The sequence below is a fragment of the Burkholderia sp. 4NA327C6 genome (assembly GCF_005502655.1).
Taxonomy (GTDB): domain Bacteria; phylum Pseudomonadota; class Gammaproteobacteria; order Burkholderiales; family Burkholderiaceae; genus Burkholderia; species Burkholderia contaminans.
The window spans coordinates 114410-171573 of sequence record NZ_SCNZ01000004.1 but is presented as its reverse complement, the minus strand read 5'-3'; the positions used below and the strand labels follow the sequence as shown (position 1 = coordinate 171573).

The 57164-nt window shown below is 68.3% G+C and carries 51 protein-coding genes (2 of these 51 running past the window's edge); 28 read left to right on the top strand and 23 right to left on the bottom strand.

Annotated features, from left to right (window positions below):
• The 3 genes from FFS49_RS05965 to FFS49_RS05955 all read left to right on the top strand — a co-directional run.
• Positions 1-995 carry the 3' portion of a PLP-dependent aminotransferase family protein gene (locus FFS49_RS05965; protein ID WP_105815315.1) on the top strand. It extends 490 nt beyond the left edge of the window, so only the last 995 of its 1485 coding nucleotides appear in the window; its start codon lies off the left edge, out of view; its stop codon occupies positions 993-995.
• A gap of 94 nt (positions 996-1089) precedes the next feature.
• Positions 1090-1527 (top strand): carboxymuconolactone decarboxylase family protein, encoded by a 438-nt coding sequence (locus FFS49_RS05960; RefSeq protein ID WP_006479143.1) that lies wholly within the window; start codon positions 1090-1092, stop codon positions 1525-1527.
• Positions 1528-1537: 10 nt separating this feature from the next.
• A complete protein-coding gene (locus FFS49_RS05955) occupies positions 1538-1960 on the top strand; it encodes a cupin domain-containing protein (protein ID WP_105815316.1) in 423 nt (140 codons plus the stop codon).
• A gap of 70 nt (positions 1961-2030) precedes the next feature.
• Here FFS49_RS05955 and FFS49_RS05950 read toward each other — a convergent pair whose 3' ends face one another.
• A complete protein-coding gene (locus tag FFS49_RS05950; RefSeq protein WP_224755727.1) occupies positions 2031-2777 on the bottom strand; it encodes a hypothetical protein in 747 nt (248 codons plus the stop codon).
• Between the two features lie 281 nt (positions 2778-3058).
• Between FFS49_RS05950 and FFS49_RS05945 the strand changes: the two genes are divergently transcribed.
• Complete coding sequence (locus FFS49_RS05945; RefSeq protein WP_052760187.1) at positions 3059-4129, top strand: AraC family transcriptional regulator; 1071 nt, start codon at positions 3059-3061, stop codon at positions 4127-4129.
• Between the two features lie 50 nt (positions 4130-4179).
• Here FFS49_RS05945 and FFS49_RS41895 read toward each other — a convergent pair whose 3' ends face one another.
• Positions 4180-4323: a hypothetical protein gene (locus FFS49_RS41895; RefSeq protein ID WP_157644939.1), complete on the bottom strand. Its 144-nt coding sequence runs from the start codon at positions 4321-4323 to the stop codon at positions 4180-4182.
• Between FFS49_RS41895 and FFS49_RS05940 the strand changes: the two genes are divergently transcribed.
• The 5 genes from FFS49_RS05940 to FFS49_RS05920 are packed head-to-tail and all read left to right on the top strand — an operon-like array spanning position 4322 to position 9590.
• A complete protein-coding gene (locus tag FFS49_RS05940) occupies positions 4322-5020 on the top strand; it encodes a TetR/AcrR family transcriptional regulator (RefSeq protein WP_105815318.1) in 699 nt (232 codons plus the stop codon). The two genes, FFS49_RS41895 and FFS49_RS05940, sit on opposite strands and share 2 nt — an antisense overlap.
• A complete protein-coding gene (locus tag FFS49_RS05935; protein WP_105815319.1) occupies positions 5017-5982 on the top strand; it encodes an HlyD family efflux transporter periplasmic adaptor subunit in 966 nt (321 codons plus the stop codon). The genes FFS49_RS05940 and FFS49_RS05935 overlap by 4 nt, the downstream gene beginning before the upstream one ends.
• A complete protein-coding gene (locus tag FFS49_RS05930; RefSeq protein WP_046547687.1) occupies positions 5979-6938 on the top strand; it encodes an ABC transporter ATP-binding protein in 960 nt (319 codons plus the stop codon). The genes FFS49_RS05935 and FFS49_RS05930 overlap by 4 nt, the downstream gene beginning before the upstream one ends.
• Complete coding sequence (locus FFS49_RS05925; RefSeq protein WP_105815320.1) at positions 6935-8089, top strand: ABC transporter permease; 1155 nt, start codon at positions 6935-6937, stop codon at positions 8087-8089. Before FFS49_RS05930 ends, FFS49_RS05925 begins: the two co-directional genes overlap by 4 nt.
• Positions 8090-8099: 10 nt before the next feature.
• Positions 8100-9590 carry an efflux transporter outer membrane subunit gene (locus FFS49_RS05920; protein ID WP_105815321.1) on the top strand — a complete coding sequence of 497 codons (1491 nt, stop codon included), beginning with the start codon at positions 8100-8102 and terminating at the stop codon, positions 9588-9590.
• Between the two features lie 224 nt (positions 9591-9814).
• Here FFS49_RS05920 and FFS49_RS05915 read toward each other — a convergent pair whose 3' ends face one another.
• Positions 9815-11050, bottom strand: coding sequence for a porin (locus FFS49_RS05915; RefSeq protein WP_105815322.1), 1236 nt, complete (start codon positions 11048-11050; stop codon positions 9815-9817).
• Positions 11051-11541: 491 nt separating this feature from the next.
• Positions 11542-12606 carry a phytoene/squalene synthase family protein gene (locus FFS49_RS05910; protein ID WP_105815323.1) on the bottom strand — a complete coding sequence of 355 codons (1065 nt, stop codon included), beginning with the start codon at positions 12604-12606 and terminating at the stop codon, positions 11542-11544.
• A gap of 376 nt (positions 12607-12982) precedes the next feature.
• On the opposite strand from FFS49_RS05910, the gene FFS49_RS05905 reads away from it, so the two are divergent.
• Positions 12983-14125, top strand: a complete 1143-nt coding sequence (locus FFS49_RS05905) for a glycerophosphodiester phosphodiesterase (RefSeq protein WP_105815324.1) — start codon at positions 12983-12985, stop codon at positions 14123-14125.
• Between the two features lie 57 nt (positions 14126-14182).
• Here FFS49_RS05905 and FFS49_RS05900 read toward each other — a convergent pair whose 3' ends face one another.
• Both FFS49_RS05900 and FFS49_RS05895 read right to left on the bottom strand, forming a co-directional pair.
• The gene (locus tag FFS49_RS05900) at positions 14183-15811 is read right to left on the bottom strand and encodes a rhodanese-related sulfurtransferase (RefSeq protein ID WP_105815421.1); all 1629 of its coding nucleotides are present in this window, start codon (positions 15809-15811) and stop codon (positions 14183-14185) included.
• Between the two features lie 116 nt (positions 15812-15927).
• Positions 15928-16494 (bottom strand): cysteine dioxygenase, encoded by a 567-nt coding sequence (locus tag FFS49_RS05895; protein ID WP_039356805.1) that lies wholly within the window; start codon positions 16492-16494, stop codon positions 15928-15930.
• A gap of 17 nt (positions 16495-16511) precedes the next feature.
• Between FFS49_RS05895 and FFS49_RS05890 the strand changes: the two genes are divergently transcribed.
• Complete coding sequence (locus FFS49_RS05890; protein ID WP_171026725.1) at positions 16512-17486, top strand: LysR family transcriptional regulator; 975 nt, start codon at positions 16512-16514, stop codon at positions 17484-17486.
• 64 nt (positions 17487-17550) lie between these two features.
• On the opposite strand, the gene FFS49_RS05885 is transcribed toward FFS49_RS05890, so the two are convergent.
• The gene (locus tag FFS49_RS05885) at positions 17551-18903 is read right to left on the bottom strand and encodes an acyl-CoA dehydrogenase family protein (protein WP_039356811.1); all 1353 of its coding nucleotides are present in this window, start codon (positions 18901-18903) and stop codon (positions 17551-17553) included.
• 307 nt (positions 18904-19210) lie between these two features.
• On the opposite strand from FFS49_RS05885, the gene FFS49_RS05880 reads away from it, so the two are divergent.
• From FFS49_RS05880 to FFS49_RS05845, 8 genes are all read left to right on the top strand, one after another.
• Positions 19211-20296: an LLM class flavin-dependent oxidoreductase gene (locus FFS49_RS05880; protein WP_039356814.1), complete on the top strand. Its 1086-nt coding sequence runs from the start codon at positions 19211-19213 to the stop codon at positions 20294-20296.
• Between the two features lie 32 nt (positions 20297-20328).
• A complete protein-coding gene (locus tag FFS49_RS05875) occupies positions 20329-21168 on the top strand; it encodes a class II aldolase/adducin family protein (RefSeq protein ID WP_105815325.1) in 840 nt (279 codons plus the stop codon).
• Between the two features lie 32 nt (positions 21169-21200).
• A complete protein-coding gene (locus FFS49_RS05870; protein ID WP_105815326.1) occupies positions 21201-22235 on the top strand; it encodes an ABC transporter substrate-binding protein in 1035 nt (344 codons plus the stop codon).
• 4 nt (positions 22236-22239) lie between these two features.
• Complete coding sequence (locus tag FFS49_RS05865) at positions 22240-23346, top strand: ABC transporter permease subunit (RefSeq protein ID WP_105815423.1); 1107 nt, start codon at positions 22240-22242, stop codon at positions 23344-23346.
• Positions 23340-24167: an ABC transporter ATP-binding protein gene (locus FFS49_RS05860; protein WP_105815327.1), complete on the top strand. Its 828-nt coding sequence runs from the start codon at positions 23340-23342 to the stop codon at positions 24165-24167. The genes FFS49_RS05865 and FFS49_RS05860 overlap by 7 nt, the downstream gene beginning before the upstream one ends.
• Positions 24168-24217: 50 nt before the next feature.
• On the top strand, positions 24218-25402 hold the full coding sequence (locus tag FFS49_RS05855) for a cytochrome c (RefSeq protein ID WP_105815328.1): 1185 nt from the start codon (positions 24218-24220) through the stop codon (positions 25400-25402).
• Positions 25403-25439: 37 nt separating this feature from the next.
• Complete coding sequence (locus FFS49_RS05850; protein WP_105815329.1) at positions 25440-26393, top strand: ABC transporter substrate-binding protein; 954 nt, start codon at positions 25440-25442, stop codon at positions 26391-26393.
• An 88-nt stretch (positions 26394-26481) separates the two neighbouring features.
• Entirely contained in the window at positions 26482-27348 is an 867-nt protein-coding gene (locus FFS49_RS05845; RefSeq protein ID WP_105815330.1) for an MOSC N-terminal beta barrel domain-containing protein, read from the top strand.
• An 84-nt stretch (positions 27349-27432) separates the two neighbouring features.
• Here the strand turns inward: FFS49_RS05845 and FFS49_RS05840 are convergent, their stop codons facing one another.
• The 3 genes from FFS49_RS05840 to FFS49_RS05830 all read right to left on the bottom strand — a co-directional run bounded on the left by FFS49_RS05840 (position 27433) and on the right by FFS49_RS05830 (position 31077).
• The gene (locus tag FFS49_RS05840; protein ID WP_105815331.1) at positions 27433-28851 is read right to left on the bottom strand and encodes a sensor histidine kinase; all 1419 of its coding nucleotides are present in this window, start codon (positions 28849-28851) and stop codon (positions 27433-27435) included.
• Positions 28852-29032: 181 nt separating this feature from the next.
• Positions 29033-29713, bottom strand: coding sequence for a response regulator (locus FFS49_RS05835; protein WP_039356833.1), 681 nt, complete (start codon positions 29711-29713; stop codon positions 29033-29035).
• A gap of 125 nt (positions 29714-29838) precedes the next feature.
• Entirely contained in the window at positions 29839-31077 is a 1239-nt protein-coding gene (locus tag FFS49_RS05830) for a multidrug effflux MFS transporter (protein WP_039356837.1), read from the bottom strand.
• A 102-nt stretch (positions 31078-31179) separates the two neighbouring features.
• Here FFS49_RS05830 and FFS49_RS05825 point away from each other — a divergent pair, with 102 nt between their 5' ends.
• From FFS49_RS05825 to FFS49_RS05800, 5 genes are all read left to right on the top strand, one after another.
• Positions 31180-32670, top strand: coding sequence for a PLP-dependent aminotransferase family protein (locus tag FFS49_RS05825; RefSeq protein WP_105815332.1), 1491 nt, complete (start codon positions 31180-31182; stop codon positions 32668-32670).
• Between the two features lie 216 nt (positions 32671-32886).
• Entirely contained in the window at positions 32887-33987 is a 1101-nt protein-coding gene (locus tag FFS49_RS05815) for an ABC transporter substrate-binding protein (RefSeq protein WP_039356843.1), read from the top strand.
• Between the two features lie 120 nt (positions 33988-34107).
• Positions 34108-35880 carry an iron ABC transporter permease gene (locus FFS49_RS05810; protein WP_071332692.1) on the top strand — a complete coding sequence of 591 codons (1773 nt, stop codon included), beginning with the start codon at positions 34108-34110 and terminating at the stop codon, positions 35878-35880.
• On the top strand, positions 35873-36940 hold the full coding sequence (locus tag FFS49_RS05805; RefSeq protein WP_105815333.1) for an ABC transporter ATP-binding protein: 1068 nt from the start codon (positions 35873-35875) through the stop codon (positions 36938-36940). The genes FFS49_RS05810 and FFS49_RS05805 overlap by 8 nt, the downstream gene beginning before the upstream one ends.
• Before the next feature lie 157 nt (positions 36941-37097).
• Positions 37098-38189: a porin gene (locus FFS49_RS05800; RefSeq protein WP_105815334.1), complete on the top strand. Its 1092-nt coding sequence runs from the start codon at positions 37098-37100 to the stop codon at positions 38187-38189.
• Positions 38190-38368: 179 nt separating this feature from the next.
• On the opposite strand, the gene FFS49_RS05795 is transcribed toward FFS49_RS05800, so the two are convergent.
• Together FFS49_RS05795 and FFS49_RS05790 are read right to left on the bottom strand one after the other, a co-directional pair.
• Positions 38369-39334: a zinc-binding alcohol dehydrogenase family protein gene (locus tag FFS49_RS05795; protein WP_105815335.1), complete on the bottom strand. Its 966-nt coding sequence runs from the start codon at positions 39332-39334 to the stop codon at positions 38369-38371.
• A gap of 46 nt (positions 39335-39380) precedes the next feature.
• Positions 39381-39632: a hypothetical protein gene (locus FFS49_RS05790; protein ID WP_039356856.1), complete on the bottom strand. Its 252-nt coding sequence runs from the start codon at positions 39630-39632 to the stop codon at positions 39381-39383.
• 95 nt (positions 39633-39727) lie between these two features.
• Between FFS49_RS05790 and FFS49_RS05785 the strand changes: the two genes are divergently transcribed.
• The gene (locus FFS49_RS05785; protein WP_039356859.1) at positions 39728-40519 is read left to right on the top strand and encodes a helix-turn-helix transcriptional regulator; all 792 of its coding nucleotides are present in this window, start codon (positions 39728-39730) and stop codon (positions 40517-40519) included.
• Positions 40520-40600: 81 nt separating this feature from the next.
• On the opposite strand, the gene hpaI is transcribed toward FFS49_RS05785, so the two are convergent.
• The 7 genes from hpaI to FFS49_RS05750 all read right to left on the bottom strand — a co-directional run bounded on the left by hpaI (position 40601) and on the right by FFS49_RS05750 (position 46664).
• Entirely contained in the window at positions 40601-41407 is an 807-nt protein-coding gene (hpaI, locus tag FFS49_RS05780; RefSeq protein WP_105815336.1) for a 4-hydroxy-2-oxoheptanedioate aldolase, read from the bottom strand.
• 12 nt (positions 41408-41419) lie between these two features.
• Positions 41420-42223, bottom strand: coding sequence for a 2-oxo-hept-4-ene-1,7-dioate hydratase (hpaH, locus tag FFS49_RS05775; protein ID WP_039356866.1), 804 nt, complete (start codon positions 42221-42223; stop codon positions 41420-41422).
• A 20-nt stretch (positions 42224-42243) separates the two neighbouring features.
• Positions 42244-42636, bottom strand: coding sequence for a 5-carboxymethyl-2-hydroxymuconate Delta-isomerase (locus tag FFS49_RS05770; RefSeq protein WP_105815337.1), 393 nt, complete (start codon positions 42634-42636; stop codon positions 42244-42246).
• Positions 42637-42669: 33 nt separating this feature from the next.
• A complete protein-coding gene (gene hpaD / locus FFS49_RS05765; protein WP_105815338.1) occupies positions 42670-43518 on the bottom strand; it encodes a 3,4-dihydroxyphenylacetate 2,3-dioxygenase in 849 nt (282 codons plus the stop codon).
• Positions 43519-43727: 209 nt separating this feature from the next.
• On the bottom strand, positions 43728-45191 hold the full coding sequence (gene hpaE / locus FFS49_RS05760; protein ID WP_105815339.1) for a 5-carboxymethyl-2-hydroxymuconate semialdehyde dehydrogenase: 1464 nt from the start codon (positions 45189-45191) through the stop codon (positions 43728-43730).
• A 22-nt stretch (positions 45192-45213) separates the two neighbouring features.
• Complete coding sequence (locus FFS49_RS05755; protein ID WP_039356878.1) at positions 45214-45978, bottom strand: fumarylacetoacetate hydrolase family protein; 765 nt, start codon at positions 45976-45978, stop codon at positions 45214-45216.
• Positions 45975-46664, bottom strand: coding sequence for a fumarylacetoacetate hydrolase family protein (locus FFS49_RS05750; RefSeq protein WP_071332701.1), 690 nt, complete (start codon positions 46662-46664; stop codon positions 45975-45977). The genes FFS49_RS05755 and FFS49_RS05750 overlap by 4 nt, the downstream gene beginning before the upstream one ends.
• Before the next feature lie 152 nt (positions 46665-46816).
• On the opposite strand from FFS49_RS05750, the gene hpaR reads away from it, so the two are divergent.
• Positions 46817-47257 (top strand): homoprotocatechuate degradation operon regulator HpaR, encoded by a 441-nt coding sequence (hpaR, locus tag FFS49_RS05745; RefSeq protein WP_039356885.1) that lies wholly within the window; start codon positions 46817-46819, stop codon positions 47255-47257.
• Positions 47258-47312: 55 nt separating this feature from the next.
• Here the strand turns inward: hpaR and FFS49_RS05740 are convergent, their stop codons facing one another.
• Complete coding sequence (locus tag FFS49_RS05740) at positions 47313-48524, bottom strand: SDR family oxidoreductase (protein ID WP_039356889.1); 1212 nt, start codon at positions 48522-48524, stop codon at positions 47313-47315.
• Between the two features lie 653 nt (positions 48525-49177).
• Between FFS49_RS05740 and FFS49_RS05735 the strand changes: the two genes are divergently transcribed.
• Positions 49178-49522, top strand: coding sequence for a DUF3564 family protein (locus FFS49_RS05735; protein ID WP_039356890.1), 345 nt, complete (start codon positions 49178-49180; stop codon positions 49520-49522).
• A 426-nt stretch (positions 49523-49948) separates the two neighbouring features.
• Complete coding sequence (locus tag FFS49_RS05730; RefSeq protein WP_105815340.1) at positions 49949-51847, top strand: penicillin-binding protein 2; 1899 nt, start codon at positions 49949-49951, stop codon at positions 51845-51847.
• 221 nt (positions 51848-52068) lie between these two features.
• Here the strand turns inward: FFS49_RS05730 and FFS49_RS05725 are convergent, their stop codons facing one another.
• From FFS49_RS05725 to FFS49_RS05715, 3 genes are all read right to left on the bottom strand, one after another.
• Positions 52069-53787: a cation:proton antiporter gene (locus FFS49_RS05725; RefSeq protein WP_105815341.1), complete on the bottom strand. Its 1719-nt coding sequence runs from the start codon at positions 53785-53787 to the stop codon at positions 52069-52071.
• A gap of 208 nt (positions 53788-53995) precedes the next feature.
• The gene (locus FFS49_RS05720; RefSeq protein ID WP_137909819.1) at positions 53996-55408 is read right to left on the bottom strand and encodes a cytochrome c; all 1413 of its coding nucleotides are present in this window, start codon (positions 55406-55408) and stop codon (positions 53996-53998) included.
• On the bottom strand, positions 55405-57164 hold the 3' portion of the coding sequence (locus tag FFS49_RS05715) for a GMC family oxidoreductase (protein ID WP_039356901.1). The gene runs 19 nt beyond the window's last position; 1760 of the gene's 1779 nt are visible here — the last part of the coding sequence; the start codon falls outside the window, past its right edge — the gene reads right to left on this strand; its stop codon occupies positions 55405-55407. Before FFS49_RS05715 ends, FFS49_RS05720 begins: the two co-directional genes overlap by 4 nt.

The window sequence follows — 57164 nt, the reverse complement described above, 5'->3', positions numbered from 1 at the left end:
ACGATCCGGCCGGCGATCCGCAGCTGCGCGGCGCGATCGCGCGCTACGTCGCGTTCAGCCGCGCGGTCGCGTGCGGCTGGGACGACGTGCTCGTCACGCAAGGCGCGCAACAGGCGCTCGACCTGATCGCCCGCGTCGTCGTGCGGCCCGGCGACGTGGTCGCGGTCGAGGATCCCGGCTATCCGCCCGCGCGCGCCGCGTTCGCGTCGCTCGGCGCAACGGTGATCGGCGTGCCGGTCGACGCGCACGGGCTGGTGACGGAACGGCTTCCCGACGACGCACGCCTCGTCTACGTGACGCCGTCGCATCAGTTCCCGCTCGGGATGCCGATGACGCTGGAGCGGCGCGTCGCGCTGCTCGAATGGGCGCAGCGCCGCCGCGCGGTGATCATCGAGGACGACTACGACGGCGAGTTCCGCTTCGAGGGCCGGCCGGTGGAATCGCTGAAGAGCCTCGACCGCACGGGCCTCGTCGCGTATGTCGGCACCTTTTCGAAGACGATCTTTCCGGAACTGCGGATCGGCTACGCGATTCCGCCGCGCGCGCTGCGCGGCGCGCTGACCAAGGCGAAGCAGATCGTCGACTGGCACACCTGCACGCTGACGCAGGCGGCACTTGCGCGTTTCATGCTCGAAGGCGATTTCGCGCGGCACCTGAAGCGCGTGCAGAAGCACTACGATGCGCGCCGCAAGATGCTGATCGCGCATCTGCGCGGCGAACTCGCGCCCTGGTTCGACGCGATCGTGCCGACCGCCGGCATCCACCTCGCGGCCTACCTGAAGCCAGCGCTCGACGAAGCGGCGCTGATCCGCGCGGCCCGCGCGCAGGACATCGGCCTGTACGGCATCTCGGCGTTCCACGTCGGCGTGCCGGTCCGTGCGGGGCTGCTGTTCGGCTATGGCGGGATCGACACGCTGCGCATCGACACGGCGCTCGCGACGCTGGCCGGCCTGCTGGATTCGGACGCCGCGGGCAGCGCGTCACTGGTTACCTGAATTTTCCGGAAATTGGCCATTCAAGCAGGCCAGTGTGCGTCTTAAAGTGGGTCCTGTCGCGCCACCGCGCGCTCCAACCGAAAAAGGACCTGCCATGCAACCCCGCCTGAACTTCTACGCCGCCAGCCCGAATGCGATCAAGGTGATGCGCAATGCCGAGGAATTCCTCGCGAAGAGCTCGATCGAAAAGCCGCTCGCCGAACTCGTCCGGCTGCGCGCGTCGCAGATCAACGGCTGCGCGTTCTGCGTCGACATGCATACGACCGACGCGCGCAAGGGCGGCGAAACCGATCGCCGCCTGGCCACCGTCGTCACGTGGCGCGAGACGCCGTTCTTCACCGAACGCGAACGCGCGGCGCTGGAATGGACCGAGGCGCTGACGCTGGTCGCCAGCAACCACGTGCCCGACGCCGTCTGGGAAGCCGTGAAGCCGCACTTCACCGATGAGGAGCTGTTCGACCTGTCGATGCTGATCGCGACGATCAACTCGTGGAACCGCTTCGCGATCGCGTTCCGCAAGATGCCCGAGTAAGGAGCCGACGATGATGGACGCTACGCTCCGTCGCGCCGCCCTGTGCGCATCGCTCGCGGCCGGCGTCGCACTGCTGCCGGCCGCTGGCCGGGCGCACGATGCCGGCGACAACGTGCACACGATCATGCAGCAGGCCGTGCCCGAAGCGCCCGGCAAGCTCGCGGTCGTCGCGACCGTCGACTATGCGCCCGGGCAAGCCTCCGAAGCCCACCGGCACCTCGGCTCGATGTTCGCGGTCGTGTCGAAAGGCGAAGTGCTGTCGCAGGTGAACGGCGGCCCGCTGCACCGCTACCGCGCCGGTGAGGGCTGGTACGAGGCGCCCGGCTCGCGCCACCAGGTGTCGCGCAACGCGAGCGCGACCGAGCCGGCGCAGCTCGTCGTGTTCGGGCTGACCGGCGAACACGTGCCGCTGACGTCGCCGATCGGTCAGTGAACGTCGCAGGCGGCGACGCGCCGAACAGCCCGCGAACCGGGCTGTCGGCCGGCCCGCGCAGGGGCCGGCGTCAATACACCCGGCCGCCGATCGTGGCCGATTCCAGTTCCTGCGTCACGGTGTCGATTCCGCCGACGGCGGCCACCGTTTTGACCACGCCGACGCCGGGTGCGCGCCATTCGTCGGCGACGGTCGTCACCTGGCCGTCCGAATCGACCGCGACCTGCGTGATGCGGTAATGGCACGCGCCGGCGAACGTCTTGCCGTTCCGAAGGCGTACGGTGTCGCGCCCGGCATAGGCACGCCGCACCGATACAGCCGTTTGCTGACCGTCAGCCGGTACGACGACCGTATCGCGATATTGCGTCGATTCGGTTCCTTCGAGGCTGATCGCCTCGGCATAGGGCGGCGTATAGATGTCGCGCAACATCAATTTGCCGGCGATCGTCTGATCCTCGCCATAGAACGTGCGTGCGCCATTGCCGACGTGATAGTAGCGATGCGTCTGCACGATCGAATCGGCCGCGGTTTCGGTTTCCCGCGTCAGCGGCATGCCTTGAAAGGTCGCAGACAAAACCGTCCGCGTCACGACGCCGCCGTCGGCCATCGGGCTGCGCGCCGACGCGCGCACATAGACATGCAGGCTGACGGTATCGCCTTCCCGATAAACCGGATCGCATTCCGCACTGGATACATCGGCCGCGTTCGCGCGGCTGCCCGTCGCATCCGGCGCCGGCCGGTCCGGCCCGCCGCACGCGGGCAGGAGCAGACTGGCCAGCGCCGCCATCGACACCCCGGCCCATCGTTTTTTCGTCATCGCTGCCCCCGGATCCCGCCTTGAATCAACGGCCGGTCTCCGCCTGTTCTTTTTGCACGGCCCTCGGTACTGCGTTTTATGTTTGTTTGTCGTGGTTCAAGCGTGTTTCGGGCCGATGATATGATGGCCCGCGCGGCTAGAGGTGCCTGTGCGTCTCTATTTGGTGCATTTCCGTCCAACGTGCCGGTATCGGCCGATTCCGATCGACCGTTACCGCATTTGCCGTTTTCCTGCTTCCGGGAACGAACGGAACGGCGTCTTCCCTACCCGAAGGGCAAGCAATGGATAGCCCGTCCGTACTGGACACCTATCGCTTTTCCACCCTCGATGCGCCGCCCGCCGAGCGGTTCGACGCATGGGTCGCCACCAGCGGCAGCTGGTCGTTCGTCGCCCCCGACGAACGCACGGTGCCGTTCGACTGCCGGTTCGACGCGACACGCGTCGGGCCGTTCACGATGGGCCGGCGCACCTGGCTGAATCCCGACCGCAACGTCGCCTACGGTATGACGCGCACCGCGCGGCAGATCCGCGCCGACGGACTGGATCATTACTACCTGCTGCTGCATCTCGGCGGCAGCATCACCTGGCAATTCGGCAAGCGGACGGTCGATATGCGCCCCGGCGGCCTGTACCTGATCGACACCGTCCACGCGTTCGACTGCATCGTCAGGACCGGGGACACGGTCATCGTGACCCTGCCGCGCGACCTGTTTCATCCCGATACCGCGAAGCTGCACGGCTGTGCGATGGCGCCGGCGATGGGCGGCATCCTGGCCGACTACCTGCTCGCTTTCCACGACAATCTGTCGGGCGTGTCCGCCGCGCAGGTGCCCTATCTGACGCAGGCGACGACGAACCTGCTGCACGCGTGCGTACAGCCCTGCGCCGACACGCTGATGCAGGCCGGCACGGAGATCGACGCTGCGCTGCGCGAGCGTGCCCGGAGCTACATCGAGCAGCACCTGACCGACCCCGACCTGTGTCCGGACGCGATCTGCAAGGCGATCGGCGTTTCGCGTCCGAAGCTGTACCGGCTGTTCCAGCCGGACGGCGGCGTGATGAAGCTCGTGCAGCGCACCCGGCTCCTGCGGATCCGGAACATGCTCGCGGACCCGACCCGTCCCCGAAGCCGCATCGCGGATCTCGCGTGGCGCTACGGATTCGCCAGCGACAAGCATTTCAGCCGGTCTTTCAAGGCCGAATTCGGGCACAGCCCGCGTGAAACGATCGAGCAGCCGCCCCGGCACCGCGGCGACGCTGCGTCGGCATCGCTGGCGGCCGCAGCGCGCCCCGCCCTGGCGGACGCGACGTTCAGCGACTGGATCGTCAAGGGCAACCGGCGCGCGGCCTGAGCGCGCGATACCTGCGTTCGCGCGCCTCGCTTCTTCTGTAGCCGCTTTCTTCATTCGAAGGCCGCTTGACGCCGCCCGACCGACGCGGCACCACGCCCGTCCGTGCCGCGATTCACACCGCGGCTGATCCCGATCAACCGCAGCGAAAACCCTTCCTTGAAATTAACTAACTCATCAATTAGCGTCGATTTCATGAACGCGAAATCCACCGTCGCCCGGCCGCGCGGGCGCCGCCCGTCGGTCGACGATTTCGACCTGCGCGACCACATGCTCGACGTCGCGATGCAGTTGTTCGCCGAGCGCGGCATCGCCGCGACGACCGTCGCGCAAATCGCCGCCGCCGCAGGCGTCACGTCGGCGATGGTCCACTACTACTTCACGAATCGCGAGCAACTGCTCGACGCGATCGTCGAGGAGCGGCTCGTGCAGGTCATCGCGTTCGTGTGGCGGCCGACCGAGCCGCAGATCGAAAACGATCCGTTCGCGCTCGTCGCCGAACTCGTCGACCGTTTCTTCGACGTCACGCACCGCATGCCGTGGCTGCCGTCGATCTGGTTGCGCGAGATCATCCATGAGGGCGGGCTGCTGCGCGAGCGGATGGTCCGGCGCATTCCGCTCGAACATATCGGGCGCTTCGCCGAACGGATCCGCGGCGCGCAGCAGGCCGGCACGCTGAACCCCGCGCTCGAGCCCGCGTTCCTGTTCCATTCGATCATCGCGCTGGTGATGCTGCCGCTCGCGACCGCGAAACTGTGGCAAAGCGCGCGCGGCCTGCCGCCGATCGACCGCGACGTGCTGCATCGCCATGTCCGCGCACTGCTCGGTTCGGGCCTGCAGCCGCCGGCCGTGCCGCCTCGCGCGCCGGTCCGCTCGCCACGGAGGCGGTCGTGAACCCGGCCCGCGCGCTGCCGCTCGTGCTGGCCGCCGCCGTCGCGCTGCTCGCCGGTTGCGAACGGCCAGCGCGCAACGGCACGACCTACCAGGGCTACGTCGAAGGCGAATTCGTGTACCTGTCGTCGTCGCAATCGGGCACGCTCGCGCAGTTGTCGGTCGCGCGCGGCCAGGCCGTCGCTGCCGGCGCGCCGGCCTTCTCGCTCGAAGCCGTCAGCGAAACGGCCGCGCTGCTGCAGGCGCAGCACCAGCTCGCGGCCGCCCGCGCGCAGCTTGCCGACCTGCAGACGGGCAAGCGCCCGCCGGAAATCGCGGTCACGCAGGCGCAGCTCGCGCAGTCCGCCGCGCAAGCCGCGCGGGCCGCCGCACAGCTCGTGCGCGACGAAAGCCAGTACGCCGCTGGCGGCCTGTCGAAACAGCAGCTCGACGATTCGCGCACGTCCGCGCAAACGACCGCCGCGCAGATGCGCGAACTCCAGAAGCAGGTCGACGTCGCCCGTCTGCCGGGCCGCGCGCAGCAGGTCGCCGCGCAGGCCGCGCAGGTCGAGGCCGCGCAGGCGGCAGTCGCCGAGGCGCAATGGAAGCTCGACCAGAAGCGCGTCGCCGCACCCGCGGCCGGGCGCGTGTACGACACGCTGTACCGCGTCGGCGAATGGGTGCAGGCCGGCAATCCGGTCGTGCAGATGCTGCCGTCGCAAAACCTGAAGGTGCGCTTCTTCGTGCCGGAGGCCGCCATCGCATCGCTCGCGCCGGGGCGCACGGTCGCGATCCACTGCGACGGCTGTGCGGCCGACGTGACCGCGCGCATCACCTACGTATCGAGCGAAGCCGAATACACGCCACCCGTGATCTACAGCAACGAGAGCCGGACCAAGCTCGTGTTCATGATCGAGGCGCGCCCGGCCGTCGCTGACGCGCCGAAGCTCCATCCGGGCCAACCCGTCGCCGTGAGGGTGCCGTGAACGCGCCGCCCGCACCGTACGCGATCGACGTCGATCGCCTGAACAAGCATTTCGGCGACAAGCACGTCGTGAAGGACGTGTCGCTGCGCGTTGCGCGCGGCGAGATCTTCGGCTTTCTCGGGCCGAACGGCAGCGGCAAGACCACGTCGATCCGGATGATGTGCGGGCTGCTCACGCCCGACTCGGGCAGCGGCACCTGCCTCGGCTACGACATCGTGCGCGACAGCGCGCAGATCAAGCGGCGCGTCGGCTACATGACGCAGCGCTTCTCGTACTGGGAAGACCTGTCGATCCGCGAGAACCTCGATTTCGTCGCGCGCGTGTACGGGATGCCCGACCGCAAGGCGGCCGTCGCGCGCGCACTCGACGGGCTCGGCCTCGCGAGCCGCGCGGACCAGCTCACGGGCGCGCTGTCGGGCGGCTGGAAGCAGCGCCTCGCGCTGGCCGCCTGCATGCTGCACGAGCCGGCGCTGTTGCTGCTCGACGAACCGACGGCCGGCGTCGATCCGGCCGCGCGCCGCGACTTCTGGGAAGAACTGCACCGGCTGGCCGCGCAAGGGATCTCGGTGCTCGTCAGCACGCACTACATGGACGAGGCCGAGCGCTGCCACAAGCTTGCGTACATCGCGTACGGCGAGCTGCTCGCGCAGGGCACGTCGGCGGAGATCGTCGCGTCGCAGGGGCTCGCGACCCGCGCGATCACCGGTGCGCATCTGAGCGAACTATCGGCGCGGCTGCGCACGATGCCGGGCGTCGACCAGACGGTCGTGTTCGGCTCGGCGCTGCACGTGAGCGGCCGCGATCGTGCGCAGCTCGACGCGACGCTCGCGCAGGTCGCGGCGCAAGCCGACGGGCCTGCCGCGCTGCAGGTCGCGCCGATCGACACCGGGCTCGAGGACGTCTTCATCTACATGATGGGCCGCGCATCCGGGCCACCCCGCGGAGCATCGTCATGAACGCGTGGGCGCACCTGCGCGACGCGTTCTCGGTCGCCCGCTGGTGGAGCATCGTGCTGAAGGAATTCCTGCAGCTGCGGCGCGACCGCGTGACGTTCGCGATGATCGTTGGCGTGCCGATCATCCAGCTCGCGCTGTTCGGCTTCGCGATCAACACCGATCCGAAACACCTGCCCACGGCAGTGATCGTCGCCGATGCGAGCCCGTTCGCGCGCAGCTTCGTCGCCGCGATGCGCAATTCCGCGTACTTCGACATCGTCGAGACGCTGCCCGACGAAGCGGCCGGCCGCCGTGCGCTCGCACGCGGCGACGTGCTGTTCGTCTTGAACGTGCCGGCCGATTTCTCGCGCCGGCTGCTGCGCGGCGAGCGTCCGTCGCTGCTCGTCGAGGCGGACGCCACCGATCCCGTCGCGACCGCGTCGGCGATCGGCGCGCTGTCCGGCCTCGTGCAGCCGGTCGCGGACAAGGACCTGACCGGCCCGCTTGCCCATCTGAACGGCCGCCCGGCCGCGTTCGACGTCGTGCTGCACCGGCTGTACAACCCCGAAGGCATCACCCAGTACAACGTCGTGCCGGGCCTGATGGGCGTGATCCTGACGATGACGATGGTGATGATGACGGGCCTCGCGATCACGCGCGAACGCGAGCGCGGCACGATGGAGAACCTGCTCGCGACGCCCGTGCGGCCGCTCGAGGTCATGACGGGCAAGATCGTCCCGTACGTGCTGATCGGGCTGATCCAGGTGTCGATCATTCTCGCGGCTGCCCGCTTCGTGTTCGCGGTGCCGTTCGTCGGCGGCGTGTTCGCCATCTACCTGTCCGCGCTGCTGTTCATCGCCGCGAACCTGACGGTCGGCATCACGCTGTCGTCGCTCGCGCAGAACCAGTTGCAGTCGATGCAGCTCGCGGTGTTCTATTTCCTGCCGAACATCCTGCTGTCGGGCTTCATGTTCCCGTTCGCCGGGATGCCGAAGTGGGCGCAGTTCATCGGCAACCTGCTGCCGCTCACCTACTTCAACCGTCTCGTGCGCGGCATCCTGCTGAAAGGCAACGGCTGGACCGACCTGTGGCCGTCCGTGTGGCCGGTCGCGCTGTTCACCGTCGTCGTGATGGGCGTCGCGCTGCGGTTCTACCGGCGCACGCTCGACTAGGTGCCGCACGATGAAACCGGCTTCGCGTCGCCCGTTCCACGCCGCCCGCGGTTGCATGCCGATCGCCGCTGCGCTGCTCGTCGCCGGATGCGCGGTCGGGCCGGATTTCCACGCGCCGGATGCGCCCGCCACGCAGCGCTACACGCGCGGCGAGCCGCCCGCGACGACGGCCTCCACCGCCGGAGCGGCCGGCGATGCGCAGACGTTCGCATCGGCCGCGCATACTCCGCAGCGCTGGTGGACGCAGTTCGGCTCCGAACCGCTGAACCGGCTCGTCGATACCGCGTGGCACAACAGCCCGACGCTTGCCGAAGCCCGTGCGCGGCTCGACGAAGCGCGGCAGAACCACGCGGCCGAAGCCGGCGCGACGATGCTGCCGAAAGTCGATGCGAGCCTGTCCGCCACGCGCGAGCAGGTCGACACGACCGCGTTCGGCCTGCCCGCCAACGTGCCCAGCCCGGGGCCGTTCACGCTTTATGACGCGTCGGTGAGCGTGTCGTATGTGCTCGACGTATTCGGCGGCAACCGGCGTGCGCTCGAAGCGTTGCGCGCACAGGTCGACTACCAGGCGTACACAAGCGACGCCGCGCGCCTGACGCTCGCGGGCAACGTCGTCGCGACCGCGATCCTGCGCGCGTCGCTCGCGCAGCAGGTCGTGCTCACGCGGCAACTGATCGATGCGCAGGCGCGGCAGTTGCGCATCGTCGAAGCGCGTTTCGCGGCGGGCGGCGTTTCGCAGGCCGACGTGCATGCGCAACGCGCGCTGCTCGCGCAGACGCGGGCGTCACTGCCGCCGCTCGAGGCCCGCCTCGCACAAGCCGGCCATCGGCTCGCGATCCTGCTCGGCGTGCCGCCGTCCGATGCCGCGCTGCCCGACCTCACACTCGATACGCTCGTGCTGCCGCGCACGCTGCCCGTCGCGCTGCCGTCGACGCTCGCACGCGAACGCCCCGACATCCGCGCGGCCGAAGCCGTGCTGCACCAGGCCAGCGCGAACGTCGGCGTGGCCACCGCGAACCTGTATCCGCGCTTTTCGATTTCGGCGGGAATCGGCTCGGAGCGCACGCGCATCGCGGATCTCGTGAGCGGGCTCAACGTGTGGAATGTCGGCCTCGGGCTGACGCAACCGCTCTTTCACGGCGGTGAACTGCGTGCAAAGAAACGTGCGGCCGAAGCGGCGTACGACGCGGCGTTCGCGAGCTACCGGGAAACCGTGCTCGAGGCGCTGCAACAGGTGGCCGATGCCATGCGTGCCGTCGAGCACGATGCGGCTGCACTGCAGGCGAGAGACACCGCCGCCGAGGAAGCGGCGGCCAGCAACCGGATTGCCGGCGACCGTTACGCGGCGGGCGGGATCAGCACGTTCGACCTGCTCGACGCGCAGCGGCAGACGTTGCAGACGGCGCTCGATCGTACGCGCGCGCAGGCCGATCGGCTCGCCGATACGGCGGCGCTGTTTCAGGCGCTGGCGGGAAGCTGGACGGATGGCGCGGCCAAGTGACGGGCTGGACGAGATTGGCACGGGCCGGATGCTGCCGTCTGCAGGCCAGCGCCGCGTGAACGATGCGATTGTCACGCGAGGCTTTCGTCGCTCTCCGCATCCGGTCGATGCCGGCCGGTAACGGAACCGGAATACGCGCAATACGTACCACGCATAAAAAAAACCGGCCCGAAGGCCGGTTCTTCAACCGCATGCCACAAGCGGCGCTCGCGCGCCGCGCGACATCAGAAGCGGTGGATCAGACCGACGCCGGCAGCGATCTGGTTCTGCTTCGAACCTGCGCCCACGCCGTCGCCGATCGACGTCGTTGCTGCGACAATGCCGCCCGCCGGGGTCAGCGTGTTACCGCTTGCGTGCTGGTAAGCCTCAACCGCGTACAGGCCCGTGCGCTTCGACAGGCTGTAGTACTGCGACAGCGTAACCTGGTGGTACTTTGCCGCGCTGGAGACGCCATTCGACTGCGTTGCAGCCGTGTACGAGTAGCCTGCTGCGAAGTCCCACTGCGGCGCTGCCTTCCAGTGCAGCACGGCGCCCGCCGTGTTGAAGATCGCCGTGTTCTTGAAGCCCGACAGCGTGCCCGGGATGTACTGGACGTTCGAGTACGATACCGAGATGTCCCACGCCGGCGTGAACTGGTAGCCAGCCGTCACAGCCAGACGCTGCTGCGACTGTGCACCCGAGTAACCGTTGTTGATCGACGACACGGCCGGCTGGACGCCAATGGCATTGCCCTTGGAATCAACGTTCGTACCGTTCTCGACGGTCGAAGCCGTACCCCACAGGCCACCACCCAGCGTCGCGTTATTGACACGCTGATAGCCGACTGCGATACCTGCCGGGCCGTTCAGATACTGGATCGCTGCGCTCCAGGTCGAGCCGCGGTTGAAGCTGCCTGCCACACCGCCGAGCGAGTACGAGCCGCCGACCGTGAAGCCATAGAACTTCGGCGACATGTAGACGATCGAGTTGTTCGCACGGTAGCTCGTATCCAGCGAATCGATATCACCCGGGTGTGCGCCGTAGTAACCGGTCAGCCAGGTCGTCGGGCTGTACGGCGACAGCAGCGTGTAGTACGCGGTGTACTGGCGGCCGGCCGTCAGCGTACCGTACGTGTTATTGGTCAGGCCCACCCACGCTTGACGCGTGAAGATACCGCCACCCTGCGCCCACTGCGAAGCGCCGTTAGCCGTGTTGACGCCAGCTTCCAACTGGAAAATCGCCTTCGTGCCGCCGCCAAGATCTTCGCTGCCCTTCAGGCCGAAGCGGCTGCCAGCCCAGATGCCGGTGGCCATCTGAACCTTCGAGTGACCGCCCGTGGTCGCGCCGGTTGCCGACGAGTTGTTCTGCCAGGCGATGGCATTGTCGACGATACCGTACAGGGTCACGCTGCTTTGAGCGTGGGCGGCGGTAGCGGCTGCAAGGCCAACTGCCGTCATGGCGAAAGCGACGCGCTTTTTCATTGATTCTCCGTCCTCAAAGAATGTTTCTTTTCTGGTGTGGTTTTGTGACTGACACATGTGCGAGTACATGCCGACGCGATTCTGACGGATTACCGAATATTTCCCAACACGCGCAGTCGGTCGTCGTATGATCGACGCAACGCACGGGTTCACCAAGCGGTTACATAACACCTGAAAACGCTTACGCGGTGGGCCTTTCCGGCATTTCCCGGTGAAAACCCTAGCTTTACATTTTTACGGGTGCAACGCTTCCGTCGGATGTCGTCAGATGCCTTCGGCGAAATATCGTCTTACAAAAAACGCGGCCGTAGCTGACGCCACGACTCACGCCGCCGCGAAGGATCGCTGACGTTCATGACACCCACGTTTCGCGACACGAAAAAATGAAAACGTTTTTAGTCGACGCGTGAAGAGGCGGACGATGATGGCCCGGCGAACGCGGGCCGAGGGGCGATGCCGGCACCTGTCGCGCCGGCATCGTGCAGTACGAGTCAGCGCGTGGCCGGCTGCACGAGATGCGCGTTCACGGCATCGGCGAGCGCGGTCAGGCGCGCGCGAATCGCGGAATTCGACCCGACCAGCGCGAGCGACGACGCCATGATCCGGTAGACGCGCTTTCTCGGCACCTTGGCCGGCTTCGCCGGATCGAGCCACGCCGCATGGCCGGCCAGCAGCTCGAGCGTTTCGAGGCCGATCATGATCGGCCACAGGCACGCGAGCCGCAGCCGCACGAAGCGGCGCGGGATCGCAAGCGTATACAAGCCCGCGTCGCGATACTGGTCGAGCGTCACGCGCAGCAGGTCGACAAGCACGCCGCGCGCGCGCGCCGATGCATCGGGCGCCATCAGGTCGGCCACGCCGAGCCCATGCGCGCCCAGCACGTCGTCCGGCAGATAGCAGCGGCCGATGCGCAGGTCCTTCCCGCAGTCGCGCAGGATGTTGGTCATCTGCAGCGCCTTGCCGAAACGGATGCCCTTCTCGCACATGTCCGGCAGGTTCCAGCCGCGCGCGGCCGGCGTGTGCATGCCCGTCATGTCGGTCCAGAACTCGCCCACGCAGCCGGCCACGAGATACGTGTAGCGGTCGAGTTCGCCGCGCGTCGGCAACGACACGACGCGCCCCGACTGTTCGTCGGGGAACGTGCGCAGGTCGAATACCATCCCCGCCGTCAGCGTCGCGACGACCTTGCGGATCGACGCGCGGTCGGCGTCCGGCTGCGCGCGCAGCAGCGCGAGCATCGGCTCCATCGAGCCGAGCAGCACGTGCTCGTACGAATCGGTCTGCATCCGCGTCACGTCCTCGAGCGCCCGCGACAGCGCAACGCCGTCGCCGAGCCGCTCGACCTCGTCGCGCAGGTCGGTCAGCAACGCCGCCCGGCGATCCGGTGCGACGAGCGCCGTGTCGGCGATCGTGTCGGCCGCGCGCGCGAGCAGGTACGCGAGGCCGACCGGGTCGCGCATGCCGTCGGGCAGCACGCGCAGCGTCAGGTAGAAGGAGCGGGAAACGTTCTTCAGCAGGTCGCCGAGCAGGAAAGCGGAATCGGTTCGAGTCGTCATGGGTCGGGAAAAATCGGCCGGCGCGGGCCCCGGACGCACACGGGCGCCGGGCACCCGCGCCGGCCCGCGAGTCGCCGCATCGTCGCGCCAGACGGGCGTCTGGCCCCGGCGCGGCGATGCAAAATTCCCGCAAGTTTAGTGCATCCGGCGGCCGGCCTGCCCGAGACGGCCGGAAGGCGCATTCCGTCAGGCCGCATTCAACCGCCCTGCCGCAGCCATTGCGCCCTAAAAATAGAGAACGGAAAGGCATAAGTAATACATATGTAATTATTCGATGCGACGATCGCGTCCCATTCGACTCCGTGCGACACGCCACGACAGCCGCGCCGCCGGATCGATCGCCCCTTTCCGACTCTCGTTTCGAAGGTTCATCGACATGCTCTTCAAGCGCCCGACCTCCCTGCGCTACGTTCCGTTCGCCTGTGCCGCCGCGTTCCTGCTCGCCGCGTGCGGCGGCGACGACGTCGCGTCCGATCCCACCCAGCCGATTTCCGCGAAGGTCCAGGTGGTCGGCCATCGCGGCGCGAGCGCGCTGCGCCCGGAACACACGCTCGCGTCGTATCGCAAGGCGGTCGAGGACGGCGCGGACGTGATCGAGCCCGACCTCGTGTCGACCCGCGACGGCGTGCTCGTCGCGCGTCACGAGAACGAGATCTCGGGCACCACGAACGTGTCGACGCTGCCGCAGTTCGCGAGCCGCAAGGCGACCAAGACGATCGACGGCGCGGAGCTGACGGGCTGGTTCACCGAGGATTTCACGCTCGCCGAGCTGAAGACGCTGCGCGCCCGCGAGCGCATTCCGCAGGTGCGCCCCGCGAACACCGCGTACAACGACCAGTTCGAGATCCCGACGTTCGACGAGATCGTCGCGCTCGCGAAGCAGATGTCCGCGCAGACCGGCCGCACGATCCACCTGTATCCGGAAACCAAGCATCCGACCTACTTCCAGTCGATCGGCCTGCCGCTCGAGGACCGTCTCGTCGATGCGCTGCTGAAGGACGCGTACACGGCGCGCACGGCGACCGTCTACATCCAGTCGTTCGAGGTCGCGAACCTGAAGACGATCCGCAACCGGATCAAGTCGAGCCAGCCGAACTGGAAGCTCGTGCAGCTGATGGACGAAGCCGGCCAGCGCCCGTACGACTTCGTGAAGGCGAACGACAAGCGCACCTACGGCGACCTGTCGACGCGCGACGGCATGCGCGAGATCGCGACCTATGCGAACGGCGTCGGCCCGTACAAGACGTCGATCATCGCGGTCGCCGCGGACGGCACGCTGCAGCAGCCGACGCCGTACGTGCGCTACGCGCACGAAGCCGGCCTCGTCGTGCATCCGTACACGTTCCGCCCGGAAAACAACTTCCTGCCCGCGTCGCTGAAGGATGGCGGCACGCCGGCCGCGCGCAACACGGCCGGCTCGGTGCGCGAGATCCAGGCGTACCTGCGCGCGGGCATCGACGGCTTCTTCACCGACGATCCGGCCGTCGGGCGCACGGCCGTCGATACGTTCAAGCGCTGACAGGCGCGCTGACCGGGCGCGACGCACGACGCGACGCGCCCGGTTGCACCGTATCGGTCAGATCACGTTGAAGTGATGCGTGCCGTCCCGCTTCAACTGATCGACCAGTCCGTACTCCCAGTCGAGATACGCCTGCATCGCGGCCGCCGCGTTGTCGGTGCCTTCGTATGGGCGGCGGTAGCGGTCGACGCGCGGTGAGGCCAGATGCGTCTCGCCGCTTTCGAGCGGCAGCCCGGCGTCGATCCACGCGGCCGTGCCGCCGGTGAGCACCGAGATGTCGGCCGAAGCCGGCAGCAGCGCGCGGGCGTCGTCCGCCGCGAACCGCGCCAGCAGGCTGGACCCGCACGTGAACACATAGCGCTTGGCGGGCGGAATCGCCGCGAGCGCATCACGCAGCTGCGCACGCACGGCGAACCACGCACCCGGGATATGCCGTTTCACGTAGTTCGCGCTGGCCGTCACGTCGACGATCGCCAGCTCGCCGGGCGCGGCCTCCTTCAGCCAGCCTGCGAGCGTCGCGGGCGAGATGTCCGTCACGCTCGGGGTCGCCGGTACGTCGCGCGGCGGCTGGCCGCGCTCGTCGAACCGTGCCGTACCGTCCTCCGGTTCGACCACCCGCACGTCCCAGCCCATCTGCGCGAGCCACGATGCGGTCATGTCGGCGCGCACGCCGTCGTCGTCGGCGAGCACGATCCGCGCGCCGCGCACGGCCGCGTGATGGTCGGTCTCCTGCACGAGCTGGCCACCCGGCGTGCTCAAAAAACCCGGCAGGTGGCCGGCTTCGTACTCCTCCGGCGTGCGCACGTCGAAGCGGTACAGCGTGCGGCCCGGCTCGTCGAGCGCCGCGACGTCCGCGAGCGCGATGCGCGGCACGCCCGCGCGCTCGGCCACCGCGCGCGCCGCACGGCGTGCGTCGGCGCGCTGCGTCGCGTCGATGTCGTCCGGAAAGCGCCGCGCGGCGCCGCGTTCGAGCGTCTGGCCCGCGAGCGTCCAGCCGATCGTGCCGTTGCGCAGCGCGGCAACCGGATTCGGCAGCCCCGCGTTGACGAGCGACTGCGTGCCGATGATGCTGCGCGTGCGGCCCGCGCAGTTGACGATCACCTGCGTCGCCGGGTTCGGCGCGAGCGCGCGAACGCGCAGCACGAGCTCCGCACCCGGCACGCTCGTCGACGTCGGGATGTTCATCGTCTGGTATTCGTCGAAACGACGCGCGTCGACGATCACGACATCGGCCTTCGCATCGATCAGCGCCTGCACTTCCTGCGCGGACAGCGACGGCGTATGCCGCTCGGCCTCGACCCATTCGCCGAACGACTTGCTCGGCACGTTCACGTCGATGAACAGTTCGCCGCCCGCGGCGAGCCAGCCCGCCAGGCCGCCGTCGAGCAGCCGCACATCGGTGTAGCCGAGCTGCGCGAGCCTGGCGGCCGCACGCGGCGCGAGATCCTCGCCGCCCGCTTCGCCGAACACGACGATCGGCGTGTCGCGGCGCGGAATGCGCGTCCACGCATCGAGTTCGAGTTTCGACAGCGGAAAGTTGGCGGCCCACAGCGGGTGGCCCTGCGCGTACGGATCTTCCTCGCGTACGTCGATCAGCGCGATCTCGTCGCGGGCAAGCAGGCGGGCGCGCACGTCCTGGTACGACGCGACGGGAAAGCGGGAAGTGGATTCGGCGGATTGCGTCACGGTGTCTCTGTGTTGATTGAATGCGTTGAAGTCGGTGAAGAAAGCGGAACGGATGAATCGTGGGCCTGCCGGCGCGTGCCGGCGACCGGCCGCGCCTGCGGGCGTTGCATCAGGCATCAGGCATTCGAATAACCCGACACGAACGGCTTCACGGTACCGTCGTCGAGGAACACCGCGCGCTCCACCTTGCCGATGTTCGCGCCATACACGTGGATGCTGATCGATACCTGATCGTCGAACGCGTTGGTCACGCGGTGGACGTCGCCGATGCGCGGCGACACCGCCTCGATTTCACCGGGCTGCAGCCGCACGGCTTCTCCGGACGGCACCGGCCTGCCCGCTGCGTCGAACCCGTACGGCTGCGAGAACTCGCCGCCGCGCAGCATCCCGATCAGCCCCCACACCGTGTGGTTGTGGATCGGCGTCGTCTGGCCCGGCCCCCACACGAAGCTGACGACCGAGAACCGCTCGTCCGGGTCGAGATGCAGCAGGTACTGCCGATAGCGCGCGGGGTCAGGCTGCGCGAACGCGTCGGGCAACCAGTCGTCGTGTTCGACGAGCGCGGCGAGCAGCGCACCGCCCTCGTCGAGGATGCGCGCCTCGTTCGCGCCGGACGCGAGCAATGCACCCAGGCCATCGACGAACGGCCGCAGCGGCGTCTGATGCAACGAAAGCGTACTCATCGGCTGACTCCTCGAATATGATGCCGAATATGATGGATCGTCATGATGCACCCGAAAGACCATGCAGAACAAACATGAAAATTAGCGATATCGACGCTTTTGCAGCGGTCGTCCGCTGCCAGACCCTGAGCCAGGCCGCGGCCGAGCTCGGGATGACGCAGCCCGCGATCACGCGGCGCGTCCAGAATCTCGAGGAAGCGCTCGGCGTGACCCTGCTCGATCGCAACACCAAGCCGCCGCGCCCCACCGACATCGGCCGGCGGGTGTTCGAGCAGTGCCGCGCGATCCTGCGCGAAGTCGATGCGCTGCGCGAGCTGACGGCCGGCGAGCAGCCGCCTGCCGGCGAATTCCGGATCGGGCTCACGCAGGGCCTCGGCGAGCTGATGCTGCCCGCGCTGATCGCCGAACTCGCCGCGCAGTGGCCCGCGCTCGCGACGCAGGTCACGACCGCGTGGGGCGGCATGCTCGTCGAGCGCGTCGCCCGCCGCGAACTCGATGCGGCGCTCGTGTTCCTCGCACGCGAAATGGTGCTGCCGGCGCAGGTCGAGGGCGAACGGCTGCTGGCCACGCGGCTCGTCGCGGTCGGCCGCAAGGGTGACTGGCCGCGCCGCAGCTACCGGCTCGCCGATTGCCACGCGCATGGCTGGGTGCTCAATCCGGACGGCTGCGGTTTTCGCGCAGGTTTGCGGCGCGCGCTCGACGCGCAGGGCCTGCCGATGCCGGTCACGCTCGACACCTACGGCCGCGACCTGCAGTTGCAGAGCGTCGCGAACGGCTTCGGCATCGGGCTGATGCCGCTGCCGCTCGTCGAAGGCAGCCCGCTGCGCGATGCGCTCGACATCGTGCCGCTCGCCGATTTCAAGCCGCAGATCGATCTGTGGCTGCTGCGCCGGCACGATGCGGCCCGTTTCGACGCGCCGCTCGCCGCCGTTGCCGCGCATGCGCGCACGGCGTTCGCGTTGCCGGAGCAGGCGCACGGCAAGGCTGCCTGACCGGACCATCGGGCGGCGCCGGCATCCCGCCGCCCGATCGGCGACCGCGCCCGCCCTGCTCCCGTCACGCATCGCCGCGGCCGCGTTCGGTCTCGTTGACCGGCGCCCCGCTCGTCTCCGTCTCGCCCGCCGGTGCGCGCTTCGTCTCGCTCCGGTTCGCCGCTTCCAGTGCCGCACGCCCCGCCGCCACCGCGATCGCATCGTCCTGCGGCGTATGCACGCGGCTGCACAGCACGTCGCGATAGTGGCGTTCGAGCGGATTGGCGCGACTCAGCCCGTGATTGCCCGACAGCTTCAACGCCTGTTCGACCACGCGGATCGCGTGCTCGGTCACGGTCCGCTTGACGAGGCCGCTCGTCGTGACCGTCGGGGCATGGCCCGCGTCGGTGCGCGCGATGTGATCGTCGAGCAGCACACGGTTCGCATGCAGCCAGCCCTCGATTTCGCCGACCGCTTCCTGCACGCGCGGCAGCGTCGCAAGCGGCGCGCCCAGCCCGCTCGGCGCACGCGTTGTTGCGAACCCGACCAGCCAGTCGCGCGACGCACGCGCCACCGCGTCGTACAGGCTGCCGAGCAGCGCGACCATCCACGCCTGCTGGTCGGCCTGCGCGTCTGCATCCGCATGGGTCGCCGCCGACACGGCCCATGCGTCCGGCGCGCGCACGTCGACCGCGTGATCGGCCGGCAGCCGCACGTCGTCGAACACGACCTCATGGCTGCCTGACGCACGCAGGCCGAGGTGATTCCAGCTTTCGATCACGCGGATGCGATCGCCGTCCGCATCGCGGTCGCGCGGCACGAGAAACACGCCGACCCGCGGCGCCGGCTCATCGGTGCGCGCCCACACGGCCAGCCAGCGCAGCGCCGGAATCCCGGTGCTGTACAGCTTGTGGCCGGACAATCGCCAGCCGTCGCCATCGCGCCGTGCAATGGTTTCCGGCAGGCCGCCGCGCGACGGCGAACCGAGCGCGGGCTCGACGCGCAGCGCGTTGATCAGCGCGCCTTGGGTGACCGCGCTGTCGAACACCGCCCGCCGGACCTGCGCCGGCCAGCGGTTGTCGGCACGGCCGAGCGCGCGATGCTGCAGGTACGTCATCGTCAGCACCAGCGCCGTCGCCGGATCGGCCCGCGCGACGGCGGCCACGATCCGGCTCGCCTGCGCGAGCGTCGCACCGGCGCCGCCATGCTCGCGCGGCACGACCTGCGCGATCAGCCCCGCACGATGCAGCCGCGCGAAGTTCTCGTGAGGAAAGCGGCCGTCAACGTCGTTGCGGGCCGCATCGGCGGCCAGCTCCGGCGCGAGGCGGTCGAGCAGCGCGGCAATGCGGGCGCCGTCGGCGTCGGCATCGTCGGTGGACAGGAGACGCAGCGAACGCGGCTGCGCCGACGGCGAGGTAGCGGCAAGGCTGGCGGACATCGAGACGGATTCCCTGGGCAATACGCAAAGTAATACGGACAGGCGGCAATTGCGGCAATCGATCGCCACGCGGCGCGGTTTCCGATGAAGCCGGCGATCCGGAACGCACGGTGCCGGATTCGCTGGCGCCCGCGCGCCCGATCTTTCGTGAGCCCACAGCGTATGCGCAGCGCACCCCCGCCCAAACCATGCAAATCTGATATTCAATTCGGGATTGATTATTTCCGTTTCGCATGATCCCGGCGTTAACCTGCGCTCCATTCCTGCCCCGGCCACGCGCCGGGTCGTCCCTGCACCGGAGACCCAGATGAGCGTCGAATTCATCGGCATGATCCAGAGCCAGAAGCAGTCGGAGATCCATCCGGCATCCGGCCCCGTGGTCGATCCCGACTACGTGCGCGACTTTGCGCGCGCCCACGAGACGGCCGGCTTCGACCGGATTCTCGTGCCGCATCACTCGACCGGCCCGTCGGCGACGCTGACGATCGCGTTCGCGGCCGCCGCGACCGAGCGCATCCATTTCATGCTCGCGCATCGCCCGGGCTTCACCGCGCCGACGCTCGCCGCGCGGCAGATCGCGACGCTCGACCAGTTCAGCCGCGGCCGGCTCGCCGTGCACTTCATCTCCGGCGGCTCGGACAGCGAACAGCAGCGCGACGGCGACTTCCTCGACCACGACGCGCGCTATGCGCGCACCGACGAATACCTCGGCATCCTCCGACGAATCTGGACCGAAGCGCAGCCGTTCGATCACGACGGCACGCACTACCGGTTCAAGCAGGGCTTTTCGGAAGTGAAGCCGTTCCAGCAGCCGCATGTGCCGATCTATTTCGGCGGCGCATCGGAAGCGGCGCTCGAAGTGGCCGGCAAGCACGCGGACGTCTATGCGCTGTGGGGCGAATCGCTCGACCAGGTGCGCGACCTGACGACACGCGTGCGCGCCGAAGCCGCGAAGCACGGCCGCCAGGTGCGCTTCTCCGTGTCGTTCCGCCCGATCCTCGCCGCGACCGAGGACGAAGCATGGGCGCGCGCGCATCGCATCCTCGACGAAACGCGCCGGCTGCGCGAAGCGGCCGGCCTCGGCGCCGGCGGCCCGCAGCAGAGCGAAGGCGCGCGCCGCCTGCTCGCCGCGGCCGAACGCGGCTCGCGGGTCGACAAGCGGCTGTGGACCGAGATCGCGAAGCTCACCGGCGCACGCTCGAATTCGACGGCGCTCGTCGGCACGCCCGAACAGGTCGCCGACGCACTGCTCGACTACTACGACCTCGGCGTCACGACGTTCCTGATCCGCGGCTTCGATCCGCTGGAAGACGCGATCGACTACGGCCGCGAACTGATTCCGCGCGTGCGCAGCGCCGTCGCCGCCCGCGACGCGGCCCGCCGCGCGGCCTGAGCCCAACGGACCTAACGGAGTCATCCACCATCATGTCCGCCGTCCTTGCCTCGCCCGTCCGAACCGCATCGGGCCTCGAACTCGCCGAAGCGCCGCGCCAGCATTTCTGGTTCGATCCGCCGGCACCGCGCATCGACGTCGCCGCCGAGCGCCGTCACCGTCAGGAACGGCTCGCGGGCGCATTCCGCCTGTTCGCCCGCTTCGGCTTCTCGCAGGGGCTCGCCGGCCACATCACCGCACGCGACCCCGAGCTGCCCGACCACTTCTGGGTGAATCCGCTCGGCGTGCATTTCTCGCAGATCAAGGTGTCCGACCTGCTGCTCGTCAACGCGCGCGGCGAGACCGCGATCGGCACGCGGCCGCTGAACAAGGCCGCGTTCGCGATCCACGCGGCGATCCACGAAGCGCATCCGCACATCGTCGCCGCCGCGCATACGCATTCGACGTACGGCAAGGCGTGGTCGACGCTCGGCCGCCTGCTCGATCCGCTCACGCAGGACGCCTGCGTGTTCTACGAAGACCACGCGCTGTTCGACGACTTCACGGGGATGGTCGTCGACACGAGCGAAGGCGCACGGATCGCGGAGGCGCTCGCGAAGCCGGACGGCACCACGCACAAGGGCGCGATCCTGAAGAACCACGGAATCCTGAGCGCCGGCCCGACGGTCGAAGCCGCCGCATGGTGGTACATCGCGCTCGACAACGCCGCGCACACGCAGTTGCTGGCCGAGGCGGCCGGCACGCCGCAACCGATCGATCACGCGACCGCACGCCACACGCACGGCCAGATCGGCGGCCCCGAGGGCGCGTTGCACGCATTCGACAGCCTGTTCGCACGCGTCGTCGCCGACGAACCCGACCTGCTCGACTGAGCGCCTTTCCGCACGACCGGAGACCAGCCCCCATGATCCTAACCACCGCACCCGCGCCCACTGACGCGCACGACAAAAAACGCCGCAAGCTGCTGCGCACCGCCGGCGCCGTTGCGCTCGCCGCGCCCGCGATCACGCTGGGCCGCAAGGCCTGGTCCGCGCCGCCGCTGAAGAAGCTCACGTTCGCGTGGAACCAGAACGCGTTCTGCCTGACGCCGATCGTCGTCGCGCAGGAGCGCGGCTTCTTCGAGAAGAACGGCCTGAAGGTCGATCTGATCAACTACAGCGGCTCGACCGACCAGTTGCTCGAATCGATCGCGACCGGCAAGGCCGATGCGGCAGTCGGGATGATCCACCGCTGGCTGAAGCCGCTCGAAGCCGGTTTCGACGTGAAGATCATCGGCAGCTCGCATGGCGGCTGCGTGCGGCTCGTCGGTGCGAAGGCGGCCGGCGTGACGACGCTGCAGGCGCTGAAGGGCAAGACGGTCGGCGTCAGCGACCTGGCCGCACCCGGCAAGCATTTCTTCTCGATCCTGCTCGCGAAGAACGGGATCGATCCCGAGCGCGACATCACGTGGCGGCAGTATCCGGCCGACCTGCTCGGCGTGGCGGTCGACAAGGGCGAGATCCACGCGATTGCCGACGGCGACCCGAACCTCTATCTGCTCGAAAAACGCAGCAACGGTGCGTACACCGAACTGGCGACGAACCTGTCCGGCGAATACGCGCGCAAGGTGTGCTGCGTGATCGGCGCACGCGGCGACCTCGTGCGCAACGACCGGCCGTCGGCCGCCGCACTCGCGCGCTCGATCGTGCAGGCCACCGAGTTCACGCACGACAACCCGAACGAAGCCGCGAAGGTGTTCGCGAAGTATTCGCCGAAGATCAACCCCGAGGACCTGCGCAAGCTCTACGCGACGCTCACCTACAATCACCACCCGACCAACGTCGACCTGCAGCAGGAAATCGCGTTCTACGCGGACGACTTCCGCCGCATCAGCGTGCTGAAGAAGAGCACCGACCCGCAGCGCTTCGCGCAGCAGGTCTATGCGAACGTGCTGGGGTGACGCGATGTCGACGATCGAACACGCTGCTCCCGCACGCTCCGCGTCCGCCGCTTCCGGCAGCAGTGCCGCCGCATCCGCGCCCGCACCCGCGTCCGGCGTCGCGTGCATCGCCTGCGAAGCCACGTTGGCCGCCGAAGCCCGCCGCGCGCGTACCTGGCCGACCGGCATCGCCGCCGCGCTCGCCTGGGGCGCGCTCGGTGCCCTCACGCAACTGTGGCCCAACCGCGTCGTCGGTTTCAGCGACTGGGCGTACACCGGCGAATTCGCCGTCGGCGCGTGGACGATCGCCGCGTTGTTGCTCGTCGCCGCAACGCTCGGCCATCTCGTTCCCGCGTCGCGTGCGCGGCTCGCGCGCGTGCGCCCGGCCGGCCCGTGGCTCGTCGCGCTGCCGCTCGTGCTCGCCGCGTGGGAAATCGTCACCGCGAAAACCGGCTGGCTGCCCACGCCGTTCTTCGCGCCGCCGCAGGCGCTGATCGAGGTCTACGTCGACGACTGGCCGCGCTTGCTCGGCAGCGCCGGCAACACGCTGAAGCTGCTCGCGCTCGGCTTTGCGTACGGCGTCGCGGTCGGTTTCGCGGTCGGCGTGTCGATCGGCTGGTCGCGCCGGATCGGCTACTGGGTGCATCCGGTGCTGCGCGTGCTCGGCCCCGTGCCCGCCACCGCGCTGCTGCCGCTCACGTTCTACTTCTTCCCGTCGAGCTATTCGGCGGCCGCGTTCCTGATCGCGCTCGCTACCGGCTTCCCGGTCGCGGTGCTCACGTGGTCGGGCGTCGCGAGCGTCAACAAGCAGTATTACGACGTCGCGCGCACGCTCGGCGCGAACGCGCGCTTCCTCGTGCTGCGCGTCGCGATTCCGGCCGCGCTGCCGCACGTGTTCGTCGGCATCTTCATGGGGCTGAGCGCATCGTTCACGGTGCTGGTCGTCGCCGAGATGATGGGCGTCAAGTCGGGGCTCGGCTGGTACCTGAGCTGGGCGCAGGGCTGGGCATCGTACGTGAACATGTATGCGGCGCTGATCGTGATGGCGCTGCTGTTTTCCGGGCTGATCGCGCTGCTGTTCGCGGTGCGCGACCGCGTGCTCGCCTGGCAGAAAGGAACCGTCAAATGGTGAGCGCCGCCGTACTCGAATCGTCCGTTGCATCGTCCGTTGCCGCTGCGCCCGCCGTCACGGCGCCGCGCGGCGCGCGCATCGACCTCCGCCGCGTGAGCCATGCGTTCGACGGCCCCGGCGGCGCGCTGCCGGTGCTCGACGACGTCACGCTGTCGGTCGCGGCCGGCGAATTCGTCGCGCTGCTCGGCCCGAGCGGCTGCGGGAAGTCGACGCTGCTGCGCCTCGTCGCGGGCCTCGACGCCGCGCGGCAAGGCACGATCGCGCAGGACGGCGTGCCGATCGAGCAACCCGATCCGTCGCGCATCGTCGTGTTCCAGGACCCGACGCTGTACCCGTGGCGACGCGTGCGTGCGAACGTCGCGCTCGGCCTCGAGGCGCGCGGCGTGACGCGCACCGCGCAGCATCGCATCGACGATGCGCTCGCGCGCGTCGGGCTGCAGGAATTCGCGAACGTGTTCCCGCATCAGTTGTCCGGCGGGATGGCGCAGCGTGTCGCGCTCGCCCGCGCGCTCGTCAACGATCCGCGCCTGCTGATTCTCGACGAGCCGCTCGGCAAGCTCGATTCGCTCACGCGGCTCACGATGCAGGCCGAGCTCACCGCACTGTGGCAACGCGACGGCTTCTCCGCGCTGCTCGTCACGCACGATGTCGAGGAAGCGCTGTTCCTCGCGCAGCGCGTGATCGTGTTCGGGCCGCGCCCCGCACGGATCATCGCCGAATTGCACGTCGACCTGCCCTACCCGCGCCATCGCGGCGACCCGCGCCTCGCCGAACTGCGTCACGACGCGTTGCGGCACCTCGGGCTCGACGCGAGCTGGTAGATGCGCGGTGCCGTTCGACGAACGGCCGCCAGGCGGCCGGAACATAGCCGATGAACGCGCCGACGTTCGCCGACTGGGCGCTCGTGTTTCTGCAGGGGCTGTACCGCGCGCAAATCGCGCTGGCGCGCGTGCTGCATGCGATCGGGCTGACGGGCGACGCCGATGGTCAAGCCGCGTGGCCGTGGGCGCATCGCATCGCGCTCGAAACGCTGCGCATCGACGCGGGACTCACGCGGCAGCTCGCGTTCGCCGTGGCGGCGACGGCGCTGGCCGTCGTGCTCGCGTGCGTCGCGCTCGCTTCGCGCAAATGGCGTGTCGCATCCGCGCTCGCCGCGCTGGCCGTTGCGTGGTTCGCACCGTGGCCACCGTCTTCGCTGTGGCTCTCGCCCGCCGTGCCGACGAGTTTCCAGCGCGACCCCGCGCCGTTTTCCGTATCGAACGTGATGCGCGGCGCACACCTGTATGCGCAACACTGCGCGGCGTGCCACGGCGCGGACGGACGCGGCGAAGGGCCGCTCGCGGCCACGCTCCCGCACTGGCCGCCGACCTTCGCCGGCGCGCTGCTCGCCCGACGTCTCGACGGCGAACTGTTCTGGCGCGTGCGCCACGGCACGCGCGACGAACACGGCGCGCCGACGATGCCCGGCTTCGCCGCAGCACTCGGCCCCCAGGACACCTGGGCCGTGCTCGACTACCTGAAAGCGCTCGCCGCGGGCAGCGGCGCGCAGGCGGAAGGCGCGTGGCCCGTGCCCGTCCCGCTGCCGGCGCTCGACGTGCGCTGCGGCGCAGCCGCGCCGGAGCCGCTCGAGCGCTGGCGCGAAGGCCAGCGCGTGCGCATCGTCGCACTCGCGCCGGGGGCGACACCGCCGCCGGAGGATCCGCGCTGGCAAACCTTGCTCGTCACGGCACGCGGCGCGCCTGTTGCACAGCTTGCCGGCACCGCGCGAGCCGATTGCGTCGCATCGACGCCCGATGCGTGGCGCGCATTCGCGACGATCGCGGGCGTGGCGCCCGACGCGCTCGGCGGCACGCAGCTCCTCGCCGATCGGCGCGGCTGGCTGCGGGCCCGCGCGTTGCCGGGCAGCGGCGGGTGGTCGGAGGCCGACCTGCTTTGCCGCTCGGACACCACCGCACGACCGGCCGCACCGGCAGCGACCGGCGATCCGCTGACCGCGCTGCTGCTGCGGGTCGACACCGAACCCGTGCGCGATGTGCAGGCCGGGCTTGCGCATTGAATGAATCCCTGAACTTCTCTTCCAACCGAGCTTCACGATGAATCCGACCCGACGCCATTTCCTCGCACAAGCGAGCGCCCTCGCCACGATCGCCACGGCCCCGGCTGCCCTGCGTGCGCAATCGGGCACGCGGCCGCTGCTGCGCGCCGGCGACCAGAAAGGCGGCCTGCGCGCGCTGCTCGAAGCGGCCGGCGAACTGAACGGCCTTGCGTACGATATCGCGTGGACCGAGTTCCCGGCCGCCGCGCCGCTCGCCGAAGCGCTGAACGCGGCCGCCGTCGACTGCGGGCCGATCGGCGATGCACCGGTGATCTTCGCGCTCGCGTCGGGCGCACGTATCAAGGTGATCGGCGTGAACCGTTCCGACCCGTACGGCACGGCCGTGCTCGTGCGGCCCGATGCGGTGCTGAAGAGCGCGGCCGACCTGAAGGGCAAGCGCATCGGCACCACGCGCGGCTCGATCGGCCATTTCGTCACGCTGAAGGCGCTCGATGCGGCCGGCCTGCCGCCCGACGCCGTGTCGTTCCGCTTCCTGCCGCCGGCCGACACGATGCTTGCGCTCGCAACCGGTTCGATCGACGCGTGGGCGACCTGGGAACCCTATACCGCGCTCGCCGAAACGAGCGGCCGCGCGCGCGTGCTCGTCAATGGCCGCGGGCTGTGGTCGGGCCTCAGCTACCTCGCGGCAACCGACGCGGCAATTGCGTCCAAGCGCGACGTCCTGCACGATTTCCTGCGGCGTGTCGTGCGTGCTCAGGCATGGTCGTACCAGCATGCCGATGCGTATTCCGCTGCGCTCGCGCGCATCATCGGCATTCCGCCGGCAGCCGCGAAGCTGCAGTTCGAGCGCCGCAACACGCGCTGGCTGCCGATCGACGCGACGGTCATCGCCGAACAACAGCGCACGGCCGATTTCTATCTGAAAGCGGGACTGTTGCGCCAGCCGCTCGACGTGCGCACAACGTTCGACTCCGGCTTCCCGCTCGCCTGACCGGCCGCGCGACGGCGCGCAGCCGCTCAAACGGTTTCGGCATGATCTGGCACAATCGCAGTCTCGCCATTCGCCTTCAGCCAGCGTCATGCCAGCCATCGCCGAACTCTTCGTCTATCCGATCAAATCCTGTGCCGGCATCGCGCTGTCGCGCGCGCAACTGCTCGAAACGGGCCTCGCGTACGACCGCCACTGGCTGATCACCGATCCGCACGGACAGATGCTCACGCAGCGCACGCACCCGCGTCTCGCGCTGATCCGCCCGACGCTCGAGCACGATGCGCTCGTGCTGAACGCGCCGGGCATGCCGGAAATCCGCACGCCGCTCGACGGCGATGCGACGCCCACCAACCCGAAGATGGCCGCGACCGTATGGCGCGACACCGTCGACGCGATCGACACGGGTGCTGAAACGGCAGCGTGGTTCACCGAATTCCTCGGCTTGCCGACGAAGCTCGCGCGCTTCGGCGCCGACGCCCGCCGCGGCTGCGACCGCGATTGGACCAGCGACATCGATACGCACACGCAGTTCGCGGATGCGTATCCGCTGCTCGTGATCGGCCAGGCGTCGCTCGACGACCTGAACGCGCGGCTCACGGCGAAAGGCGCGCCGGCGATTCCGATGAACCGCTTCCGGCCGAACATCGTCGTGTCGGATCTCGACGCGTACGAAGAGGATTTCGTCGAGCACCTCGACGCCCGCGGTGAGACGCCGGTGCGGCTGCGCCTCGTGAAGCTGTGCACGCGCTGCCCGATGCCGACGATCGACCAGGTGAGCGGCGCGCCGAATCCGCAATGGCCGCACGAGCCGACCGACACGATGCAGACCTATCGCGCGAACCAGAGCTACGGCGGTGCGCTGACGTTCGGCATCAATGCGATCGTCGTCGAAGGCGCGGGCACGTGGCTCGAAGTCGGCCAGTCGCTGGAAGCGGAGATCGGGTTCGGCGATTGAGCCGGGCGCGCGAAACCGCTCGCCCCCTTCACTCGCGGGAAGCCGCTACTCACGGCTAGCCGCTTCCCGCATCGCTGATTGCCGTCACGCGGCGCGCGGCGCGGCATCGTTCGCCGCCGGCAGCCGGATCGTCACGACCAATCCACCACCGGCCGCATCGGTCAGCGTCACGCTGCCCTGATGCACGCGCGCGATCTCGCGCACGATCGACAGCCCGAGCCCGGTCCCTTCGACCGTCTGCGTCTTGCTGCCGCGATGGAAGCGCTCGAACACCGCATCCCGTTCGTCCGCCGGAATGCCCGGCCCGTTGTCGATGACGTCGAGCCGCGCGTGCTCGCCGTCGCGCGACACGCGCACCGTGATCACCGCGCGATCGCCTGCATAACGGATCGCGTTGTCGATCAGGTTGCCGATCATCTCGCCGAGCAGGTCGGACTGCCCGTGCACGTCGATATCGGCCTCATGCTCGAAACCGAGATCGATGTCGCGCGCGCGGGCGACCGGCGACCAGTCGAGCGTCACGCTGCGCGCGAGCCGGTGCAGCGCGACCGGCTTGTGCGCGACCGCGTGGCCGCTGTCCGAATCGAGCCGCGACAGCGACAGCAGTTGCTGGACGATCTTCGCGGCCTGCCGCACCGCACCGTTCGCACGCCGCAGGTGCCCGTTCGCGCGTGGCTGCTCGTCGGGCCGCAACGCGAGTTCGACGCCGGCCTGCACGGCCGCGAGCGGCGTCTTCAGTTGATGGGCCGCATCGGCGAAGAAGCGGCGCCGCGCGACCTGCATCCGCTGCGTGCGGCCGATGTACTGGTTGATCGACTCGACGAGCGGCGCGAGTTCGCTCGGCACCGCGCCGGTATCCAGCGGCGTCGTATCGTCCTCGCTGCGCGCAGCGACCGTCGCCGACAGCCGGTTCAGCGGCCGCAGCCCGCGCCCGACGCCGAGCCACACGATGCCGAGCGCCAGCACGACGAGCAATCCTTCCTGCAGCAGCGAACCCACCAGGATCTCGCGCGCGAGCGCCTGGCGCGCCTCGATCGTCTCGCCGACCATCACCCACACGATGCGCGACTGCGCGGTCGGCACGTCGTGCACCGGGATGCGCAGCGCGGCCATCCGCAACTGCTCGCCGCGATAGACGACGTCGTAGTAACGCGTGACGAACAGCGCGCCGTCGCCCGCGTCGCGCCCTTGCGGCAGCGGCAGGTCCGGGTAGCCGGTGATCGTGTGGGCGTTGTCCTCGCGGATCAGGTAGTAGATCTTGCCGCCGTCGCTCGACTCGAGCATTTCGAGCGCGAGATACGGCAGGTCGACCTCGATCTCGCCGTCGTTGAGCCGCACGCCTTCGCGGATCGACTTCAGCGACGACGACAGCGTGCGGTCGAACGCGACGTGCGCGGCGCTCATCGCGCGCTGGTACGTGAGCCACGAGTCGAGCGCCAGCAGGCCGAGCAGCGGCAGCAGCAGCCACAACGCGACCTGGGCGCGCAGGTTCGGGCGGGTCACTCGGCCCCCCGCCAGGCCGCCCGACGGGACACCGCGGCGCATGCACCGCGCGCCTCTCCGCGCCCGCGCGGTCGGCCGTGAACGGCATGCGTGTCGTCGGCGGGCCGCGACCGTGTCGATCCAGCGTAGCGCGTCAACGCGTACACCGGTTCCGTGCAGAGCTCGTGAGCGCAGCGGCGGCTCATTCCGCCGTCTCCGCCTTCGCTTCCAGCAGATAACCGAGCCCGCGCAGCGTGACGATCGCGACGCCCGTGTTCTCGAGCTTCTTGCGCAGCCGGTACACGTAGATCTCGATCGCATCGGCATTGACCGACTCGTCGAGCCCGAAGATCTTCTCCGACAGCGTTTCCTTGTTGATCGCGCGGCCGTTGCGCAGGATCAGCACCTCGAGCACCGAGCGCTCACGCGGCGTGAGCGACAGCGGCTCGCCCGCGAGATGGAAGCTGCGGTCGATACTGTCGTACGAAAGCGGCCCGCACTCGACCCGCGAATGCTCGTGGCCGAGGCTGCGGCGGATCAGCGCGCGGGCGCGCGCCTCCAGTTCGGTCAGTTCGAACGGCTTCGCCAGATAGTCGTCGGCGCCGAGATCGAGCCCTTTCACGCGATCATCGACCGATCCGTGCGCGGTCAGGATCAGCACCGGCACCGGATTGCGGCGCGCGCGCAGCCGCCGCAGCACCTCCAGGCCGTCGAGCTTCGGCAGCCCGAGATCGAGGATCACCAGCGCGTAATCCTGTGTGCGCAGCACGTGATCGGCCGCCTCACCGTCCGCCATGTGATCGACCGCGAAGCGCGCCGCGCTCAGCGCGTCGTTCAGCGACTGGGCGAGGTTCGGATTGTCTTCGACGAGCAGCACACGCATGGGGATTCCGGTAAGGTCAGCGACAGGCCGCTACATTACATGATCCTTTCCATCGCGACGCCTCGCGGAAACACGGGTTGCGCCGCCCGCGCAGGCGCGCGTCGGCCGGGCCGTCGACCGATCGCTCAACGCTCGGCGGCAGGCCGGTTCGGCGTCGCGAAGCGCGAACCGTCGCCTGTGCGCCGCCGCTCGCGCAGGCCGACCGCCACCACCAGGAACGCGACGCTCGCACCGGCCGTGACGACGATCATCGGGCGCGCAGTGCCGTCCGACAGCCACGCCAGCACGCCGCCGCACGCGGCCGTGATCGCCATCTGGATAAAGAAGAACAGCCCGGACGCCGTCCCGGCGATCGTCGTGTACGGCTGCATCACCGCGAACTGGCAGGCCGGAATGGCGATCCCGACGGCGATCATCACGAAGAACATCGGGACGACCAGCGCCGCCACCGACGTCGGCGCGATCGCGCCGCCGATCCACAACACGATGGCGCTGGCCAGATTGACGCCCGCCGCTGCCGCGATGACCGAATCGGCCTTCCAGCGGGTGCCCGTCCGTGCGAACAGGTTCGAGCCGATCAGGTAGCCGAGCACGGTCAGGCCGAAGATGGCCGCATACACCGGGCCCGATACACCGCGTTGCCGCTGGAACAGCGTCGACGATTCCGCGATGAACGGGTAATACGTGCAGTACGCGAAACTGATGGCGAGCGAGTAGCGCAGGAAACTGCGTTCGCGCAGCAGGCCAGCGTACGTACGCAGGAGGCCCCTGCCCCGCGCCGGCCGTGCGTCGCGTTCGCGGGTCTCCGGCAGGTAGCGCAGCACCATCGCCGTGGCGACCAGACCTCCCGCCGCCAGCAAACCGAACACGCCGCGCCAGCCGAGCCCCTCGGCCACCGCGCTGCCGGCCAGCGGCGCAAGCACCGGCGACAGCGCCATGCCGGCCGAGATCCGGCCGAGCATCGTGGCCTGCATCGCGGTCGGGAAACGCTCGCGCACGATTACCCGCCCGATCACCGTTCCGCTGCAGCCGCCCAACGCCTGGAAGATGCGCGCGGCGACGATCGCCGTCACGCTGGTCGACCACGCGCACGCAACGCTCGCGACCACGTAGAGGCACAGGCCACCGAGCAGGACGGGACGGCGGCCGTAACGGTCGGACAACGGCCCCGACACCAGCATCGACAGCGCGTAGCCGACCATGTAGAGCGTCAGCGTGAGTTGCAACTGGGCGTCGGTGCCGTGCAGCGCGTCCGCCATCGCCGGCAGCGACGGCAGGTACGCATCGATCGTGACGCGCGGCAGGCACACGACGAGCATCAACAGGAACAGCCAGCCCCACTGGGGTAATGAACGCGTTTTCATGCGGTGAGCCCGTCTCCGGTCGGATTGATGTGGTCGACAGCAATCTAGGATCAAAGTGATATAAGCTGAAGTGCCATTAAATCCATAATCGACTAGACCACTATGCCGCGAGGCAAAACCGCGATTCCGCTTGACCTGCCGTGCCCGGCGGGGCTGTCCATGGGCAGTCCGCAATCGAAACAGGAGTGCATCGCCGACGCGCTGCGCGACGCGATCCTGAAGCGCCTGCTGCCCGGCGACAGCCCGCTGCCGTCCAGCCGCACGCTCGCCGCGCGCTGGGGCGTCGCCCGGGGGACCGTCGAAGCGGCGTACGACCGGCTGTGCTCCGAGGGCTACATCGCCCGCACGCAAGGGTCGGGGTCGAGGGTATGCGCGGTGGTGCCGGACAGCTATCTGCGCGCGGCCACGCAATCGCGCGACACCAACGGCCTTCCCCCTTCCGGCGCACGCCCCGCGCCGGTACGCCCGACCGACGACGCCGTGCCGGAACAGGGCGTGCGTCCGGGCGTCCCGTTCGTCGCGCGGCTTGCCGATCCCGGCCTGCTGCCGATGCAGCAATGGAAGAAGGCGCTCGGAGCCAGCCTGCTGGCCGCGACCGCGAACGACCTCGGGGCCACGCCGGCGCAAGGCGTCGAGAGCCTGCGCAATGAAATCGCCGCGTACCTGCGGGAATACCGCGGCATCCCGTGCGACGCCGGCGACATCTTCATCACGACCGGCATCCGGCATTCGATCGATCTCGTCGCGCGCACGCTGCTCACGCCCGGCTCGACGGTGCTGATGGAGGATCCCGGCTATGTGTCGGCGTGGCAGATCTTCACGATCGCGGGCGCGACCGTGCTCGACGTGCCGGTCGATCGCGAAGGCATCGACACGGCGTCGCTGGAGCGGCATCCCGATGTGCGCGCGGCCTACGTGACGCCGGCCCATCAGGCGCCGCTCGGTGTGACGATGTCGGTGTCGCGCCGGCTCGAACTGCTCGACTGGGCGCAGCGCACCGGCGCATGGATCATCGAGGACGACTACGACGGCGAATTCAGCTACCAGACCGCCCCGCTGCCCGCACTGAAATCGCTCGATGCGTGCGACCGCGTGATCTACTGCGGCTCGTTCAACAAGACGCTGTTCTCGGGGCTGCGCATCGGCTTCATGGTCGTGCCGGCGGAATTGCGGCCGGCGCTGTCGGCCGTGTGGCATGCGACCGCGCGCTCGGTCGGCGTGGCGCCCCAGCTGACGCTGGCCCGCTTCATCGGCCACGGCGATTTCGCGAAGCACCTGCGCGCCGCGCGTCACGCGTACCGCCAGCGGCGCGACATCGTGCTCGACCAGTTGGCGAAACACGCGGGCGGACGGTACACGGTGTCCGGTGAGCACGCGGGCTTTCATTTCGTGCTGTGGCTGCCGCCCGGGATGGACGACGCGACGTATGTCGCGCGGGCCCGGGCGGACGGTATCGAATTGCAGCCGATCCGCGGATTCTGTCGAAGCGCCCGCTGCGAAGCGGGTGTCGTCGTCGGATATTCGGCGCTGACGGCCGCGCACGCGCGCCTCGGCGGCCGGCTGCTCGGCAAGCTGCTCGCGCAACCCGCCTGACCGCCGCTTCCACCCTTGCCGCGCCCGCCGGCAACCCCGCTTCCCGCCCTTTCCGGATCGCGCCGAGCGCTGCAAAGCGCGCGGCGGCCGCTTCGACCTCGGGAAATCCATGACACGAACGACACGATTGTGAACACAAATGAAAGCGGGCTGAAAGTGCCCCGCAATTAACATCCGCTCCACTCGAACAACACCTAGACGTAACTGGAGGAAGACATGCCGTTTGCACCGAAGCACCTCGCCGCCGCGCTGGCGGTCGTTCTGGGCACTGCCGCCGGCAGCGCCGCCGCGCAGGTTCCGGCCGGGTATCCGGGGAGCTACCAGGGCGTGATCGACGCCGCGAAGAAGGAAGGCAAGCTGATCGTCTACTCGACGACCGACACGGGCCTCGTGCGCCCGCTGATCAAGGACTTCGAAAGCCTGTACGGCGTGAAGGTCGAGTACAACGACATGAACAGCACCGAGCTGTACAACCGCTACATCAGCGAGAACGCGGCGAGCAGCACCAGCGCCGACGTGCTGTGGAGCTCGGCGATGGACCTGCAGGTCAAGCTCGTCAACGACGGCCTGATGGCGTCGTACGATTCCCCGGAAAGCGCGAACCTGCCGCAATGGGCGCAGTACCAGAAGCAGGCGTACGGCACGACGTTCGAGCCGCTCGCGATCGTCTACAACAAGCGCCTGATCCCCGAGAACGAAGTGCCGAAGACGCGCGCCGAGCTGATCAAGCTGCTCGCGTCGCAACCGGACAAGTTCAAGGGCAAGCTCACGACATACGACGTCGAGAAATCCGGCGTCGGCTTCAACGCGCTGACGCAGGACGCGCACCTGAACGAGAAGGTCACGTGGGAACTCGTGAAGGCGATCGGCGCGACCGGCCCGAAGCTGCAGTCGAGCACGGGCGCGATGATGGAGCGCATCTCGTCGGGCGAGAACCTGATCGGCTACAACATCTTCGGATCCTACGCGTACGCGAAGGCCAAGAAGGACAAGTCGATCGGCTACGTGTTTCCGAGGGACTACACGCAGGTCGTGAGCCGCCTCGCCACCATCTCGAAGAAGGCGAAGAATCCGAATGCCGCGAAGCTGTGGGTCGACTACCTGCTGTCGAAACGCGGCCAGACGCTGATCGCGAACCAGGCCAACCTGTATGCGATCCGCACGGACGTGACCGGCGAAACGTCGGCCGCGGGCCTCACGAAGGAACTCGGCGATTCGCTGAAGCCGATCCAGATCGGCACCGGCCTGCTCGTCTATCTGGATCAGTCGAAGCGGCTCGCGTTCCTGAAGCAATGGCAGCAGGCGATCAAGGGCTGATTCGCTGATCCGCTGATCGGCTTCGGCCGGCCAATGGCCGCCCGCCACGTCGCGCGGGCGGCCCCTTCCCCATACCGACTTCCTAGAGGCGGCCATCCGGATGGCCGCAGGGGCGAACTCATGCTTTCAACCAGCACACGCGGCACGGCACCGGCCGTTCCGCCCGCCACCGGCCCGCGCGGCGCGATTCCCGCGCTGCCGGTCAGCAGCCTGCAGCCGCTCGCCGGCATGCTGCGCTGGATCGTCGTCGCGGTACTGACCATCGCGGTCGCGCTGCCGCTCGGCTTCATCCTGTTCCAGAGCCTGCTGTCCGCGCCGTTCTTCGATGCGAACAAGACGCTCGGCATCGAGGGCTTCCGTTTCGTCTTCAGCGATCCCGATTTCTGGTCGGCCGTGAAGAACTCGTTCATCATCGCCGGCGGGATGCTGTTCATCTCGATCCCGCTCGGCGGCATCCTCGCGTTCCTGATGGTGCGCACCGACCTGCCCGGCCGCCGCTGGCTCGAACCGCTGCTGCTCACGCCGGTGTTCGTGTCGCCGATGGTGCTCGCGTTCGGCTACGTGGTCGCGGCCGGTCCGGTCGGCTTCTACTCGGTGTGGTTCAAGGAGCTGTTCGGGGTGCAGAACGTGCCCTGGAACGTGTACTCGGTCTTCGCGATCACGGTGATCGTCGGCCTCACGCACGTGCCGCACGTGTACCTGTACTCGTCGGCCGCGCTGCGCAACCTCGGCTCCGACGTCGAGGAAGCCGCCCGCGTGACGGGCGCCCGCCCGTTCCGCGTCGCGCTCGACGTGAGCCTGCCGATGACCATGCCCGCGCTGCTGTTCGCCGGCGTGCTGGTGTTCTTCCTCGGCTTCGAGGTGTTCGGGCTGCCGCTCGTGCTCGGCGACCCGGAAGGCCACCTCGTGCTCGCGACCTACCTGTACAAGCTGACGAACAAGCTCGGCGTGCCGTCGTATCACCTGATGGCCGCGGTCGCCGTGTGCATCGTCGCGATCACGTTCCCGCTCGTGCTGCTGCAGCGCCGCCTGCTGAAGACGGCCAACCGCTTCGTCACCGTGAAGGGCAAGGCCGGCCGCGCAACGGTGCTGCCGCTCGGCGTGTGGCGCTGGGTGGCGCTCGCGATCGTCGCACTGTGGCTGATGCTGACCGTGATCGTGCCGATCTCCGGCATCGTGCTGCGCGCGTTCGTGACCAACTGGGGCGAAGGCGTCGCGCTCGCCGAGGTGCTGACGCTGGCGAACTTCATCGAGCTGTTCGAGCAGGACAACCTGGTGCGCGCGATCGTCAACACGCTCGGCATCGGCGTGATCGGCGGCGCGCTCGCGATCGGCTTCTACTCGCTCGTCGCGTTCGCCGGCCACCGCCGCCCCGACTGGGCGACGAAGCTGCTCGACTACCTCGTGCTGCTGCCGCGCGCGGTGCCCGGCCTGCTCGCCGGCCTCGCGTTCCTGTGGATCTTCCTGTTCGTCCCGGGCCTGCGCGAACTGAAAAACTCGATGTGGAGCATCTGGATCGCGTACACGGTCGTGTGGCTCGCATACGGGATGCGGCTCATCCAGAGCGCGCTGCTGCAGGTCGGCCCCGAGCTCGAGGAAGCCGGCCGCAGCGTCGGCGCGACGCGCAGCCGCGTGTCGCTCGACGTGACGCTGCCGCTCGTGCGCTTCGGCTTGCTTGCCGCGTGGCTGCTGATCTTCATGATCTTCGAGCGCGAATACTCGACGGCCGTCTACCTGCTGTCGCCCGGCACCGAAGTGATCGGCGCGCTGCTCGTGTCGTTGTGGGCGACCGGCGCCGTCGACCAGGTTGCCGCGCTTTCTGTCATCAACATCGCGATGGTCGGCGCCGGTCTCGGCGTGGCCCTGCGCTTCGGAGTGAAACTTCATGGATAAGCTCATCGTCGACGATCTGCACCTCAGCTACGGCGCCAATCCGATCCTCAAGGGCGTGTCGTTCGAACTGAAGGCCGGCGAAGTCGTGTGCCTGCTCGGTGCGTCGGGCAGCGGCAAGACCACGCTGCTGCGCGCGGTGGCCGGTCTCGAACAGCCGTCCGACGGCCGCATCCAGCTCGACGACCGCGTGTTCTTCGACGGCGCGCAACGCATCGACCTGCCCGTCGAGCAGCGCTCGCTCGGGCTCGTGTTCCAGTCGTACGCGCTGTGGCCGCACCGCACCGTCGCCGACAACGTCGGCTACGGGCTGAAGCTGCGCCGCGTCGCACCGGCCGAGCAGAAGCGCCGCGTGCAGAGTGCGCTCGACCAGCTGGGCCTCGGCCATCTCGCGGAACGCTTTCCGCACCAGCTGTCGGGCGGCCAGCAGCAGCGCGTCGCGATTGCGCGCGCGCTCGTCTACAACCCGCCGGTGATCCTGCTCGACGAGCCGCTGTCGAACCTCGACGCGAAGCTGCGCGAGGAAGCGCGGGCATGGCTGCGCGAGCTGATCGTGTCGCTCGGGCTGTCGGCCCTGTGCGTGACGCATGACCAGACCGAGGCGATGGCGATGTCCGACCGCATCCTGCTGCTGCGCAACGGCCGCATCGAACAGGAAGGCACGCCGGCCGAACTGTACGGCGCGCCGCGCTCGCTGTACACGGCCGAATTCATGGGCAGCAACAACCGGATCGATGCGCGCGTCGCAGCCGTACACGGCGAGCGCGTCACGCTCGCCGGCGACGGCTGGGAACTGCAGGCGCTCGCCCGCGACACCTTCGCGCCGGGCCAGGACGCGCAGGCCGTGATCCGCCTCGAGCGCGTGCAGGTCGCCGACGGCCCGGGCGCGAACCGGCTGCAGGCCGATCTCGTCACGTCGATGTATCTCGGCGACCGCTGGGAATACCTGTTCCATTGCGGCGAAATGCGCCTGCGCGCGTTCGGCCATGTGCCGCGCACGGCCGGCAAGCACTGGATCGAATTCCCGGCCAACGACTGCTGGGCGTTCGCGAAAGCGGGCTGACCCGATCGCGGCGGCTCGCGCGCCGCCGCGCAGACAGTCAGGCGCGCATCCGTTTGCAACTCGCATCGGCGGATGCTTCATGGCGCCCGCCGATGGCGCGCCACATGCACGTTTTCTGTTTCACCCCGCCTAAAACAACCACGGAGACACCGTCAAAATGAAGTCACGCGCAGAACGTTCCATTCGAACAGTAGTCCTCACCGGTTCGGCTGCAGCCGCCTGCCTCGCCGCGCCGGCCGCGCACGCGCAGTCGTCGGTCACGATCTACGGGATCATGGACGCCGGCATCGAATTCGCGAACCATGCGGCGCCGGAGGGCGGCAATTCCGTCAAGCTCAAGTCGGGCAACAAGAACACGTCGCGCTGGGGCTTGCGCGGCGTCGAGGATCTCGGCGGCGGGCTGAAGGCCGTGTTCCGGCTCGAAAGCGGGATCGACCTCGCGAACGGCGCGTCCGACGACGGCCCCGACTCGATCTTCGCGCGCCGCGCGACGGTCGGCCTGAAAGGCAAATGGGGCGAAGTGACGCTCGGCCGCAACTTCACCGTCACGTACGACTACATGATGCCGTTCGACCCGATGGGTTATTCGCAGAACTACTCATGGGCATCGTCGTCGATGGCGACCGGCGGGCGCAAGGACGGCATCTTCTCGCGTTCATCCAACGCCGTACGCTACGACGGCGAATTCAGCGGCTTCAAGTTCGGCGCGCTGTACGGCTTCGGCAACGTGCCCGGCAGCGTGAAGACCAGTTCCAAGTATGATTTCGCGCTCGGCTACGAAACCGGCCCGTTCGCCGCCGTCGTCACGTTCGACCGGCAGAACGGCGCCGCCGACAGCGTCACGCCGGCCGATACCGTCAACTATATCCAGGGCATCCATGCCGGCCTCAGCTACGATTTCGGCAACCTGAAGACGATGGCCGGCTACCGCAACTACAAGCGCACGCATCGTACGAGCGCCGCGAACCAGTTGAGCGACATGTATTGGGTCGGAGGCTCATACCAGTTCACGCCGACGTTCTCGTTGATCGGCGCCGTGTATCACCAGAACATCAAGGGCGGCACGGATGCCGATCCGACGCTCGTGTCGATGCGCGCGCAATACGCGCTGTCGAAGCGCACGGTGCTGTACGCAGCCGGCGCATTCGCGATCGGAACGCATGGGCAGAAGGTCGGTGTGTCGCGCGATGTCAATGGATACGGCACCACGCAGGTCGGGGTGACGGCGGGGATTCAGCAGCGGTTCTGAGGCTGACGAAGGGCGGCGGCGCCGAGTTGCGTGCCGCGTCTCCGGCTCGCTCGCGACGGGCCGCCCTGCACTGGGTTGTTGCACGAAGCGTGCTCGCCGGCCCATCGGAATCCTGAAGAGAAACGCTTGCGCAAACGGTGCCCGTCGTGCGTTCGGCCACGCGGCGCGCCGCCTCTTCCTCATCTGCCCTCGCCCATCGTGAACACCAACCGCACGACGCTGCTCGCATCGCCCCAATGTTCACCGACCGCCGACAGCGGCACCGTGCGCGTGTCGATCGTGAGGCCAGCCTCCCCGGCCGCGTCGAATACGCCTCGCACCGAGGCCAGCAGGCGCGGCATCGACACACTGCCGAGGCCGCTACCCATCAGCTCGATCGCGGTCGCCCGCAACACCGCGCCCGGCAGCAGCACGTCCGCACCGCCGATCGAGCCGATCTGCACGAAACGCAGCGGCCGGCCATCGGGGGTCGCCTTCGCGGCGGCAACCAATACCGTCTGCGCGCTGCTCCCCCACAGATAGTCGAGCACGACATCCACGCCGGCGCGGAAATGCGGCTCGAGCGCGCGCGCCAGATGCACGTCGTCCTGCTGCAACGACACGACGGCATCCGCGCCCGCACTCAGCAGCGCCTGCAGCGCCGCCGCGTTGCGGCCGGTCGCGATCACTTTCGCGGCACCGAGATGCTTCGCGATCCGAACCGCCAGCCGCCCCGACGTACCCGTCGCGCCGTTGACGAGCACAGTCTCGCCTGCGACGAGCCGCGCCCGCTCGGTCAGCGCGGCCCACGACGACATCCCGGGAATCGCGATCGCCGCGGCCGTCACGTCGTCGAGCCCGTCGGGCAACGGCACGCACCGCGTATCGGGCACGATCGTGCGCTCGGCCATCGCACCGGACGGTGCGGATGCGCCGAAGAAATAGACGCGCTGCCCGTCGTCGAAGCGGCCGACGCCATCGACGCCGACGACGAACGGATAACGCCCGTCCGACGAGTAATGCGTGCCGGCCGCCCGCCCCTGCGCGATCCGGCTCAGCGCGGACGCCGTCACGTCGATCAGGCGGTGGCCCGGCATCGCGCGCGGCGCGTCGAATTCCATATGGACGGGACGCGCGCCGGCGCCCGTCACGACTGCTGCTTTCATGGTGACTCCTTGAATCGGGGGTCTCGGTCGACGATCGCGACGCGCGTCATCGCGCATCGAGCCATGCACGCAGCGCGGGATCGCGTACGTCCAGCACGTCGAACAGGCCTAGGGCACGCAACGCGGGCAATGCATCGATCGTGTCGGCTTCCGCGCGCGCCCGGTCGGCGGGCGCGGCGTTCGGGTCGGTCAGCACCCGCGCATTGACCAGGAACGCGCCGACGGTCCCCTTGCGGATCGTCGTTCCGTCGGTTTCGATCCGGTCGGCATGGTCGGGAAGCATCTGTTCGGCTCGCATCGTGTCGTACTCCGGTTGTCATCGATGGACGCAGTGTAGGCGTGCGAATCCGGCCGATCTCCGGTATAACAGCCATTCGATACCGATATCCGGCCATGTCCGATCCGCTCCTGCCCGCCCGATTCGTCACGTCCGACGACGGCCCGTTCGTCGTCGCAGCCGTCCTGTCGCAACGCGACCCACGCGTGACGCCACCCCACTCGCATGCGCGTGGCCAGCTCGTCGGCGCGCTGAGCGGGCTGCTGACGATCGGTCTCGACGACCAGGACTGGGTCGTGCCGGCGATCCACGCGATCTGGATTCCGCCGCATTGCCGGCATTCGCTGCACTCGTTCGGGCCGATTTCCGGCTGGTCGGCGTTCGTCGCCGAAGCACGCTGCGCGGCGCTGCCGGATACGCCGCGTGCGATCCGCACGACGCCGCTGCTGCGCGAGGCCGTGCAGCGCGCGGCGAGTTGGGATGGTGCGGCACTGGATGCCGCGCAGGCGCGGATCGCCGATGTGATCCTCGACGAAATTGCGTCGTCGGAAGTCGAGGCGCTTGGGCTGGTACGGCCGCAGGACCCGCGGCTGATGAGGATCACCGATGCGCTTGCCGCGGATCTCGCGGACAACCGGCGGCTGGAGGAATGGGCCGAATGGGCGGGTATCAGCGCGCGGACGATGAGCCGTCGCTTCGTCGCGGAAACGGGGCTGACGTTCGCGCAGTGGCGTCAGCAGGCCAGGCTGCTGCGGGCGCTGGAGCGCATTGCCGACGGCGTGCCGGTGACGACGATCGCGCTCGATCTCGGGTACGACAACGTGAGCGCGTTCATCGACATGTTCCGGCGCGCGTTGGGGACGACGCCGGGGAGGTATATGGAAACAGGGCGCCGTGGAGAAGAATAAGCGAGGCGACCTGCAGAGGTGAAACCGTCGTGCGGAAGGCTGGCGCCCGGTAGACGGAAAACGCCAGCCGCCGCCATTGGGTCAATACGTCCCGTCGCCCTTCTTCAAGGCCGTGCCGCCGTTCCCCTTGAACTGCGCGGCCAACCGCTCCGCGCTCCTCGCCAGCAGCGTCGTATCGACACCGACCGCGACGAACAACGCCCCCGCTTCCAGATAGCGACGCGCGGCCGCCTCGTCTGCGCTCAGGATGCCCGGCGCCTTGCCGGCCGCCTTGATCGACCGAATCGCGCCGTCGATCGCGGCCTGCACGTCCGGATGCCCCGGATTGCCGAGATGCCCGAGATCAGCAGCGAGATCCGCCGGCCCGATGAACACGCCGTCCACCCCTTCGACCCGCGCAATCGCATCGATCGCCTCGAGCCCCGCCCGCGTCTCGACCTGCACGAGCACGGCCATTTCGTCGTTCGCGCGATGCAGGTAGTCACCGACGCGATTCCACCGCGACGCACGCGCGAGCGCACTGCCCACGCCACGAATTCCATGCGGAGGATAACGCGTCGCCGCCACCGCCGTGCGCGCCTCGGCGGCGCTCTGCACCATCGGCACCAGCAACGTCTGCGCGCCGAGGTCGAGCACCTGCTTGACGATCACCGGATCGTTCCACGGCACGCGCACGACCGGATGCGACGGATACGACGCGATCGCCTGCAGTTGCGCGAGGATCGTCGGCACCGTGTTCGGCGCATGCTCGCCGTCGATCAGCAGCCAGTCGAAACCGGCGCCCGCGACCACTTCGGCGCTGTACGGATTCGCGAGCCCGAGCCACAGCCCGATCTGCGCGTCGCCACGCGCGAGCGCCGCTTTGAAGACATTCGAAGGAATCTGCATCGCTCGTTCACCTCACTCGAAGTAGCACTGGATCGTCCCGAGCGGGCCGTAGTCGACGCTGAACGTATCGCCCGGGCGTGCCGCGCACGGCCGCGTGAACGAGCCGCCGAGCACGATCTGCCCGGGCTCCAGTGCGACATCGAAGCGCGCCAGCCGGTTCGCGAGCCACGCGACGCCGTTCGCCGGATGGTTCAACACACCGGCCGCGACGCCCGTTTCCTCGACCACGCCGTTGCGCGACATGATCGCCGCGACCCAGCGCAGGTCGACGTCCTGCGGCTTCACGGGCCGCCCGCCGATCACGACGCCCGCGTTCGCCGCATTGTCGGCGATCGTGTCGAACACCTTGCGCGGCCGTTTCGTGTCGGGGTCGATCGACTGGCTGCGCGCGTCGATGATCTCGAGCGCCGGCACCACGTAGTCGACCGCGTCGTACACGTCGAAGATCGTGCAGTCCGGGCCGGTCAACCGCTTGCCGAGCACGAACGCGAGCTCGACCTCGACGCGCGGCACGATGAAGCGGCCGGTGGGAATGGTGCCGCCGTCGGCGAAGAACATGTCGTCGAGCAGTGCGCCGTAGTCGGGCTCGTCGATCTGCGACGTGTTCTGCATCGCCTTCGACGTCAGGCCGATCTTGTGGCCCTTCAGCGTGCGGCCTTCCGCGAGCTTGAGGGCGACCCACGTGCGCTGGATCGCATACGCGTCGTCGATCGTGATGTCGGGGTGGTCGAGCGAGATCTGGCGGATCTGCGTGCGCTCGCGCTCGGCGTCGTGCAGACGCCGCGCAAGCTGGTCGATGATGGCGGGTTCGAGCATGGTCGGATCGGGAATGGGGTTCAGCCTGCCCGCTTGTAGCGGGCATGGATGTTGTTGTGCTTGTACGAGCCGCTCTCGCTGAACTCGGTCAGTTCCATCGACAGCGCCAGGTAGCGTTTCGCATAAAGTGCCGCGAAATGCGCCTTGATTGCGTCGAACAGTGCGTCGCACGCGGCCTTTTTCTTCTCGTCGGTACGGCCCGAGCCGATCTTGAGCGTCACGTGGACGAACGCGTCGTCCTCCGTGCCGTCGGCCACGCAATAGTCCTGCAGCTCGATCGCGCGCGAGCGGATGCCGCCCGTCGGGAACACGCCGCCCTGCGCGATCAGCGTGGCATTGATCGTGCGCAGCAGCGCGGGAATGCGCGCGTCGTCGCGAATGTTCGCGGTGTACTCGACGACGATATGGGGCATGGCTGGTCTCCTGTCGAAGGCGTGGCGCAGCGTTCAGGACAACGGAAAGATCGCATTGATCTGCCCGGTGCCCGAACTTGCAAAGTAGTCGGTGACGATCTCGACAGGCTTGTCGTAGCGATCCCAGCCGAGCAAGCCGAGCAGCATCGCCGTGTCGTGCATCCCGCCTTCGCCGTGGCAATGCGTGTTGTACTCGGGCAGCATCGCGCAGAAGGTCTTGAAATCGCCCTGCTTCCACAGCTCGACCACGCGCAGGTCGACCTGCCGGAAGAATTCGCGGCTGATCTCGTGAATCGATTCCTCGGGGCTGCCGTTGTCGTTGAAACGATGCGACAACGAACCGCTCGCGAGAAACGCGACGTTCGAATCGCTCTTCTCGATCGCTTCGAGCAGCGCCTCGCCGAAGCGCCGGCTTTCGTCGAGCTGATGCCACATACACCAGCCGGCGATCGACACGACCTTGAAGTGCTGGTCGGCGTTCATGTAGCGCATCGGCACGAGCGTGCCGTATTCGAGTTCGAGGCTGTCGATCTCGTGCGCGCGGGTCGCGATCCCGCGCTCGGTGGCCGTCTCGGCGATCATCCGGCCGAGCGCCGGGTTGCCCGGATAGGCGTACTGCATGTCGCGGATGAAATGCGGCAGCTCGTTGCTCGTATACGTGCCCGAGAACTGCGCATTGCAGTTCACGTGATAACCGGCGTTGACGAGCCAGTGCACGTCCGACACGACGATCGTGTCGACGCCGAGCGCGCGGCAGCGCTCACCGATCAGTCGATGGCCGCGGATCGCCGCTTCGCGGCAGCCGTGATGCCTGCCGGGCAATTCCGACAGGTACATCGACGGCACGTGCGTGATCTTCGCGGCGAGGGACAGTTTGCCCATCGTTCAAGTCTCCTGTCGGTTGGAGTTAGCGCTTTAGCGCTTACTCCAACCCCATGCTTCGCGGTCGGCCGGAGTTAGCGCTTTAGCGCTTACTCCAACCCCATGCTTCGCGGTCGGCTGGAGTTAGCGCTTTAGCGCTTACTCCAACCCCATGCTCGGCCGGCGTGCCGGCCAAAGAATCATTCGCGCTGCCGGACGCCCCGCGCCCGTCACACGCCCCAGCGCGGAATGTGGTGCGAACCCATCGAGATGCACACGTTCTTGATCTCCGCGAACACCTCGAAACTGTACTCGCCGCCCTCGCGCCCGGTACCCGATTCCTTCACGCCGCCGAACGGCTGGCGCAGGTCGCGCACGTTCTGGCTGTTCACGAACACCATCCCGGCCTCGATGCCGCGCGCGAGACGATGCACCTTGCCGACGTCCTGCGTCCAGATGTACGAAGCCAGCCCGTACGACGTGTCGTTCGCGAGCCGCAGCCCTTCTTCCTCGTCTTCGAACGGGATCAGGCACGCGACCGGCCCGAAGATCTCTTCCTGCGCGACGCGCATCCGGTTGTCGACGTCGGCCAGCACGGTCGGCCGCACGAAGTTGCCGTTGCGCAGATGGTCGGGCAGGCCCGCCGGCTTGTCCGCGCCGCCCGCGACCACGCGCGCGCCTTCCTGCTCGCCGATGCGGATATAGCCCGTCACCTTCTCCCAGTGCTGGCGCGTGATCATCGCGCCGAGGTTCGTGGCCGGATCGGACGGATCGCCGACCACCAGATTGTTCGCGCGGCGCGCGAATTCCCGCACGAAACGGTCATAGATCGTGCGCTGCACGAAGATCCGCGAGCCGGCCGTGCAGCGTTCGCCGTTGATCGAGAAAATCGTGAACAGCGATGCATCGAGCGCGCGGTCGAAATCGGCATCGTCGAAGATCAGCACCGGCGACTTGCCGCCAAGCTCCATCGAATACTTCTTGAGACCGGCTCGCTCCATGATCCGCTTGCCGGTCACCGTGCCGCCCGTGAACGACACCGCACGCACGTCCGGATGGCGCACGAGGGCATCTCCGGCCGTCGCGCCATAGCCCTGCACCACGTTGAGCACGCCCGGCGGAATGCCGGCTTCGAGCGCGAGGCGGCCGAGCTGGTCGGCCGTCAGCGGCGACAGTTCCGACATCTTCAGCACGGCCGTGTTGCCGAGCGCGAGACACGGCGCCGTCTTCCAGGTCGCGGTCATGAACGGCACGTTCCACGGCGACACCAGCGCACACACGCCAACCGGCTGGTACAGCGTGTAGTTCAGCATCTGGTCGTCGACCGGATAGGTGCGGCCGTTCATCTGCACGCACACTTCCGCGAAGAAGTTGAAGTTCTCGGACGCGCGCGGAATCAGCTGCTTGCTCGTCTGCGCGATCGGCAGACCGGTGTCCTGCGTCTCCAGCGCCGCGAGCATCGGCACGTTCTTCTCGATCAGCTCGCCGAGCTTGCGCATCAGCTTCGCGCGCTCCTTGGCGGGCGTGCCCGCCCATTTCGGGAACGCTTCCTTCGCGGCGCGCACGGCCGCATCGACTTCGGCCTCGCCGCCCGATGCGACGTCGGTGATGACTTCGCCCGTCGCGGGATTCAGCGTCGTGAACCTCTCGCGGCTCTCGACTTCCCGGCCGTCGATCCAGTGCTTGATGGTCATGCTCTCTCCTTGGGCGACGGGCTCAGCCGGCGCGATAGTAGTCTGCTTCGCCGACGATCGTGTTCACGAGCCGGCCAATCCCTTCGATCTCGGTCACGACCTCGTCACCCGGCTTCGTATCCGCCAGCCCCTCGGGCGTGCCGGTCAGGATCAGGTCGCCCGGCGAGAGCGTCATGAAGCCGCTGATGTGTTCGATCAACGCCGGCACGTCGAAGATCATGTCGCGCGTGCTGCCGCGCTGCGTCTCCTGGCCGTTCACCGTCGTGCGCAGTGTCAGGTCGCCCGCATCGCCGATCTCGTCGCGGCTCACGAACCACGGCCCGAGCGGCGTGCAGGTGTCGCGGTTCTTCACGCGCAGGTTCGGGCGGTAGTAGTTCTCGAGATAGTCGCGGATCGCGTAGTCGTTCGCGACCGTATAGCCGGCCACGTAGTCGAGCGCCTGCGCGCGGCTCACGTTGCGCGCGGGCCGGCCGATCACGACGGCCAGCTCGCACTCGTAATGCATGTGGGTGGCATCCGCCGGGCGCACCGTGCGCGACCGGTGGCCGATGAACGTGTTCGGCCCCTTCAGGAAGATCAGCGGCTCGCTCGGTGCCTTGAACGCGAGTTCCTTCGCGTGGTCGGCGTAGTTGAGGCCGAGCGCGAACGTCGTGCGCGGCGCGACGGGCGGCAGCCATTCGACGCCCTCTTCCGCGACGACGCGCCCCGTATCGAGGCGGATCGCACCGTCGCCAGCCGGTTCGGCCGCATGCAGTGCGCCGTTGTAGATCACGCGCGCCGTCTTCATCGTGCCTCCTCCGCCATCAGCGTGTGCCGCAACGTGCCGATGCCCGCCGCGGCGATCTCGATCGTGCTGCCCGCGCGGGCGCGCGGCGCGCCGCCGGCAACGCCGAGCAGCAGGACATCGCCCGCGTCGAACGACATGAAAGCCGTCACGTCGGCGATCAGCTCGCGCACCGGGCGAATCAGCGTGGCCGTCGAAGCGGACACGGCCACCTCGCCGTCGATCCGCACGGTCAGGCCGATCGCGTCGACGTCGTCGAGCGCGGCAACCGGCACGATGACCGGGCCCAACGGGCAGAAACCGTCGCGGCACTTGAAGCGCACGGCCGGGCGGTAGTAGTCGGGATGCGGCACCGACACATCGCTTGCGAGCGTGAAGCCGTGCACATGGTCGAGCGCCCGTTCGGCCGGTACGCGCGTCGCGCGGCGGGCGAACACGACGGCCACCGACGCGCCGATCTCCAGCGCGTCGACGCCGGCCGGCACGACGACGGCCGCGCCGTCGCTCGCATGCGTGTTGGCGGGCTTGATGTACAGGATCGGCGCCTGCGGCGGGCGGCCGTAAGGCGGTGCGTTCACGGCATCGCCGAGCGCGTCGAGCGCCGCGCGCTCGTTGAGCAGCGCACCGTAGACGGTGCCGATGGCGACCGGCAACGGCGGCGCCGCGGCGGTCGTGCAAGACAGCTCCATGCGTCATTCCCCTGCCGCGCGTCGCGGCGCATCGTCAATAGTTAATATCTTAAGTAAACAATCGAACGCTGACAACCTCGATTACCCTGATAGGCGAAATTCACTACCCGCGGCTGTTAAGATTGATGCGTCCCCGTCCTCTGCTCTCCCCGATGAACCGTACGCTCGACCACCGCAACCTGGCCATGCTGCTGCTCGAGGCCCGCGAAACGCTGATGGGTCTGTTTCGTCCCATTCTCAAGGAATTCGCGCTGACCGAACAGCAATGGCGGATCATCCGCGTGCTCGACGGCGAACCGGCGCAGGCGCTCGAGGCGGGACAGATCGCACGGCGCTGCTGCATCCTGAGCCCGAGCCTCACGGGTGTGCTGGAACGGATGGAGCGCGACGGCCTGATCACGCGCACGCGCGCGCAGGAAGATCAGCGCCGGCTGTTGGTCAGCCTGACGCCGCAAAGCAGGAAACTGGTCACGGAAATCGGTCCGCGGATCGACGAGCAGTACCGGCAGCTCGAATCGCGATTCGGCCAGGACGGCCTCGAAGACATCTATCGCGCGCTCGACCGGCTCATCGAGCTCGGCGGCAACACGTGAAAACGGCGCCCATTCCTGCCAGCCGCGGGAACGGGCGCCGGTGCAGCGCGGGCGATCAGTGCACCGCGCCGCGCATCAGTTCGGTCACGGCCACGCCACGCGACGTGCGCATGCACTCCTCGACGTAATCGATGAACGGCAACGGCTCGAAATCGATTTCGTCGCGCACGCGGCGGTTGTCGAACACGCGATCGACCGTCGCGAATTCCCCGCAGCGCTGCAGTGCCCGGCCGATCACGCGTTCGAGTGCCGGATCGGTCCGGCCGAGCACATCGCGCACCACGAGCGGCAACTCGGCCGGCGCACACGCCGCGTAGCGCGGCGCGCCCGTCATCCCCGCCGCCTCGTCCATCGCCCGCACGATCTGCGCGACCTGCGGCGCCTCGTCGCCGGCCGACACGTGATACAGGTCGTGCGCGAGCGTCGGCTTGACGGCCAGCAGCATCGTCGCACGCGCCACGTCGTCCACCGACACGATGTCGATGCGCGTCATCGGCCGCGCGGTGAAGCGGCGCGCGGCATGCGCGAGCCGGAACATCCAGAACGAATTCGGCGCGGGCCGCGTGCCGAGCACCGTGTGGCCGACCACATGCGACGGCCGCACCACGACGAGCGGCAACCCGAGCGCCCGCAGCCGCTGCTCGGTCTCGGCCTTCGCATGCAGGTAGTCCGCCGCGAGCACCGCACCCGGCAAGCCTTCGTCGTCGCGCGCGACGTCGTTCGCCGCGTCGGCCGCGGCTTGCTCCTGCACGATCCCGCCGCGGCCTGCATGCGCATAGGCCGTGCCGACGTACACGAAGCGTTGCAGGCGCGGCGCCCGGGCGAATCGTTCGGCGAAGCGCACCGCATCGGCGATGTCGGCCCGCAGGTGCGCGCCGTCGGCCGGCGACGCATGGCCTGCGCAATGAATCACGTGCGTCGCGGCGGCGAGGCGTGGCGCGTCGGCGCCCTGCCACACGTCGCCGAGCGCACCGACGATCACGTTCGCATCGGTCAGGCGCGATGCCCAGTACGGCGCCAGCCCCGCGCGCAGCGCCGCTTCGCGCAGCCGCGCGACGGCGTGGCCGCGATCCTGCGCGCGCACGACACAGACGATGCGGTCGAGCAGCCCCGCATTGACGAGCGCCGTCAGTACGGTACTGCCGATGAAGCCGGTTGCGCCGGTCAGCACCAGCCGCCCGACGTTCGCCGCCGCGACCGGTGCGCTGGCCGGCGACACGAGGCTCGTCCGCCAGTTGAGCGACAACGCGGTTTTCCAGATCAGCACGATAGTCTCCTTCGAAGAGTCGGCCGGGCGGCGCGACGCCCGCGGTTGCGGGCTGCGCACGGCTCACCGGCCGGGCCGGGGCCTGACGCGCGCCCCGGCAGTCCCGATCGGGCGTGCGGCCCGCGATCGCGTCGATCGCGTCTCTGGCACGAGGCGGTGGCAGCCGCCGAGGACGGGCGTCCGCGGCACTGGATCGGGAAGATCTCAGTGTGGGGCCCGACCGCAGGCAAGTCTGTCCCGAAAGTTTCGTGAAAGTGTGCCGATTTGTATGGGATTGTCGGAGTGTGTCGTACCGGGCGCGCCGTCAACATGCCGCAGCATCCGGTCGGCCCGCGTTCCGACGGTGCGGTCCCGCCCCGGTCGCCCCGGTTTCCCCCGGTGGGTCATGCGCGACAGATCGACGCGCCTCGCGGCCATGTCGTCCCATGTCTCGATGATCGGCCCTCCTCTCATCGGCACCGCGATCGCCGCTGCGCGCGTGTTTGCGGGTGCTCGGTCGGCATGACCATGAATCGTCAGACGTCGTTCCATCTGAAACCGCAATGAACTCAATTCGGATTTATTGCGGATTATCACTTGCGTTTCACACCAGTCTATCTAGACTGATCAAGTCAAAACGGTCGAATGTGTCATTTTTTTAGGAGACGATCACAATGCGCCTCACCATTCGGATTAATGGCAGCGAGTCGGCAACCCGGCAAGCCTTCGCGGTACTGTGGGTCGATACCGACGAGGGCCTGTGGTCGCGCGAGGCACATCAAGGCTTGGATCTTCCAACCTGGGGCAAGGTCCGCGACGTCGAGGGCGCAATGGCGCTCTGCGCGGCCGACGGCGGGAATGCCGTGTGCCAGTTGAAGGGTCTGTCGTTCGGTGCGACCCAGCGCGAACAGGGCCCTGCGGTGCTCGCCGGCAATCACCCCGGCGCGTGGCGACTGCAGGCTGTCGATCGTTGCACGAGCGAGCCGGAATACCGGGAATTCATTTCCGTCGCCCGATAGAAATTACCGATGTAATTCGTCTGCGGTTTTCGGGTTTATTCCGGTTTCAGTGATATTCATTTCGATATTCAGCATTAACGGCGCCCCAATTCGGGGCGTTTTTCATTTTCCGGTTTAAAGAAATAATCGCGTGCCGGTCAATTGATCGCACACCGGGAAGGATCAGTATCGATCCGTATCTGAAATCGTGCGCCCCCCCCCCGATCTGCACGTCACGAATCCCCCGAGTTTCATCGTCTGCTGCTTCGGCGAAATGTTGCTTCCGCCGCATCATTCCCTTCCCGTTTTCCACCCCGTGTCAGCGCGCCGAAACCCGCTTTTTCTCGGGGCCGGAACACACTTTCCCCACACGGCGTTTACTCATTTATTACAATCGCATTATCCAGACTGACTCACCGCCCTCGGGCGGCCCGACCCGGCCATTGCATGAGCGTGAAAAAGAAGACCCACCCCGCCGATCCGTACGCGGCCGCGACCAAGAATCCGATGCTTGCATCGCGCCTGCCGATGTGGCGCTCGAAGCTGATCGTGATCCTCGTGTTCCTCGCGTTCGCCGCGCTGATCGGCCGCGCCTTCTGGGTGCAGGTCGCGAACAAGGAGTTCTACGTCGGCCAGGGCCAGAAGCGCTACCAGCGCACGATCGAGCTCGACGCGACGCGCGGGCGCATCGTCGATCGCAACGGCGCGATGCTTGCCGTCAGCCTGTCGACCTATGAAATCTGGGCGAACCCGAAACAGGTCGCCGACACCGACTACCCGCAGATCTCGAAGCTGCTCGACATGCCGCTCGCCGAGGTCAAGCGGCGCCTCGGCAACGACAAGACGTTCGTGCTGCTCAAGCGGCAGGTCGACGCGGACACCGCGGGCAAGCTCGACAAGCTCGCGATCGACGGCATCACGCAGATCGCCGATTCGAAGCGTTTCTACCCGGAAGGCGAATCGGCCGCGCACGTGGTCGGATTCACGAACGTCGAGGACAAGGGGCAGGAAGGCGTCGAGCTCGCGGCGAATGCGCGCCTGGTGGGCACGTCCGGGCAGCGCGAGGTGATCCGCGACCGGCTCGGCCGCATCGTGTCGGACACGCGCCCGCTCGTCCCGGCGCAGCACGGCGCGACGATCGAACTGACGATCGACCGCCGCATCCAGCAGCTCGCGTTCAGCCAGCTCAAGGCGGCCGTGGTCGAGAACAACGCGGTGGCCGGCAGCGTCGTGGTGCTCGACGCGCAGAACGGCGAGATCCTCGCGCTCGCGAACTACCCGACCTTCGACCCGAACGACCGCGCGCGCCTCACCGGCCAGCAGTTGCGCAACCGCGCGGTGATCGACACGTTCGAGCCGGGCTCGACGATCAAGCCGCTCGTCGTCGCGCTGTCGATCGACGAGCGCAAGGTCACGCCGAACACGATCATCAACACGTCGCCGGGCACCTACAAGATCGGCCCGGCCGTGATCCACGACACGTCGAATCACGGGTCGCTGACGGTGTCGCAGGCGCTGCAGAAGTCGAGCAACGTCGCGCTCGCGAAGCTCGCCTTGAACCTGCCCGCCGAAACGATCTGGAACAAATACCAGGAATACGGGATCGGCCGTGCGCCGGAACTGACGTTCCCGGGCGTCGCGTCGGGCCGGCTGCGCGGCTACAAGCGCTGGCGGCCGATCGAGCAGGCGACGATGGCGTACGGCTACGGCCTGTCGATGTCGCTGCTGCAGATCGCGCAGACCTACACGGCCTATGCCGGCGACGGCACGCTGCACCCGGTGTCGCTGCTGAAGAACGGCACCGACCAGCAGACGATCGACGCGCATCGCGGCCACCGCGTGACGTCGCCGCAAACGGCCGCGGCGATCCGCTCGATGCTCGAGATGGCGGTCGGCGAAGGCGGCACGGGGCGCCGCGCGCGCGTCGACGGCTACCGGATCGGCGGCAAGACGGGTACCGCGCGCAAGCAGGTCGGCGCGACCTATGCGAAGGGCAAGTACCGCGCGCTGTTCGCCGGGATGGCGCCGATGAGCAACCCGCGCCTGATCGTCGCGGTGATGATCGACGAGCCGCGCGGCAAGGGCTATTACGGCGGCACCGTGGCCGGCCCGGTATTCGCGTCGGTCACGAGCGGCTCGCTGCAGTTGCTCGGCGTGCCGCCCGACGCGCCGGTCGAGCCCGAGAAGACACCGCCGGCAAAGGCCGTTGCGCCGCAAAGGACGGTGGCTGCACCGAAAGCGGCGGCGACGCCGGCAAAAACGGCCGCTGCGCCGAAAACCGCCGCACCGCTGAAGACTGCCGCGCCGTCGAGGGCGCCGGCTCAGGCAAACACGGCGGCGGGTTGATCGGCGCAGCCCGCGCGCCGCGCCGCCCTCCCGGCGCGCGCGTCACGCTCCGACGGCCTCGTCGCCGCCTCAGACTTCCCCGTCATCGGGCACCGTCACTCTTTCCAGGAACGCCGCGCATCATTTGAGCGTTCCCGCCGCCTCCTCCGACCATTTATTCGCGCCTCGGCCCGCCCGGGCCGCCGCGCGTTGCCCGGCACGCGGCGCGATGCCGCGCGCCGTCAATGCGCAGCGGCCGCAGCCGGCTTCGTCATCCTGCCGAGCACGTGCTCGGTCATCCCGCGCGCCAGTTCGGACTCGCCCATGAACACGGTGCCGATACCCTCGTTCGACAGCAGCGCGGCCTCGTCGCCGCTGTTCGTGCACAGCACGACCTCGAGCGCCGGGTTCAAGGTGCGAGAGATCTCGACGATCTGCCGCACGTCGAACACGTCGGGCAGCGTGACGACCAGCATCCCGGCGCGGGCGATATGCGCCTGCACGAGCACGATCGGCTCGATCGCATCGCCCGACACGGCCGCGACACCTTCCGCACGCAGTTTCTCGACGAGCTCGCGATTCTGCTCGACGACGACATATGCGATGCCGCGCTCGTCCAGCGCGTGCGCGATTCGCGTACCGACCTTGCCGTAGCCCACGATCACGACCTGCCCGGTCAGGTGCGTCTGCGGCGTCGACATCGGCAGCGCGGCGAGCGGATCGTCGCGGGCCTCGAGCTTGCGCGCGAACGCCGAATGCTTGCGGATCCACGCGAGCGCCGGATCGATCATCGCGAACAGCAGCGTGTTCATCGCGATCGAGATCAGCGCGACGGCCAGAATCAGGCTCTGCCCCTCGGCCGACAGCAGCCCGAGCGCACGGCCGAGGCCGGCGAGGATGAACGAGAACTCGCCGATCTGCGCGAGACCCGCACCGACCGTCAGCGCGGTATTCAGCGGATAGCGGAACGCGATCACGAGCGCGACTGCCGCGAGCGTCTTGCCGATCACCACGATCGCCGCGACCTCGATCACGTGCAGCGGCTCCGCGAGCAGGATCTTCGGGTCGAAGAGCATCCCGACCGAAATGAAGAACAGCACCGAAAACGCATCGCGCAGCGGCAGCGTCTCGTCGGCCGCGCGCCGGCTGAATTCCGACTCGCGCATCATCATCCCGGCGAAGAACGCGCCGAGCGCGAACGACACGTCGAACAGCTTCGCCGCGCCGAACGCGATACCGACCGCTGCCGCGATCATGCACAGCGTGAACAGCTCGCGCGAGCCCGTGCGCGCGACGAGCCACAGAATGCGCGGAAACACGCGCTTGCCGACCACCAGCATCAACGCGATGAACGCCGCGACCTTCAGCATCGTGACGCCGAGCGTACCCCACACGCTGCCGCCGGCCGCATGCGCGTCGCCGGGCGGCGTGCCGCCGAGCAGCCCCGCGACGGGCGGCAGCAGCACCAGCACGAGCACCATCACGAGATCCTCGACGACGAGCCAGCCGACCGCGATGCGCCCGTTGACCGTCTCGACGAGCCCGCGCCCTTCGAGCGCGCGCAGCAGCACGACCGTGCTCGCGACCGACAGCGCGAGCCCGAACACGAGCGCCGCCCCGACGCTCCAGCCCCAGGTGAGCGCGAGCCCGCCGCCGAGCAGCGTGGCCACCGTAATCTGGACGATCGCGCCCGGCAGCGCGATCTTGCGCACCGCGAGGAGATCGCCGAGCGAGAAATGCAGGCCGACGCCGAACATCAGCAGCATCACGCCGACTTCGGCGAGCTGCTGCGCGAGCGACAGGTCGCCGACGAAGCCGGGCGTGCCGGGGCCGATCACGATCCCGGCGAGCAGATAGCCGACGAGCGGCGGCATTTTCAACAGCGACGCGAAATAACCGAAAACCATCGCGAGACCGAAACCGGCCGCGAGCAACGCAATCAGGCTGACGTCATGAGGCATCCCCCCTCCCGAAGTTCTTGTAACTATTTAGTAAGGTTCAAGAACGAAAGGATAAGGGATGAGGCGGAAAAATGGCGCGCCGCCGCGAAAAATTCACGCGGTGGCGCGCCTTTGCGGGGTGCTACCCCGGCGAATTGAAAGGCGCCGCGGGGATGCGGCGGCGCCTTGATGTACATCGGACAGGCGGGGCTGGCGCCCCGCCGCCCCGTCAGCGCGACGCTTGCGGGAACCGCGCACCCGGCGGCGGTTCGGGCCGGGTCGACGGCACGCTCTTGCGCACCTTCGCGACCTGCGCGGCCGTCACGGCAGCCCCTGTGTTGCCCCAGCTCGTGCGCACGAAGTTCGACACGTCCGCGACTTCCTGGTCCGACAGGCGCCAGCCGAACGGCGGCATCGTGAACGTCGACGGCGCGGTGCGCGTACCCTGCAGCGCGCTGCCTTCCAGCACCACGTGGATCAGCGACGTCGGATCGTCGCCCTGCACGACCGGGTTGCCGGCGAGCGCGGGGAACACGCGTGTGTAGCCGTGGCCGTCGCTGCGGTGGCAGGCCATGCAGTTGTCGCGATAGACGGCCGCGCCCGGCTTGCTCGCGTCGCCGGTCTGCAGCGCCTTCGCGGCGGCCGCGTCGTACACGTGCGGCTGTTCGCCCTGCACGCGTGGCGGCAGCGTCTTCAGGTAGCGCGCGATCGCATTCAGGTCGTCGTCGGTCATGTGCTGCATGCTGTGGCCGACCACGTCCGTCATCCCGCCGAACGCGGCCGTGCGCAGCGTGCGGCCCGTCTTCAGGAACTGCACGATCTCGGTTTCCGTCCACGTGCCGAGGCCCGTGCGCGGCTCGCCGCGCAGGCTCGTCGGCACCCAGCCGTCGATCGCCGCGCCGCCGGCCAGGAAGTCCGGGCCGTCCGCGTCGGTCAGCCCGCGCTCCTGCATCGTCGGCGCCCGCGGCGTATGGCACGCGCCGCAGTGGCCGAGCCCCTGCACGAGATACGCACCGCGCGCGACCACCGGATCGGTGTACGGCGCCGCGTCGAACGGCTTCGGTGTCGGCGCGAACATCTTGCGCCAGATCCCGAGCGGCCAGCGCATCGACAGCGGCCACACGATGTCGACCGCGCGGTTCTCGTGCTCGACGGGCGCGACGCCGTGCATGAAGTATGCGTACAGCGCCTTCATGTCGTCGTCGGTCAGGCGCGCGTAGGACGGAAACGGCATGGCCGGATACATCGTGTCGCCGTTCTTGCGCACGCCTTCGCGCACCGCGCGCGTGAAATCCTCGACCGTCCAGCCGCCCAGGCCCGTCTTCGGATCCGGCGTGATGTTCGTCGAGTAGATCCCGCCGATCGGCGTGTCGAATTTCAGTCCGCCGGCGAACGGCTTGCCGCCGCTCGCGGTGTGGCACGCGATGCAGTCGCCCGCCCGCGCGAGGTACTCGCCGCGCTTGATCAGGGCCGCGTCGGCGGATTGGGCCGCGGGTGCCGCCGCCGGGCCGGAAGCCGCCGCGGGTGCTGCCGGCTGTGCGAACGCCGCCGAGCCCGCGAAGCCGAGCGCGGCCCAGGCCGCACCGGCCGCCAGCGCGCGCGACATCCGGCGCGCGACGTTGTGGTTCATCGTCCTCTTCATACTGTCACCAGCGGGGCGGGATTTTTCAGGTATTGCTCGCGGATCGCACGTGCCGACCAGTAGGCCAGCGCCGCGATGATCCCGGTCGGGTTGTAGCCGATGCCCTGCGGCAGCGCCGATGCGCCCATCACGAACACGTTGTGCACGTCCCAGCACTGCAGGTAGCGGTTCAGCACGCTCGTCTTCGGGTCGGTGCCCATGATCGCGCCGCCGACGAGGTGAGTCGTCTGGTACGCGCGCGAATCGAAGTGCTTGCCGAATTCGCGCGTCGATACGCTGATCGCCTTCGGCCCCATCGCCTCCGCGATCTTCTTCATCTGCCCGGTCACGTACTGCGCCATCTTGATGTCGTTGTCCTTCCAGTCGAAGGTCATCCGCAACAGCGGCTGGCCGTACGAATCGCGATAGGTCGGATCGAGGTCGAGATAGACGTCGCGGTACGACATGTTGGTGCCGTGCGCGTCCATCGAGATCGTGTGCGCGTAGTTGTCCTTGACGGCCTTCTTCCACGCCGAGCCCCACTGCGGCGTACCGGGCGGCGTCGCGATGCCGCTGATCGGCTTCACGCCGGCCTGGTTCACCCACAGCGGCGAGCCGCCGACGAAGCCGAGCGGGCCGTGGTCGAAGTTGTCCGCATTGAAATCGTCCACCGCGACGCCGTTGCCGCCCGCGCCGATGAACGGGTTCGTGTAGGTGTCCTTGTCGAAGAACGCCTTGATCGTCGACAGGTTCTGGTACGCGAAATTGCGGCCCACGACACCTTCGCCGGAGATCGGGTCGTACGGTTTGCCGATGCCCGACAGCAGCAGCAGGTGCACGTTGTGGTACTGGAACGCGGCCACGATCACGAGATCGGCCGGCTGGTGCACTTCACGCCCTGCCGGGTCGACGTAGGTCACGCCCGTCGCGCGCTTCTTCGTATCGTCGAGGTCGACCCGCAGCACGTGGCACTTCGAGCGCAGCTCGAAGTTCGGCGCCTGCTTCAGCGCGGGCAGGATGTTCAGGTTCGGCGACGCCTTCGAGTACATGTAGCACGCGTAGCCGCTGCAGTAGCCGCAGAAGTTGCACGGGCCCATCTGCACGCCGTACGGGTTCGTGTACGGGCCCGACGTGTTCGCCGACGGCAGCCGGTACGGATGCAGGCCGAGCGACTTGGCCGCGTCGGAGAAGCGCTGCGCCGAATAGGTGTTGAGCTGCGCGGGCAGCGGGAAGTTGTCGCTGCGGTTCGCTTCGAACACGTTGCCGTCGCCGACCACCTTGCCGCCGACCTTGTACGCCTGCCCCGACGTGCCGAACACCTTTTCGGCGAAGTCGAAATGCGGCTCGAGCTCCTCGTAGGTCACGCCGGTGTCCTGGATCGTCATCCCTTCGGGGATGAACTTCCTGCCGTAGCGCTCTTCATAGTGGCTGCGCAGGCGCAGCTCTTCCGGCGTGATCCGGAAATGCACGCCCGACCAGTGCAGCCCCGCGCCGCCGACGCCTTCGCCCGGCAGGAACGCGGCGAGCTGCCGGTACGGCAGCGCAGTGTCCTGCAGGCCGTGGCGGATCGACACGGTCGTCTTCGACAGGTCGAGGAACAGCTTCTTGCGGATGTTGTAGGTCAGCTCGTCGATCGTGTTCGGATACGCGCCGTCCGGATAGGTGTCGCGGTACTCGCCGCGCTCGAGCGCGACCACGTTCAGGCCCGCTTCGGTCAGTTCCTTCGCGAGAATCGCGCCGGTCCAGCCGAAGCCGACGATCACCGCATCGACATGCG

What these genes read in the sequence shown, in the direction of transcription:
- FFS49_RS05960 (WP_006479143.1), top strand. Translation starts at nt 1,090, where the DNA reads ATGCAACCCCGCCTGAACTTCTACGCCGCCAGCCCGAATGCGATCAAG.
- FFS49_RS05955 (WP_105815316.1), top strand. Translation starts at nt 1,538, where the DNA reads ATGATGGACGCTACGCTCCGTCGCGCCGCCCTGTGCGCATCGCTCGCG.
- FFS49_RS05950 (WP_224755727.1), bottom strand. Translation starts at nt 2,777, where the DNA reads ATGACGAAAAAACGATGGGCCGGGGTGTCGATGGCGGCGCTGGCCAGT.
- FFS49_RS05945 (WP_052760187.1), top strand. Translation starts at nt 3,059, where the DNA reads ATGGATAGCCCGTCCGTACTGGACACCTATCGCTTTTCCACCCTCGAT.
- FFS49_RS05940 (WP_105815318.1), top strand. Translation starts at nt 4,322, where the DNA reads ATGAACGCGAAATCCACCGTCGCCCGGCCGCGCGGGCGCCGCCCGTCG.
- FFS49_RS41895 (WP_157644939.1), bottom strand. Translation starts at nt 4,323, where the DNA reads ATGAAATCGACGCTAATTGATGAGTTAGTTAATTTCAAGGAAGGGTTT.
- FFS49_RS05925 (WP_105815320.1), top strand. Translation starts at nt 6,935, where the DNA reads ATGAACGCGTGGGCGCACCTGCGCGACGCGTTCTCGGTCGCCCGCTGG.
- FFS49_RS05920 (WP_105815321.1), top strand. Translation starts at nt 8,100, where the DNA reads ATGAAACCGGCTTCGCGTCGCCCGTTCCACGCCGCCCGCGGTTGCATG.
- FFS49_RS05915 (WP_105815322.1), bottom strand. Translation starts at nt 11,050, where the DNA reads ATGAAAAAGCGCGTCGCTTTCGCCATGACGGCAGTTGGCCTTGCAGCC.
- FFS49_RS05910 (WP_105815323.1), bottom strand. Translation starts at nt 12,606, where the DNA reads ATGACGACTCGAACCGATTCCGCTTTCCTGCTCGGCGACCTGCTGAAG.
- FFS49_RS05905 (WP_105815324.1), top strand. Translation starts at nt 12,983, where the DNA reads ATGCTCTTCAAGCGCCCGACCTCCCTGCGCTACGTTCCGTTCGCCTGT.
- FFS49_RS05895 (WP_039356805.1), bottom strand. Translation starts at nt 16,494, where the DNA reads ATGAGTACGCTTTCGTTGCATCAGACGCCGCTGCGGCCGTTCGTCGAT.
- FFS49_RS05890 (WP_171026725.1), top strand. Translation starts at nt 16,512, where the DNA reads ATGATGCCGAATATGATGGATCGTCATGATGCACCCGAAAGACCATGC.
- FFS49_RS05885 (WP_039356811.1), bottom strand. Translation starts at nt 18,903, where the DNA reads ATGTCCGCCAGCCTTGCCGCTACCTCGCCGTCGGCGCAGCCGCGTTCG.
- FFS49_RS05880 (WP_039356814.1), top strand. Translation starts at nt 19,211, where the DNA reads ATGAGCGTCGAATTCATCGGCATGATCCAGAGCCAGAAGCAGTCGGAG.
- FFS49_RS05875 (WP_105815325.1), top strand. Translation starts at nt 20,329, where the DNA reads ATGTCCGCCGTCCTTGCCTCGCCCGTCCGAACCGCATCGGGCCTCGAA.
- FFS49_RS05870 (WP_105815326.1), top strand. Translation starts at nt 21,201, where the DNA reads ATGATCCTAACCACCGCACCCGCGCCCACTGACGCGCACGACAAAAAA.
- FFS49_RS05865 (WP_105815423.1), top strand. Translation starts at nt 22,240, where the DNA reads ATGTCGACGATCGAACACGCTGCTCCCGCACGCTCCGCGTCCGCCGCT.
- FFS49_RS05860 (WP_105815327.1), top strand. Translation starts at nt 23,340, where the DNA reads ATGGTGAGCGCCGCCGTACTCGAATCGTCCGTTGCATCGTCCGTTGCC.
- FFS49_RS05855 (WP_105815328.1), top strand. Translation starts at nt 24,218, where the DNA reads ATGAACGCGCCGACGTTCGCCGACTGGGCGCTCGTGTTTCTGCAGGGG.
- FFS49_RS05850 (WP_105815329.1), top strand. Translation starts at nt 25,440, where the DNA reads ATGAATCCGACCCGACGCCATTTCCTCGCACAAGCGAGCGCCCTCGCC.
- FFS49_RS05845 (WP_105815330.1), top strand. Translation starts at nt 26,482, where the DNA reads ATGCCAGCCATCGCCGAACTCTTCGTCTATCCGATCAAATCCTGTGCC.
- FFS49_RS05835 (WP_039356833.1), bottom strand. Translation starts at nt 29,713, where the DNA reads ATGCGTGTGCTGCTCGTCGAAGACAATCCGAACCTCGCCCAGTCGCTG.
- FFS49_RS05830 (WP_039356837.1), bottom strand. Translation starts at nt 31,077, where the DNA reads ATGAAAACGCGTTCATTACCCCAGTGGGGCTGGCTGTTCCTGTTGATG.
- FFS49_RS05825 (WP_105815332.1), top strand. Translation starts at nt 31,180, where the DNA reads ATGCCGCGAGGCAAAACCGCGATTCCGCTTGACCTGCCGTGCCCGGCG.
- FFS49_RS05815 (WP_039356843.1), top strand. Translation starts at nt 32,887, where the DNA reads ATGCCGTTTGCACCGAAGCACCTCGCCGCCGCGCTGGCGGTCGTTCTG.
- FFS49_RS05810 (WP_071332692.1), top strand. Translation starts at nt 34,108, where the DNA reads ATGCTTTCAACCAGCACACGCGGCACGGCACCGGCCGTTCCGCCCGCC.
- FFS49_RS05805 (WP_105815333.1), top strand. Translation starts at nt 35,873, where the DNA reads ATGGATAAGCTCATCGTCGACGATCTGCACCTCAGCTACGGCGCCAAT.
- FFS49_RS05800 (WP_105815334.1), top strand. Translation starts at nt 37,098, where the DNA reads ATGAAGTCACGCGCAGAACGTTCCATTCGAACAGTAGTCCTCACCGGT.
- FFS49_RS05795 (WP_105815335.1), bottom strand. Translation starts at nt 39,334, where the DNA reads ATGAAAGCAGCAGTCGTGACGGGCGCCGGCGCGCGTCCCGTCCATATG.
- FFS49_RS05790 (WP_039356856.1), bottom strand. Translation starts at nt 39,632, where the DNA reads ATGCGAGCCGAACAGATGCTTCCCGACCATGCCGACCGGATCGAAACC.
- FFS49_RS05785 (WP_039356859.1), top strand. Translation starts at nt 39,728, where the DNA reads ATGTCCGATCCGCTCCTGCCCGCCCGATTCGTCACGTCCGACGACGGC.
- hpaI (WP_105815336.1), bottom strand. Translation starts at nt 41,407, where the DNA reads ATGCAGATTCCTTCGAATGTCTTCAAAGCGGCGCTCGCGCGTGGCGAC.
- hpaH (WP_039356866.1), bottom strand. Translation starts at nt 42,223, where the DNA reads ATGCTCGAACCCGCCATCATCGACCAGCTTGCGCGGCGTCTGCACGAC.
- FFS49_RS05770 (WP_105815337.1), bottom strand. Translation starts at nt 42,636, where the DNA reads ATGCCCCATATCGTCGTCGAGTACACCGCGAACATTCGCGACGACGCG.
- hpaD (WP_105815338.1), bottom strand. Translation starts at nt 43,518, where the DNA reads ATGGGCAAACTGTCCCTCGCCGCGAAGATCACGCACGTGCCGTCGATG.
- hpaE (WP_105815339.1), bottom strand. Translation starts at nt 45,191, where the DNA reads ATGACCATCAAGCACTGGATCGACGGCCGGGAAGTCGAGAGCCGCGAG.
- FFS49_RS05755 (WP_039356878.1), bottom strand. Translation starts at nt 45,978, where the DNA reads ATGAAGACGGCGCGCGTGATCTACAACGGCGCACTGCATGCGGCCGAA.
- FFS49_RS05750 (WP_071332701.1), bottom strand. Translation starts at nt 46,664, where the DNA reads ATGGAGCTGTCTTGCACGACCGCCGCGGCGCCGCCGTTGCCGGTCGCC.
- hpaR (WP_039356885.1), top strand. Translation starts at nt 46,817, where the DNA reads ATGAACCGTACGCTCGACCACCGCAACCTGGCCATGCTGCTGCTCGAG.
- FFS49_RS05735 (WP_039356890.1), top strand. Translation starts at nt 49,178, where the DNA reads ATGCGCCTCACCATTCGGATTAATGGCAGCGAGTCGGCAACCCGGCAA.
- FFS49_RS05730 (WP_105815340.1), top strand. Translation starts at nt 49,949, where the DNA reads ATGAGCGTGAAAAAGAAGACCCACCCCGCCGATCCGTACGCGGCCGCG.
- FFS49_RS05725 (WP_105815341.1), bottom strand. Translation starts at nt 53,787, where the DNA reads ATGCCTCATGACGTCAGCCTGATTGCGTTGCTCGCGGCCGGTTTCGGT.
- FFS49_RS05720 (WP_137909819.1), bottom strand. Translation starts at nt 55,408, where the DNA reads ATGAAGAGGACGATGAACCACAACGTCGCGCGCCGGATGTCGCGCGCG.